Annotated in this window: 49 protein-coding genes and 2 tRNA genes (2 of these 51 running past the window's edge); 23 read left to right on the forward strand and 28 right to left on the reverse strand. The window is 69.5% G+C overall.

Translation table 11 applies throughout. The features are described 5' to 3' along the window. From CSIV_RS01455 to CSIV_RS01485, 7 genes are all read right to left on the reverse strand, one after another. Window positions 1–1,050: the start of a family 43 glycosylhydrolase gene (locus CSIV_RS01455; protein ID WP_077049653.1), read on the reverse strand. It extends 3,555 nt beyond the left edge of the window; 1,050 of the gene's 4,605 nt are visible here — the first part of the coding sequence; the start codon lies at window positions 1,048–1,050; its stop codon lies off the left edge, out of view. A gap of 139 nt (window positions 1,051–1,189) precedes the next feature. Next, entirely contained in the window at window positions 1,190–2,203 is a 1,014-nt protein-coding gene (locus CSIV_RS01460) for a LacI family DNA-binding transcriptional regulator (protein WP_077049654.1), read from the reverse strand. Next, the gene (locus CSIV_RS01465) at window positions 2,196–3,731 is read right to left on the reverse strand and encodes a sugar ABC transporter ATP-binding protein (RefSeq protein WP_077049655.1); all 1,536 of its coding nucleotides are present in this window, start codon (window positions 3,729–3,731) and stop codon (window positions 2,196–2,198) included. Before CSIV_RS01465 ends, CSIV_RS01460 begins: the two co-directional genes overlap by 8 nt. A gap of 54 nt (window positions 3,732–3,785) precedes the next feature. Beyond that, a complete protein-coding gene (locus CSIV_RS01470; protein ID WP_077049656.1) occupies window positions 3,786–4,799 on the reverse strand; it encodes an ABC transporter permease subunit in 1,014 nt (337 codons plus the stop codon). Beyond that, window positions 4,799–5,842 (reverse strand): ABC transporter permease, encoded by a 1,044-nt coding sequence (locus CSIV_RS01475; RefSeq protein ID WP_077049657.1) that lies wholly within the window; start codon window positions 5,840–5,842, stop codon window positions 4,799–4,801. Before CSIV_RS01475 ends, CSIV_RS01470 begins: the two co-directional genes overlap by 1 nt. Beyond that, complete coding sequence (locus CSIV_RS01480) at window positions 5,839–7,389, reverse strand: sugar ABC transporter ATP-binding protein (protein ID WP_077049658.1); 1,551 nt, start codon at window positions 7,387–7,389, stop codon at window positions 5,839–5,841. The genes CSIV_RS01475 and CSIV_RS01480 overlap by 4 nt, the downstream gene beginning before the upstream one ends. Window positions 7,390–7,486: 97 nt before the next feature. Continuing rightward, window positions 7,487–8,467 (reverse strand): ABC transporter substrate-binding protein, encoded by a 981-nt coding sequence (locus CSIV_RS01485; protein ID WP_077049659.1) that lies wholly within the window; start codon window positions 8,465–8,467, stop codon window positions 7,487–7,489. A 239-nt stretch (window positions 8,468–8,706) separates the two neighbouring features. Here CSIV_RS01485 and CSIV_RS01490 point away from each other — a divergent pair, with 239 nt between their 5' ends. Next, on the forward strand, window positions 8,707–9,267 hold the full coding sequence (locus CSIV_RS01490; RefSeq protein WP_077049660.1) for a flavin reductase family protein: 561 nt from the start codon (window positions 8,707–8,709) through the stop codon (window positions 9,265–9,267). A gap of 197 nt (window positions 9,268–9,464) precedes the next feature. On the opposite strand, the gene CSIV_RS01495 is transcribed toward CSIV_RS01490, so the two are convergent. Beyond that, entirely contained in the window at window positions 9,465–10,352 is an 888-nt protein-coding gene (locus tag CSIV_RS01495) for a DUF808 domain-containing protein (RefSeq protein ID WP_077049661.1), read from the reverse strand. A 168-nt stretch (window positions 10,353–10,520) separates the two neighbouring features. Between CSIV_RS01495 and CSIV_RS01500 the strand changes: the two genes are divergently transcribed. From CSIV_RS01500 to CSIV_RS01515, 4 genes are all read left to right on the forward strand, one after another. Then, window positions 10,521–11,504, forward strand: coding sequence for a MauE/DoxX family redox-associated membrane protein (locus tag CSIV_RS01500; RefSeq protein WP_077049662.1), 984 nt, complete (start codon window positions 10,521–10,523; stop codon window positions 11,502–11,504). Window positions 11,505–11,602: 98 nt separating this feature from the next. Continuing rightward, window positions 11,603–12,193, forward strand: a complete 591-nt coding sequence (locus CSIV_RS01505) for a molybdopterin-dependent oxidoreductase (protein WP_077049663.1) — start codon at window positions 11,603–11,605, stop codon at window positions 12,191–12,193. Continuing rightward, window positions 12,190–12,930 carry an FAD-binding oxidoreductase gene (locus tag CSIV_RS01510; protein WP_238592317.1) on the forward strand — a complete coding sequence of 247 codons (741 nt, stop codon included), beginning with the start codon at window positions 12,190–12,192 and terminating at the stop codon, window positions 12,928–12,930. Before CSIV_RS01505 ends, CSIV_RS01510 begins: the two co-directional genes overlap by 4 nt. After that, complete coding sequence (locus CSIV_RS01515; RefSeq protein ID WP_077049664.1) at window positions 12,930–13,190, forward strand: DUF6510 family protein; 261 nt, start codon at window positions 12,930–12,932, stop codon at window positions 13,188–13,190. The genes CSIV_RS01510 and CSIV_RS01515 overlap by 1 nt, the downstream gene beginning before the upstream one ends. A 132-nt stretch (window positions 13,191–13,322) precedes the next feature. On the opposite strand, the gene CSIV_RS01520 is transcribed toward CSIV_RS01515, so the two are convergent. Further along, entirely contained in the window at window positions 13,323–14,510 is a 1,188-nt protein-coding gene (locus CSIV_RS01520; protein WP_077049665.1) for a sialate O-acetylesterase, read from the reverse strand. 19 nt (window positions 14,511–14,529) lie between these two features. Further along, a complete protein-coding gene (locus tag CSIV_RS01525; RefSeq protein ID WP_077049666.1) occupies window positions 14,530–17,418 on the reverse strand; it encodes an alpha-L-fucosidase in 2,889 nt (962 codons plus the stop codon). A gap of 308 nt (window positions 17,419–17,726) precedes the next feature. Here CSIV_RS01525 and CSIV_RS01530 point away from each other — a divergent pair, with 308 nt between their 5' ends. Beyond that, window positions 17,727–19,010 (forward strand): ABC transporter substrate-binding protein, encoded by a 1,284-nt coding sequence (locus tag CSIV_RS01530; protein ID WP_083734931.1) that lies wholly within the window; start codon window positions 17,727–17,729, stop codon window positions 19,008–19,010. Between the two features lie 61 nt (window positions 19,011–19,071). On the opposite strand, the gene CSIV_RS01535 is transcribed toward CSIV_RS01530, so the two are convergent. Next, window positions 19,072–21,375, reverse strand: a complete 2,304-nt coding sequence (locus CSIV_RS01535; RefSeq protein ID WP_139340568.1) for a DUF5703 domain-containing protein — start codon at window positions 21,373–21,375, stop codon at window positions 19,072–19,074. Window positions 21,376–21,529: 154 nt separating this feature from the next. Here CSIV_RS01535 and CSIV_RS01540 point away from each other — a divergent pair, with 154 nt between their 5' ends. Continuing rightward, a complete protein-coding gene (locus CSIV_RS01540) occupies window positions 21,530–22,768 on the forward strand; it encodes an alpha-L-fucosidase (RefSeq protein WP_175627536.1) in 1,239 nt (412 codons plus the stop codon). Here the strand turns inward: CSIV_RS01540 and CSIV_RS01545 are convergent. After that, a complete protein-coding gene (locus CSIV_RS01545; protein ID WP_077049670.1) occupies window positions 22,679–26,158 on the reverse strand; it encodes a glycosyl hydrolase in 3,480 nt (1,159 codons plus the stop codon). The two genes, CSIV_RS01540 and CSIV_RS01545, sit on opposite strands and share 90 nt — an antisense overlap. Next, window positions 26,155–27,474: an enolase C-terminal domain-like protein gene (locus CSIV_RS01550; protein ID WP_077049671.1), complete on the reverse strand. Its 1,320-nt coding sequence runs from the start codon at window positions 27,472–27,474 to the stop codon at window positions 26,155–26,157. The genes CSIV_RS01545 and CSIV_RS01550 overlap by 4 nt, the downstream gene beginning before the upstream one ends. 82 nt (window positions 27,475–27,556) lie before the next feature. Here CSIV_RS01550 and CSIV_RS01555 point away from each other — a divergent pair, with 82 nt between their 5' ends. The 8 genes from CSIV_RS01555 to CSIV_RS01590 all read left to right on the forward strand — a co-directional run bounded on the left by CSIV_RS01555 (window position 27,557) and on the right by CSIV_RS01590 (window position 33,965). Continuing rightward, the gene (locus tag CSIV_RS01555) at window positions 27,557–28,408 is read left to right on the forward strand and encodes a fumarylacetoacetate hydrolase family protein (protein WP_077049672.1); all 852 of its coding nucleotides are present in this window, start codon (window positions 27,557–27,559) and stop codon (window positions 28,406–28,408) included. Between the two features lies 1 nt (window position 28,409). Next, the gene (locus tag CSIV_RS01560) at window positions 28,410–29,162 is read left to right on the forward strand and encodes an SDR family NAD(P)-dependent oxidoreductase (RefSeq protein ID WP_077049673.1); all 753 of its coding nucleotides are present in this window, start codon (window positions 28,410–28,412) and stop codon (window positions 29,160–29,162) included. After that, window positions 29,159–29,482, forward strand: coding sequence for an L-rhamnose mutarotase (locus CSIV_RS01565; protein ID WP_077049674.1), 324 nt, complete (start codon window positions 29,159–29,161; stop codon window positions 29,480–29,482). The genes CSIV_RS01560 and CSIV_RS01565 overlap by 4 nt, the downstream gene beginning before the upstream one ends. Next, window positions 29,479–30,318, forward strand: coding sequence for an amidohydrolase family protein (locus CSIV_RS01570; protein WP_077049675.1), 840 nt, complete (start codon window positions 29,479–29,481; stop codon window positions 30,316–30,318). Before CSIV_RS01565 ends, CSIV_RS01570 begins: the two co-directional genes overlap by 4 nt. Beyond that, entirely contained in the window at window positions 30,311–31,264 is a 954-nt protein-coding gene (locus CSIV_RS01575; RefSeq protein WP_160897504.1) for an aldo/keto reductase, read from the forward strand. Before CSIV_RS01570 ends, CSIV_RS01575 begins: the two co-directional genes overlap by 8 nt. A 162-nt stretch (window positions 31,265–31,426) precedes the next feature. After that, window positions 31,427–32,392 carry a carbohydrate ABC transporter permease gene (locus CSIV_RS01580; RefSeq protein WP_077049677.1) on the forward strand — a complete coding sequence of 322 codons (966 nt, stop codon included), beginning with the start codon at window positions 31,427–31,429 and terminating at the stop codon, window positions 32,390–32,392. Beyond that, a complete protein-coding gene (locus CSIV_RS01585; RefSeq protein WP_077049678.1) occupies window positions 32,392–33,234 on the forward strand; it encodes a carbohydrate ABC transporter permease in 843 nt (280 codons plus the stop codon). Before CSIV_RS01580 ends, CSIV_RS01585 begins: the two co-directional genes overlap by 1 nt. Before the next feature lie 41 nt (window positions 33,235–33,275). After that, on the forward strand, window positions 33,276–33,965 hold the full coding sequence (locus tag CSIV_RS01590; protein ID WP_077049679.1) for a FadR/GntR family transcriptional regulator: 690 nt from the start codon (window positions 33,276–33,278) through the stop codon (window positions 33,963–33,965). A 265-nt stretch (window positions 33,966–34,230) separates the two neighbouring features. Here the strand turns inward: CSIV_RS01590 and CSIV_RS01595 are convergent. The 4 genes from CSIV_RS01595 to CSIV_RS01610 all read right to left on the reverse strand — a co-directional run bounded on the left by CSIV_RS01595 (window position 34,231) and on the right by CSIV_RS01610 (window position 36,993). Next, window positions 34,231–34,319 (reverse strand) — tRNA-Ser (locus CSIV_RS01595). A 94-nt stretch (window positions 34,320–34,413) separates the two neighbouring features. Next, the gene (locus tag CSIV_RS01600) at window positions 34,414–35,682 is read right to left on the reverse strand and encodes an LCP family glycopolymer transferase (RefSeq protein ID WP_077049680.1); all 1,269 of its coding nucleotides are present in this window, start codon (window positions 35,680–35,682) and stop codon (window positions 34,414–34,416) included. Window positions 35,683–35,833: 151 nt separating this feature from the next. Next, a complete protein-coding gene (locus CSIV_RS01605) occupies window positions 35,834–36,550 on the reverse strand; it encodes a winged helix-turn-helix transcriptional regulator (RefSeq protein ID WP_077049681.1) in 717 nt (238 codons plus the stop codon). Further along, window positions 36,550–36,993, reverse strand: a complete 444-nt coding sequence (locus CSIV_RS01610; RefSeq protein WP_077049682.1) for a VOC family protein — start codon at window positions 36,991–36,993, stop codon at window positions 36,550–36,552. The genes CSIV_RS01605 and CSIV_RS01610 overlap by 1 nt, the downstream gene beginning before the upstream one ends. Before the next feature lie 72 nt (window positions 36,994–37,065). Here CSIV_RS01610 and CSIV_RS01615 point away from each other — a divergent pair, with 72 nt between their 5' ends. After that, complete coding sequence (locus CSIV_RS01615; RefSeq protein WP_077049683.1) at window positions 37,066–37,446, forward strand: VOC family protein; 381 nt, start codon at window positions 37,066–37,068, stop codon at window positions 37,444–37,446. 256 nt (window positions 37,447–37,702) lie between these two features. Here CSIV_RS01615 and CSIV_RS01620 read toward each other — a convergent pair whose 3' ends face one another. Both CSIV_RS01620 and CSIV_RS01625 read right to left on the reverse strand, forming a co-directional pair. Continuing rightward, entirely contained in the window at window positions 37,703–38,884 is a 1,182-nt protein-coding gene (locus CSIV_RS01620; RefSeq protein WP_139340570.1) for a hypothetical protein, read from the reverse strand. A 464-nt stretch (window positions 38,885–39,348) separates the two neighbouring features. Next, a tRNA-Ser gene (locus tag CSIV_RS01625) sits at window positions 39,349–39,436 on the reverse strand. 242 nt (window positions 39,437–39,678) lie between these two features. Between CSIV_RS01625 and CSIV_RS01630 the strand changes: the two genes are divergently transcribed. Beyond that, window positions 39,679–41,667: a DUF4012 domain-containing protein gene (locus CSIV_RS01630; protein WP_077049685.1), complete on the forward strand. Its 1,989-nt coding sequence runs from the start codon at window positions 39,679–39,681 to the stop codon at window positions 41,665–41,667. Window positions 41,668–41,732: 65 nt separating this feature from the next. Continuing rightward, window positions 41,733–42,992, forward strand: a complete 1,260-nt coding sequence (locus CSIV_RS01635) for a DUF2254 domain-containing protein (protein ID WP_083734934.1) — start codon at window positions 41,733–41,735, stop codon at window positions 42,990–42,992. A 60-nt stretch (window positions 42,993–43,052) separates the two neighbouring features. Here the strand turns inward: CSIV_RS01635 and CSIV_RS01640 are convergent, their stop codons facing one another. From CSIV_RS01640 to CSIV_RS01660, 5 genes are all read right to left on the reverse strand, one after another. Further along, on the reverse strand, window positions 43,053–44,873 hold the full coding sequence (locus CSIV_RS01640) for an amidase family protein (protein ID WP_077049686.1): 1,821 nt from the start codon (window positions 44,871–44,873) through the stop codon (window positions 43,053–43,055). A gap of 41 nt (window positions 44,874–44,914) precedes the next feature. Beyond that, a complete protein-coding gene (locus tag CSIV_RS17960; protein ID WP_077049687.1) occupies window positions 44,915–45,652 on the reverse strand; it encodes a cohesin domain-containing protein in 738 nt (245 codons plus the stop codon). Window positions 45,653–45,867: 215 nt separating this feature from the next. Next, window positions 45,868–46,767 (reverse strand): HAD family hydrolase, encoded by a 900-nt coding sequence (locus tag CSIV_RS01650; RefSeq protein WP_238592318.1) that lies wholly within the window; start codon window positions 46,765–46,767, stop codon window positions 45,868–45,870. Continuing rightward, window positions 46,764–48,032, reverse strand: a complete 1,269-nt coding sequence (gene serS / locus CSIV_RS01655; RefSeq protein ID WP_077049688.1) for a serine--tRNA ligase — start codon at window positions 48,030–48,032, stop codon at window positions 46,764–46,766. Before serS ends, CSIV_RS01650 begins: the two co-directional genes overlap by 4 nt. Window positions 48,033–48,072: 40 nt before the next feature. Beyond that, entirely contained in the window at window positions 48,073–49,224 is a 1,152-nt protein-coding gene (locus tag CSIV_RS01660) for a hypothetical protein (protein ID WP_077049689.1), read from the reverse strand. A 127-nt stretch (window positions 49,225–49,351) separates the two neighbouring features. Between CSIV_RS01660 and CSIV_RS01665 the strand changes: the two genes are divergently transcribed. From CSIV_RS01665 to CSIV_RS01675, 3 genes are all read left to right on the forward strand, one after another. After that, complete coding sequence (locus tag CSIV_RS01665; protein WP_083734937.1) at window positions 49,352–50,632, forward strand: diacylglycerol/lipid kinase family protein; 1,281 nt, start codon at window positions 49,352–49,354, stop codon at window positions 50,630–50,632. 220 nt (window positions 50,633–50,852) lie between these two features. Next, a complete protein-coding gene (locus CSIV_RS01670) occupies window positions 50,853–52,223 on the forward strand; it encodes a cryptochrome/photolyase family protein (RefSeq protein ID WP_077049690.1) in 1,371 nt (456 codons plus the stop codon). A gap of 40 nt (window positions 52,224–52,263) precedes the next feature. Continuing rightward, on the forward strand, window positions 52,264–53,055 hold the full coding sequence (locus tag CSIV_RS01675; RefSeq protein ID WP_077049691.1) for a nucleotidyltransferase domain-containing protein: 792 nt from the start codon (window positions 52,264–52,266) through the stop codon (window positions 53,053–53,055). A 64-nt stretch (window positions 53,056–53,119) separates the two neighbouring features. Here CSIV_RS01675 and CSIV_RS01680 read toward each other — a convergent pair whose 3' ends face one another. Both CSIV_RS01680 and CSIV_RS01685 read right to left on the reverse strand, forming a co-directional pair. Beyond that, window positions 53,120–53,548, reverse strand: coding sequence for an Asp23/Gls24 family envelope stress response protein (locus CSIV_RS01680; protein ID WP_077049692.1), 429 nt, complete (start codon window positions 53,546–53,548; stop codon window positions 53,120–53,122). A 123-nt stretch (window positions 53,549–53,671) separates the two neighbouring features. After that, a complete protein-coding gene (locus CSIV_RS01685; protein ID WP_077049693.1) occupies window positions 53,672–53,950 on the reverse strand; it encodes a hypothetical protein in 279 nt (92 codons plus the stop codon). A gap of 58 nt (window positions 53,951–54,008) precedes the next feature. Between CSIV_RS01685 and CSIV_RS01690 the strand changes: the two genes are divergently transcribed. After that, window positions 54,009–55,106, forward strand: a complete 1,098-nt coding sequence (locus CSIV_RS01690; RefSeq protein WP_175627537.1) for an LLM class flavin-dependent oxidoreductase — start codon at window positions 54,009–54,011, stop codon at window positions 55,104–55,106. A 46-nt stretch (window positions 55,107–55,152) separates the two neighbouring features. On the opposite strand, the gene pheA is transcribed toward CSIV_RS01690, so the two are convergent. Beyond that, window positions 55,153–56,115 (reverse strand): prephenate dehydratase, encoded by a 963-nt coding sequence (gene pheA, locus CSIV_RS01695; protein ID WP_077049695.1) that lies wholly within the window; start codon window positions 56,113–56,115, stop codon window positions 55,153–55,155. A 50-nt stretch (window positions 56,116–56,165) separates the two neighbouring features. After that, window positions 56,166–57,080, reverse strand: a complete 915-nt coding sequence (locus CSIV_RS01700; protein WP_077049696.1) for an EamA family transporter — start codon at window positions 57,078–57,080, stop codon at window positions 56,166–56,168. 72 nt (window positions 57,081–57,152) lie between these two features. On the opposite strand from CSIV_RS01700, the gene CSIV_RS01705 reads away from it, so the two are divergent. Then, window positions 57,153–57,534 carry the beginning of a LysR family transcriptional regulator gene (locus CSIV_RS01705; protein WP_077049697.1) on the forward strand. Its footprint extends 536 nt past the window's final position, so only the first 382 of its 918 coding nucleotides appear in the window; its start codon is at window positions 57,153–57,155; its stop codon lies beyond the right edge, outside the window.

Here is a 57,534-nt window from a genome sequence, read left to right on the forward strand (position 1 = left end):
CTGCGCCGCACCCGCGTCATCGGGGACGGCCCGCACGGTGGCGGTGAAGCCGACGCTCTGCGTCGCGGTGCCACGGGTGAGGGTGGCCGTCAGCGTGACTTCCGCGTCGGCCTGCCCGGCGGCGGGGCGGGTGACCGCGCCCGTCGACGACACCAACGCGGGGTTCGACGACGCCCACGAGATGCTCGACCCGTTCGTGCCGGCGGTGGGCAGGGCGATGTCCGCGGTGACGGCGCTCAGGTCGCCGAGGCCGAGCGCGGCCGCGTCGCGCGCGACGCGCTGCGCGTCGGTGGCGACGAGCGTCGTCACCTCATCGGCGGAGAGGGCCCGGTCGTACAGTCGGAAGTCGCGGAGGCTCCCGGCCAGACGCTTGTCGCCGGTGTAGTTCGAGCGGCCGAGGTAGTTGGCGGTGGTCGTGCCGCCGCCGATCGAGCCGGGGGTGGTGGTGGTGTTGGTGTTCTCGGCGACCTGGACGCCGTCGAGGTACAGGCGCGAGGTCTTGCTGCCCGCGTCGAGGGTGTAGGTGAGGGTCTTCCAGACGCCGCGATCGAGGTTCGCCGAGCCGCGGGTCTCCTGCTCGGTCGACCAGTTGCCGCTGGCGATGCCGGTACGGGCCGGGTTGCCCGTGGCGAACAGGTAGCCGTTTCCGTACCAGTCCGTGGTGTTGCCCAGACCCCAGATGAAGTAGTTGCCCGACTGTTCCGGGCGCACGAGCACGTCGGTGCTGACGGTGATGGACGAGAGCCCCGCGAGGATGTTGTTGGGAACGCTCACATAATCGTCGGCGCCGTCGAGTCGGACCCCGTTCGCACCGGTCAGCGAGGGACCGCCGACGTAGGCGGCATCCCGACCGTTGCCGGAGTCGTCGTGCGCGACGGCCCCCGAGGTCTCGTCGAGCGGGTAGGAGACGACCAGTCCGCTCGTGGGGGTGGCCGCGGTCGCGGCCAGAGGGACGGCGATCGGCGCCGCGACGAGCGCGGCGACGACCGGGACGGCGAGCGCCCAGGACGGGAGACGGCGGGGGAGCGCCGTCCGGGGGAGTGTAGGCACGGGGGTGCGGATCCTCTCGTGAATGCGACATTGCATGAGCCGTCGGCGGCGACGACTACCCGAATGTTAGCGCTCACACACCTGTTGACGTCAACACCGAGTTTCCGCGGCGATGAGCCCGCCGACGGCTACGCGCGGATCAGGGGCGCAGCGGCGCCGAGTCGCGGACGACGAGTCGCGTCGGCAGCGGGGTGCTCTCGCTGACGGTGTCGGGCTCCTCCACCATCAGCAACACCTTCTGCATCAGGATCTCCCCCAGCGCGGCGAAGTCCTGGCGCACAGTGGTGAGCGAGGGGAAGAGGAACGGCGCCTCGGGGACGTCGTCGAACCCGACCACCCCGATGTCCTCCGGCACCCGCAGCCCGCGTTCGCGGAGCGCCGACAGGACACCGATCGCCATGTGATCGTTGGCGACGAAGATCCCCTCACCGGGGGTGAGGTCGGTCTCGGTCGCGATCCGGTACCCGCTCGCCGCGGACCAGTCCCCGTGCACCGGCGGAGTCGACTGCGCGCGGGCGGAGGCGATCTCTTCACGCCAGCCGCGCAGACGCTCCACCGCGTCGGGGTTGCGGGCGGGACCGGCGATGTGACGGACGGTGGTGTACCCCGACTCCAGCAGGTGTCGCACGGCCGCACGGGCACCGCGGTACTGGTCGATCGCGACCAGACGCGGGTGGGGCCGGCTGGTCGTGGCCGCGGCGACGATCGGGACGTCGATCTCGATCGCCTGCACCGCCGCGAGCACCTCGACGTCGACGACGATGAGCACGATGGCATCCACGCGCTGCTTCAGCAGCCCGTCGATCGCCGCACGGACGGCGGCCACGTCGCTCTGGGGCGAGCTGATCGCGTCGACGTTGTACCGGGCGGCGCGAGCCGCGAAGTTGAAGTTCGTCGCGATCGACGTGGGGCCGTAGTCGACGGTGCCGGGTGTCACCAGGCCGATCGTGCGGGTGCGCCGCGTGACGAGGGCCCGCGCGGCCGGCGACGGGCTGTACCGCAGTTGCGCGATGGCCTGCTCGACGCGCGCCCGGGTCGCCGGACGGACGTTGGGCATGTTGTTGAGGACCCGCGAGACGGTCTGGTGCGATACGCCCGCGAGACGAGCCACGTCGAAGATGTTGGCGGTCCGGGATGCCTTCTCGTCAGCCATCGGAGACCCCCTCCTCCCCCGCGGCGGGCTTGGCCACGAGGGCGAGGAGGGCGTCGGAGGTGAGCTCGGCGGCGGGGAGGATCTGCGCGAGCACGCCGTCGCGCATGACGGCGACGAGATGCGCGACGCGCAGGACCTCATCAAGTTCGGCGGAGATGTAGACGATCGCGAGACCGTTGTCGGACAGCTCCCCCACCAGCCGCTGGATCTCGGCCTTCGCGCCGACGTCGATCCCGCGCGTCGGCTCGTCGAGCACGATGACCCGGGGCGAGAGCGCGAGGAGCCGCGCGAGGAGCACTTTCTGCTGATTGCCGCCCGAGAGCGTGGCGACGGGGCGATCGATGTCGGCGGGACGGATGTGCAGCGCCTCCACCCAGCTCGTCGCGAGCTCCCGGCGCCGCGCGGTGCTGAGTCGATGGAAGATCCCGCGCTGCGCCTGCAGGGCCAGCGTGATGTTGTCCAGGACGCTGAGGTCGCCGATGATGCCCTCGGTGCGTCGGTTCTCCGACGAGTAGGCCACGCGCCGACGGATCGCCTCGCGCGGCGACCCGAGCCGCACCGGCTCACCGTCGATGCGGACCTCGCCGCCGTCCGGATGATCGACTCCGGTCAGCGCCCGCGCCAGCTCGCTGCGCCCCGACCCCAGGAGACCCGCGACCCCGATGACCTCGCCCTCGGCGATGTCGACGTCCGCGTCGCGCAGGCGGGATCCGGATGCCAGGCCCCGCGCGCTCACGATCGAGGGACCGTCCGCGGGCTCCGGCGAGCGCTGTCCGAGAGGCGCGAGGGCGTCGGCGGCGGCACCGAGCATCTTCTCGACCAGGTCGATGCGCAGGAGCTCCCGCGTGCCGTACTCCCCCACCAGGCGCCCGCCGCGGAGGACCGTGACACGGTCGCAGATCTCGTAGACCTGGTCGAGGAAGTGCGAGACGAACACGATCGCGATCCCCTGCGTCTTGAGATCGCGGATGACGCGGAAGAGCTCGGCGACCTCGTCGGCATCCAGGCTCGAGGTCGGCTCGTCGAGCACGAGCACCTTCACGTCGACCGAGACCGCGCGGGCGATCGCGACGAGCTGCTGGATGGCGAGGGGATGAGTGGACAGCACCGACGACGGGTCGACGTCGACCCCGAGGGAGGACAGGGCGTCGGCCGCGCGATCGCGCATCGCGCGGTGGTCGATCATCCCGAACCGACGCGGCTCACGACCGAGCGAGATGTTCTCGGCGACGGTCAGGTTCGGGAGGAGGTCGATCTCCTGATAGACGGTCGAGATGCCGACCGCCTGGGCGTCCGCCGGGGTGGAGAACTGCATCGGGCGACCCCCGAGGAGGATCTCCCCCTGGTCGAGCCGCAGCGCTCCGGTGATCGCCTTGATCAGTGTCGACTTGCCCGCACCGTTCTCTCCCATGAGCGAGTGCACTTCGCCGGGGCGCAGGCGGAAGTCGACGTCGGCGAGAGCGGACTCGACACCGAAACGCACCGTCGCCCCGCGGACCTCGAGGAGGGGCGGGGCAACGGTGGACATGGGGTCAATCATGCCCGCGCGACGGTCGCCGCGCGCGCATCCCCGGCAGGCGCGTCATTTGGAGAGCGCGGACCGCGAGACGATGATCCGCTGCACCACGACGAACACCAGCAGGAGGGCGCCGACGGTGATCCGGGTCCAGGACTGCTCCGCGCCCGAGAACGAGATGATCGTGCGGATGAGGCCGTAGACGAAGACGCCGATCATCGAGCCGAGCACGAACCCGCTGCCCCCGGTGAGGAGCGTGCCGCCGATGACGACCGCGGCGATCGTATCGAGCTCGGTGCCGACGCCGTTGAGGGGGTAGCCGGCACCGGAGTACGCCGTCAGGACGATTCCCGCGAGCCCCGCGCACACCCCGCTGATGACGTAGACCGAGAGCTTCGCGCGCACGACGGGAAGGCCCATGAGTCGCGCCGACTGCTCGTTCCCGCCCACGGCGTAGACCGTGCGTCCGAAGCGCGTGAACCGCAGGACGAAGGCGGCGAGGGCGACGGTGAGCAGCGCGATGATCCCGGTCGGGGTGATGTACCACCCGGCGAACGAGAAGCGCGTGGACTGCAGCCACAGCAGCCCCGCGTCGTCGACCTTGATCGACTGCAGGCTCACCACGAAGGCCAGGCCCCGGGCGAGGAACATGCCGATCAGCGAGGCGATGAACGGCTGCACGTCGAAGAACTGCACGAGGACGCCGATCAGCAGCCCGATCGCCCCGCCGATCAGGATCATCGCGGGAACCGCGACCGCGACCGGGACGCCCTGCGACAGCAGACTGGCGCACAGGATGCCGGTGAAGGCCATGACCGCGCCGACGGAGAGGTCGATCCCGCCCGTGAGGATGACGAAGGTCATGCCCACGGCCAGCACCAGCAGGTACGCGTTGTCGAGCAGGATCGACGACAGGATCCGGGGCAGCTGGAAGTTCGGGAAGTACGCCATCGACCCCGCGATCATGATCAGGAGGATCGCGATCGCGGCGAACACCGGAATCCACGAGACGTGGCGGCTGAGGAATCGGCGGTACGTGGTCGGGGCGGCGGAGCCGCGCTCGGCGGTGAGAGTGACCATCAGGACAGCACCTTTGCGTCGGGACGTCGGGTGAGGGGACGCACGGCCGAACGGCCCGCGGTCTGGAAGAACGCGCGGAACCGGCGCGACTGCAGCAGCACGACGATCAGCACGGCCGCGGCCATGAAGACCGGGCTGACGGCGGGCGGAACGCCCAGGAACGTGATCGTGCTCTTCAGGGTCTGGATCGTGAAGACGCCGACGACCGTACCGGCCAGGCTGAACTTGCCGCCGGCGAGCGAGGTGCCGCCGAGGACCACCGCGAGGATGGCATCCAGTTCGATGTAGAGACCCGCGGCGTTCGCATCGGCGGCCATGATGTTCGAGCTGTAGAGGATGCCGGCCATGCCCGCGAGCGTGCCGCTGGCGATGTAGGCGCCCCAGATGATGCCGCGCGAGCGGACGCCGGCGAGCCGGCTCGCTTCGGGGTTGATGCCGACGGCCTCGGTGAGCATGCCCAGCGCCGTGCGCCGCTCGACGATCCCGACGACGATCACCGCGGCGATCGAGACGTAGAAGGCGAAGGGGAGACCCAGGACGTATCCCTGCGCCATGAACTGGTACGGGTCGCTGTTGATGGTCGTGATGAAGCCCTTGGTGATGAGCAGGGCGACGCCGCGGCCGGCGAGCATGAGCACGAGCGTGGCGATGATGGGTTGGATGCCGAGCACCGCGACGAGGAAGCCGTTCCAGACGCCCAGCAGCAGGGCGCTGCCGACGGCCGCGGCGATGGCGATCATGACGACGCCGAGGTTGCCCGGTTCGGGCGAGGCCTCGATGATCGTCAGCGCCACCGCGCCCGAGACCGCCATGATCGCGCCGACCGACAGGTCGATTCCGCGCGTGGCGATGACGAGCGTCATGCCGAGGGCGACGAGCATGAGCGGCGCGCTGTTGCGCAGGATGTCGATCAGCGACCCGTACAGCTGCCCGTTCTGCACCGTGATGCTGAGGAACGACGGCCGCGAGATCGTGTTGACGGCGATGAGGGCGACGAGTGCCGCGATGGGCCACACGAGGCGGTGCGAAAGGAACTTCTTCATGCGATCTTCTCCCGATCGGACGACGTTGTCTCGGGCTGCCCCTCGGCGATGTAGGCGACGAGGCCGTCGAGGTCGACGTCCTGGGTGGCCAGCTCGCCGATCTTACGACGGTCGCGCAGCACGGCCACGCGCTGCGCGATGCGGAGCACCTCCTCGAGCTCGGAGGAGATGAACACCACCGCGAGGCCCTTCTCGGCGAGTTCGGCGACCTTGCGCTGGATGTCGGCCTTGGCGCCGACGTCGATGCCGCGGGTGGGTTCGTCGAGGATGAGCAGCTCCGGGGCGGTGGCGAGCCAGCGGGCCAGGAGGACCTTCTGCTGGTTGCCGCCGGAGAGGTTGCGGATGAGCGCGTTCGGGTTCGCGGGGCGCACCCCGAGCGCGGTGATGTACTCGTCGACGATCGCCTGCACCTCGGCGGCGCCGAGCTTGCGCAGTGCGCCGCGGCGGGCCTGCACGCCGAGGATGATGTTCTCGGCCACGGTGAGGTCGCCGACGATCCCCTCGGCGCGGCGGTCCTCCGACGAGAAGGCGATGCCGCGGTCGAGGGCGTGGCGCGGCGAACCGAGCCGCGACGGCGATCCGCCGACCTCGACCTGCCCCTGGTCGGCGCGGTCGGCACCGGCGATGAGGCGGGCGAGCTCCGTCCGGCCCGAGCCGAGCAGCCCCGCGAGGCCCACGATCTCCCCCGGGAAGACGTCGAGGTCGACGGGCTCGAGGGCGTTCTTGCGGGCCAACGAGACGGCCTTCAGCACGGGGGTTCCGGAACGGTCGATCGGACGCTCGGCGCTGGCCGAGATGGCATCCAGTTCGCCGAGCTCGCGGCCGATCATCTTCGCGACGAGCTGTTCACGGGTCAGCTCCGCGACCGGGTACTCGCCCACGAGCGTGCCGTTGCGCAGCACCGTCAGGCGATCGGAGATCTCGTAGATCTGGTCGAGGAAGTGCGAGACGAAGAGGATCGCGACGCCGCGGTCGCGCAGATCCCGGATGACGCCGAACAACTGCTCGACCTCGCCCCGGTCGAGGCTCGAGGTCGGCTCGTCGAGGACCAGGACCGTGGTGTCCACGACCATCGCGCGGCTGATGGCGACCAGCTGCTGGACGGCGATGGAGTGGCTCGCCAGGATCGAGCGGGTGTCGATGTGCACGCCGAGCTCGGCGAGCGCCGCGGCGGCCGCGGCGTGAGTGGCGCGCCAGTCGACCAGACCCGCGCGGCGGATCTCGTTGCCGAGCATCACGTTCTCGCCGACCGACAGATTCTGGCAGAGGTTGACCTCTTGGTAGACCGTGGCGATGCCGGACGACTGGGCGTCCGCGGTGGAGCGGAACAGTCGCTCCTCGCCCTGGACGCGGATCGTGCCGGAGTCGATCCCGTACACGCCGGTGAGCGCCTTGATGAGGGTGGATTTGCCGGCGCCGTTCTCTCCCATGAGGGAGTGGACCTCACCGGGGTAGAGGGTGAAGTCCACGCCGTCGAGCGCCTTCACTCCGGGGAAGGAGATGCTGATACCGCGCATCGCGACGACGGCAGCGCGTTCGGATGTCATGCTCGATCGCTTTCTCAGGGGGTGAGCGGAGGGTGTGCGGGGCCGGTTCGGCCCCGCACACCCGAGGACTCACGGACGCGGACGCGTCCGCGGGGGATCAGTACTTGCGGTCGGGCAGAGCGGCCTTGGCCTGCTCCTGGTCGAACGCCTGGTCCTCGACGATGTACTGCTTGTCGACGGACTCGCCGGCGACGACCTTCTTGACGACCTCGGCGACCTTCTCACCGAGCAGCGGGTTGCACTCGACGATGTAGTTGAACTCGCCGTCGGCCAGGGCCGTCATCCCGTCCTTGACCGCGTCGATCGTCACGATCTTGATGTCGGTGCCGGGCGTGAGACCCGCAGCCTTGATCGCGTCGAGGGCACCGAGACCCATGTCGTCGTTGTGGGCGAAGAGCAGGTTGATCTGCGAGCCGTACTTCTGGAGGAAGCCCTCCATGACGGTCTTGCCCTCAGCGCGGGTGAAGTTGCCCGTCTGCGAGTCGAGGAGCGTGATGTCGGTGCCCGCGATCGCGTCGTTGAAGCCGGTCGCGCGGTCGGTGGCGGCCGAGGACCCCGTGGTGCCCTCGAGCACGACGAGGTTGGTCGGGGTCTTCCCGAAGTTCTCGGCGACCCACTTCCCGGCCGTCTCGCCCTCCTTCTTGAAGTCCAGGCCCACCCAGCTGGCGTAGAGGTCTTCCGACGCGGACACCGTGCGGTCCTCGAGGATCACCGGGATGTTGGCATCCTTGGCCTCCTTCAGCACGTCGTCCCACCCGTCGGTGACGATCGGGGCGACCACGATGGCATCCACGCCCTGGTTGATGAAGCTGCGGACGGCGGCGATCTGCGCCTCCGGCTTGTTGTCGGCCGCGTTGAAGATGAGGTTGAAGCCGTTCTCGGTCGAGAACGCCGTCTTCATCGACTCGGTGTTGGCGCTGCGCCAGCCGCTCTCGGAGCCGGTCTGGGCGAAACCGACGGTGATGACCTTGTCGTCGCCACCTCCGCCGGCCGTCGAGCCACCGCCGGCGCAGCCGGTCGCGGTGAGAGCGATCGCGCCCATGAGCGCGAGTCCGGCGAGGGTCTTCTTCGCCTTCATGTTGAAACCTCCTCGTTTCGCCGGCTGCGTCGCCGGTCCATGTGATGCAGCCCCCTCGGGCGGGCTGACTCCTGAATGTTAGCGCTCACACTTGCGGCCCTGTCAAGAGTCAATCGCACTGGAAAAATAACGGAGAGGGCGATGTGAAGCCTCACAACACCGGTGTAATCGCGGATCGCGTGTGTCGCCGCGTTTCCTCATCCCGCGCCGGGCTCCGCCGCGAGGGTTACCGTCGAGGTATGACTTCCCTCCCGCAGGAGCGATCCGAAAGCACGCCGACCATCGGCACGTCCGTCACGGCGGACGACTTCAAGCGCGCGTTCCGCGGCCACCCCGGCGGCATCGCCGTGATCACCGCGTACGGCGAGCACGGACCCGTCGCCCTCACCGCTTCGTCGGTGTCGTCGGTCTCGGCCGACCCGCCGCTGCTGATCTTCTCGGTCTCGAGCCTGTCGTCGGCGACGCCGACGATCGTGGCCGCGTCGACGATCGTGGTGCACCTGCTCGACGCCGAGGACATCGCCCTGGCCCGGGCCGGCGCCACGAGCGGGCTGGACCGCTTCGCCGACACGTCCACCTGGTCGCGCCTGGCCACGGGCGAGCCGGTGTACCACGGCGTCCGGGCGTGGCTGCGGTGCGCCGTCGTCAGCCGGATGGATGCCGGCGGCTCGACCGTCATCGCCGCCCAGGCCCTGCAGGTCGACGTCGAGCGCGACCTCGAGCCGGGTGAGCCCGGCGCCGCGCTGGTCTACCACAACCGCACGTGGCACCGCCTCGGCGAGCACTCCCGCCTCGACTGAGTTCTCCTCCCGGGAGCCGCGCCCCGCCGCCTGCCTCCCCGCCGTCAGTTCACGTGATCTGGCCGAGCGCACACGCCGCTGACCCGCCACGGCGGGTAACTTCGACCACGTCACGTGATCTGACCGAGCGCACACGCCACCGACGCACCACGGCGGGCGCCTTCGACCACGTCACGTGATCTGGGGCCTGCCTCCGGTCAGTGCGCGGCGGCCTCGCGGCGGAACACCCGGCGGATGCCGGTCACCACGGCGACGATGACGAGGCCCAGGATCAGGCCGAAGACCGCCGAGATCGCGGTGTCGACGATCCATACGACGACCGGTCCGGTGGCCTCGATCGCGTGCTCGACGGCGTGGAGGAGGTCGGACGGCCCCGCCCACAGCGTCTCGCCGAGGTTCTGCACCACCAGATGACCGCCGACCCACAGCATCGCGATCGTCCCGATCACGCTGATCACCCGGAAGACGGCCGGCATGGATGCCACGACCCGGGCGCCGAACCGCCGGACGGCGCGCGTGGGGCTCTTCATGAACCGCAGCCCGATGTCATCGATCTTCACCAGGAGCGCGACCGCGCCGTACACGACCACGGTCATGGCGAGTCCGATGACGAGCAGCGCACCGAGCGTCATCCAGATGCCGAACCCGGGATCCAGGCTCGACAGCGCGATGAGCATGATCTCGGTGCTGAGGATGAGGTCGGTCCGCACGGCCCCGAGCACCAGTTTGCGCTCGTCGCGGGGGCCGTCGTCGTCGCCGTGGCCATGGCCGACGCCGAACCACTCGAGCACCTTCTCGGCACCCTCGAAGCAGAGGAAGCCGCCGCCGAGGATCAACAGGAACGGCAGCACCCCCGGCGCGAACGCGGTCAGCAGGAGCGCGATCGGGATGATGATCACGTACTTGTTGATGATGCTGCCGAGGGCGATCTTCCAGACGACGGGCAGCTCCCGGGCGGGCGTGATCCCCTGAACGTATTGGGGCGTCACGGCCGCGTCGTCGATGACGACGCCCGCGGTCTTCGCGCTGGCCTTGAGCGCGGCGCTGAGGATGTCATCCACCACGGCGAGCAGACCGACGGACATGGGCGATTCTCCTGGGTGGGCGGCTGCCGCGCGAGCCGCGCGCAGTGACGGAGTCGTCACAGCGACCTTATCCGTCCCGGGTGGAGCGGGACGCCCCGGGGCCTTCACCCGCCGGAGGCCGAACGCCGCCCAGCGCGCCGCCGGCGCGAGCGGTGGGAATCTGGCGGGATGCTCGGGCCCTTCAGCCTCCCCGCCCTCGTCGTCACCGCCGTGTTCGTCCTCAGCGCCGTGGGTAAGCTCCTCGACCTCGACACAGCCCCCGCCACCCTGCGCGCCCTCCGCCTGTCGGGCCCTCCGCCGCGCACCGTCGTCGGCGCCGTCGCCGTCATCGAGCTCGCCGTCGCCGGAGGACTCCTCCTCGGCAGCGGAGTCGTCGCCGTCACGGCGGCCGGTGCTGCCGTCGCGCTGTTGGTCGTCTTCCTCGCCGTCGGGGTGCGCGCGCAGATCCGCGCGTCGACGGACGAGTGCGGATGCTTCGGGCGGCTGGCATCCACTCGGGTGGGTCCCGCGATGACCGCGCGCAACACGGCCCTCACCGCTCTCGCGGGGCTCGCCCTGGTCGGCGCCCTGATCGAGCCGACCGCGCCGGCGCTCGCCGCCCGCCTCGTCCTCCTGCCCCTGCTCGGCGGCGCGCTGCTGCTCAGCGTCGCGGCGATCGCGGTCGTGGGAGCCACCCTGCGGCCCTCGGGGGAACGCGCCGCGACCACTCCCGTAGGAGTGCCGGACGCGACGCTCATCACCCCGGACGGCGGCGTCGTCGTCCCCCGTCAACGCGCCCTGCGCGGGCGCGCGCAGCTGCTGCTCTTCGTCCGGCGCGGGTGTACCTCGTGCGAGAACCTCATCGACCGGATGACGTGGGACCGGGAGCTGCTCGAGACCCTCGTGGACGTGCGACTCATCGTCCCGATCGGAGACGACATGTCCCTGAGCGCGGCCGACGAGGGTCTGCACGTCGACCCCTCCGGAGAGTTCGCCCGGGCGCTCGGCATCCCGGGCAACCGCCCCGTGGGGGTGCTGCTGACCACCTCGGGCGAGGTCCTGCACCCCATCGCCGTCGGCGGCGACGAGACGGCGACGCTGGTCGGCACCGTGCTCGCAGCGGCCGCCGAAGCACGCGACTCGCACCCCGACGAGGGCTCCGCGACGAACTGACGGGTGCGGCGACAGCGGATCCGACAATCGTCCCTGTCGCGCTTTGGGCGACCTGGCTAGGGTGAAACTCGTCCCTGCCCGGGAGGAAAGAGGCATCCATGTCGTTCATCACTCGAGGGTTCTCCGGACGCCGCGCCGAACGCGATCCGCGCCTTCCCCCCGGTCAGACGCTGGTGGGTGATTGGCCCGTGCTGTCGGCCGGTCCCACGCCCGAGATCGACGCCGACGAGTGGGAGTTCGTCGTGCGGACCGAGAACGGCGACCGTCGATGGAACACCGCCCAGCTGCAGGCGCTCGGCATGGAGGACATCACCGTCGACATCCACTGCGTCACGCACTGGACGAAGCTCGACATGCCGTGGCGCGGAGTGTCGCTCGACCGCATCTTCGACGAGGTCGAGACGGCCCACGACTTCGTGATGGCGCACTCCTACGGCGGGTACACCACGAACGTGCCCCTGGAAGACCTCCTCGACGGCAAGAGCTGGATCGCCTTCGAAGCCGACGGCGAGCCCCTCACCGCCGAGCACGGCGGCCCTGCCCGACTGCTCGTGCCGCACCTGTACTTCTGGAAGAGCGCGAAGTGGGTGCGCGGGCTCGTGACGATGCCCGACGACGATCCCGGATTCTGGGAGCAGAACGGCTACCACCTGCACGGAGATCCCTGGCAGGAGGAGCGGTACTGGTGACGCACCGCCCGACCGCCTGGCACACCGCGACGGTCGCGGACATCCGAGCCGAGACCCCCACGGCGCAGCGCATCGAGCTCGACGTGCCCACCTGGCCGGGCAACGACGCGGGCGCGCACCTCGACCTGCGGCTCACGGCACCCGATGGATACCAGGCGTCGCGGTCGTACTCGATCGCGTCGTCGGGCGACGGCCCGCGCGTCCTCCTGGCGGTCGACGAGGTGCCCGAGGGCGAGGTCTCGCCCTTCCTCGTCCACGATCTGCGCGTCGGGGACGAGATCGAGGTTCACGGTCCGCTCGGCGCCTTTTTCGTGTGGACGCCCCCGACCGAGGCGGCGCCGCGGCCGGTGCAGCTGATCGCCGGCGGCTCGGGGGTCGTGCCGCTCTTCGCCATGGCGCAGGCGCACGCGACCGCCGGCGACGCGAGCGAGTTCCGCCTGCTGTATTCGGTGCGCACCCCCGATGACGTCTTCTTCGCGGACGAGATCACCGCGTTGGCGGCGTCGGGGGCGGTCGACCTCGACCTCGTCTACACGCGCGTGGCGCCCCCCGCGGCATCCGTGCCTCCCGGTCGGCTGACGGCCGAGCGCCTGCGCGATGCGGTCGTCCCCGCCGACCGCGTCCCGCGCGTGTACGTGTGCGGTCCGACCCCGTTCGTCGAGGCCGTGTCGCGCTGGCTTCTGGCCGCCGGGCACCGGCCCGGCGACATCCGCACCGAGCGATTCGGAGGCTCGTGATGGACGTTCTCGACGGCAATGCGCTCGCCGGTCGGCTGGCCGACCTCCTGGGGTGGGATGCCACCGACTCGCTCGTGCGCTGCCGATCCTGCGGCGACGGCGGGGCCGTGGGACGGGTCGCGGTCTACGCGAGCGCGATGGGGGCCGTCGCCCGGTGCCGGTCGTGCGACGCCGTGCTCCTGACCATCGTGGACGCCGTCGGCGGGCGGTCCTGGTTCGGGATGCCGGGCATCGACGCCCTCGAGGTGCGGCGGGCGTGAGCCGGCTCGGCGTGCGCCCGGTGTCGAAACGGCGCGCGTCATCCAGGAGGGATCGGTCGCGTATGACGAGCGGCGCACCCGCGATCCGCGGGTGCGCCGTTCGTCATGCGGGGCGGGGGTGCCCGGCGCTCGTCAGCGAAGGTGATCGACTCCTCGAACCGGCTGCGAACCGAACGTCGGCAAGGGCAGATCCCGGTCATCCACCGCCCGACAGACGGGGTCGTAGCCGAGACCGTACGACACGTGGAACTCCCTCGGTTCGCGCGGGAACGGCGTGCAGAGGATCTCGATGTCGCTCGGTCGTCGCGGATCGCGGTGCGCGTCGACGACATCGATCCCGGGGATCCCTTGACCCTCGGCATCCGTGAGACGGAAGCCCGGGAGGGGGCCGGCGGTCCAGGCCCCCGTCACGCCGGTCGTGACCACCCGCAGCCGCACGTAGCCGTCGATCCGCGGGGTCGAGACCTCGACACGGGACACGTCGGGACCTGCCTCCGGCGCATCCACCATGGTCGCCAACCGGATGCCGAGCCGAGTCGATCCCGAGGCATCGACGTGAACGTCGTCGCAGAGCCCGAGGTCGATTGCCGAGGTGCAGCGGACACCCTCGGTGCGCTGCGCGACGAGTCGCTGCGCCTCACGCACCCGGTCCCAGTCCCGCTCCGTCTGCGACGGTGCGGAGACCGTCCCGACGAACCGGCCGATCTGCACGGCGAGCACCTCGAGGTCGGGAGCATCCAGGTCGTCCCGCACCGCCGCGATCCAGTCGGCCCACCGTCGTGCGTATGTGGGGGAATCCGACGGGTTCGCGTCGGACTCGCCCTGGTACCAGAGCACACCCCGGAGCACGAAGTCGGGGCGCGTCCGGGCACGGGCCACGCGATCCAGAAGGGAGCCGTAGAGGGTCCGCGGCGAGGAGCGTTCTTCGCCCTCGGATCCCGGCATCCACTGGTTCAGAGACGTGCCGCCGTGCGCGGCGGGGACGAGTGCCACGCGCCCTCCCGTCGCGTCGGCCCGCGCCTTGCCGAACGCGAGGCCGAGACCCGCCCCGCGGAACTGCGTCCGCCGCTCACGTTCGGCCATCTCGGCATCCGTGATCCCCTCCGCTCCCGAGTGCGGGTTGCGCCGATGCAGGATGCTGTGGACCGGGGTGTACGACTCCCACGTCCGATGCAGGGGCTCTCGCGCCACCTCCCATTCGCCCGCGCTCGTGAACGACATCACACGCGTATCGTCGACGCGATCGGTCGCGGGGTCGTCCAGAGGGGCGGATCCCTCCATGTTGGATTGCCCCGCCAGGATCCACCCCTCCATCGTCATCGCCCTTCGCCCGTCATCGTCAGCCGACCAGCTTCCACAGGTCTTCAGCGGAATTGAAGAAGCTCGGGACGCCGCAGATCGATCGCACCGTCGTGCTGCCGAGGTACGCATCGCCGGTGAGGTGGAGCGGCCGCCCGAACCCCACGTTGACGATCCGGAGTCCGTCGTTCAGGTACGGCTGGAGCACCCACTGGTCCGATGTGGTCGGAGTGCCGTTCGTGACCATCGCCACCGCGCTGAGGTCCGCGTTGCCCTGGTAGTCCTGCGTGGTCATCCGCAGCATCTTGTTGCGGTACTCGTTGACGATCTTGTAGCGGTCGTTCCCGAGATAGACGACGGACCACCGATCCTCGGCTCCCGCCGATGCGGCAGGAACACCGGCGACAGCGAAATCCGTCGGACTGCCCAGGTACGAGTTGCCCGTCCCTCGCAGGCGGTACCCGTCCTGGTTGCTCACCAGCTGCAGCCCGGTCGCACCGTAGCGTCCGGTGCCGACCGACGACGTCACCAACTCGATCACGGTGTCGGTCGAGCTCCAGGTGGCCCCGGCGGGCAGCGTGAGAGTGACCCCGCTCGCATTCTGCGTCAGGCTCACCGCGGCACCGGTGCTGAGCAGCCGCGCCGAACTGAACGTCTTCCCGTCCGCGGGCACCGGCAGCGCGAGGCTGGATCCGGACGGCGGTGTGAGCACATGGATGTACTCACGGGAGTCGTCGCGCTTGCGCGTGGCCACGATGCCGTTGGGGAGGGTGTTGATGGTCACGCCCTCCGCGCGGGGATAGGAATTGCTCGGCATCGTGCCGATGATCGAGGCGCGGACGGGGTCCATCAGGGACTTGACCCCCGCGAGCGTCTCCTTGGCGCCGACCTCCCACTGTCCGTCACTGAAGGGACTGTAGGACCACCCCACGCCGGGCCCCTGCGTGGCCGCACCCGCCTGAAGGACGGTGTACCGGAACACCTGAGCACTGGTGAGACGCGACTTGCTGATGGGTGCGGCGTTCACGGTGAAATCGTCGAAACGGGCGATCGCGCCCGAGGTGGACAGACCCGCGTAGCCCGAGGTGAACGTCGTGTCCTTCTCGTCGATCAGCGCGGTCCGCGCGTCGCCGACGTACACGCGCAGCGCGGGACCGTCGGTGACCACCTTGAGCCGCTGCGTGGCGCCGAAATCCACGCCGGAGGGCGCACACGCGAGGTTGCCCACCCCGGCCTCGTACAGACACACCTCGCCGTTCGCGCGGGCGTAGATCAGGTACCCGCTGTCGAAGAACTGATCGTTCTGGGCCTGCTTGCGCACTTGGACGCCGGCCCAGTTGGACGGGTTCCCCTTCGCATCCAGGATGCGCAGGTCGACGGCGTAGGTCGAGTTCGCCCACGTCTTGCCCGTGACGGTCGCTCGTCCTTCGTTGCCGGTGAAGACCCCGGCCGATGCCGCCCAGGATCCGGATCCGACCGTCCAGGCGCCGGCGGACGCGAAAGGATCGGTCCACACCCGCTCCATGACGAGGTCGTCGAACCGCGCATCCGCCCCCGCGACGGCGAAGCCCGCGAACCCGGAGGAATAGGTGCTGTCGGCGACATCGATCCTCGGCGTCGTCTCCGTGCCGAGATAGACGCGGATGCGGGGACCGGACGTCTCGATCCTCACCTGGGTGCGCGAGGTGAACGTCGACCCGGTCGACGCGGTCGCCAGCACCGCCCCGGGCCGCGACAGTTCGATCTGCCCGTTGCTGCGGAAGATCACGAGATATCCGCTCGTCCCCCAGGAGTCGCCGGCGGCGTTCTTCCGGAACTGGAAGCCCGCCCAGTTCGTGGCGTTCCCCCCGTCCGACGCCAGCCGGAACGCGTAGGTGAATCGCCCGTCGCCGAACGTGTTGCTCCAGCCCGTCTCGGACTGCGTCCCCGCGGTGAGATTCATCGTCGCGGTCCCCGTCGAGCCGCGCAGCTCCTCGTTCTCCACCGTCCACGTCCCCGTGGTCGAGAACACTCCCAGCGCGCTGGGGATGTTGAAGTTCGCGGTGAGGTAGTCACCCAGGGTCGCCCAGTGGTTCTGGGTGACGACGTTGGGCGCCGACGTCGAGGCCGGCCACTTCGTGACGTCGTAGTCGGTGGCCGCGAGCCCGGTACCGAACCAGTCCGGACGGAAGACCTCTTTCAGCGGGAAATCCACGAGCGTGCGGCCGCCGAGGCTGGGATAGGCCAATGCCCCGAGCCACATGTCCGGCTGCCGCGACAGGATGGTGTTGCGGAGGCGGGGGAGGTCCAGCTTGTTCGCCCAGCGGGCATCGCCGCTCAGGCCGAGCTCGCTGTCGAAACCGATACCGGCGATGCGCGACCCATAGGTGTCCACCAACTCGGCGTAGAACGCGTTGATGAAGTCGTTCCACTTCTTGTAGCCGCCCGTAGGGTCGTTGGCGCCGAGGAGGTCCTGCTGACTCGCGGTGTAGTCGTGGGGATCGAGGGGATGCGTGAAGAGGAAGGTGGCGATCCCGCGCGCGGCGAGTCCGTCGATCAGCTCGCCGATGATGTCCTCGGTGGTGGTGTATCCCGGCCCCCGCCACGAGTCCAGGACCGCCGAGGGGTGCAGCACGGTGCCCGCCCCGTGGAAGTCGGTCACCTGGACGTAGTCGAAGCCCATTCCGGCGATCTCGTCGACCAGGCGGCCGACGTCGAAGCTCGCCGCGAACGGGTTGGCCCCCACCGTGTAGCTCCCGTCGCTGCGGGAGATCGCGTTGGTGACGCCCGGTCCGCCCGAGGTCCACGTGATGTTGAGGCCGTAACGGTAGGTGTTCGCGTCCGAGTTCAGGGGCGGGTTGGAAGGGGTTGCGGCGTGAGCGGCCCCTGCCGCTACGAGAGAGCCGAGGACGAGCGCTGCCGCGGTGACGGCCCCTACTGCGCCGCGCACGAGAATGGAAGTGCGCGTCCCTGCCTGTGATCTGCCGGTGTGTTTCATGCCGCCTCCTCGCGGGTGAGGGGGACCTCGTCGTCCCACCCCCGCCGATTGTCGGGGAGTGATCGGATGAAAATCAAGACTTGAGGCGGTTTTCGGGAGTAGCCCCGCTTCGAGGCGCCTTATTCCACCTCAAACCTCCGACATATGTCTTGACAGACATCGGATGAAAGAGCATGCTCGTCCCCAACTCACCTACGCACCACCGTCATCCGGATACCTGATCCGAGCGACGGCGGGGTCCGCAATCCAAAGGAGTATTGATGAGATTTCTGCGAGCCACAGCACTCGCGGTCGTGGCCGTCGGCGCGAGCGCATTCGCGCTGACCGGTTGCACCTCGAACTCGGCGCCGGCCGACGCAGGAGCAGGGGAACCCGTGACCCTCTCGTTCCTCACGTACACGAGCCCGAACGTCACGAAGGAGTTCTGGGAAGAGGCGGCCTCGACCATCGAGGCCGACAACCCCGGCCTCACCATCGAGCTGCTGTACACCCCGACCCTGGACCGTCAGGGGTACGCGCGTCAGCTTCTCGCGAGCGGCCAGCTGCCCGACATCATGTGGGACGCGCCGCTGCAGGAGTTCGTCGACGCCGGAGCACTCCTGCCGTTCGAACCGAGCGACTACGAAGGCATCAACGTCCCCGAGGGATACGGCGCCATCGATGGGAAGCAGTACTCGCTCTTCAACGGCTCGTTCATCTACCCCGGCGTCTACTACAACCCCGACGCCTTCGCCGCGGCCGGCGTCGAGGTGCCGACCACCTTCGATCAGCTCGTGACCGCCGCTCAGAAGCTGAAGGACAAGGGCACCACCCCGTTCCTGCTCTCCAGCGGGTCCGACACCTGGTCGACGCAGTTCATCCTGAACTCCCTGATCAGCGCGAACGTCCTCGGCAACGATCCCGACTGGATGGCCAAGCGCAAGGCGGGCGACGTGTCGTTCTCCGACCCCGAGTTCCGGCAGTCCGTCGACGCGTTCGTCGAATTGCGCGACGCCGGGTACTTCAACACCGACGCCCTCAGCATCAACTACACGCAGGCCAATGCGGCGTGGGCCACGGGCGACTACGCGATGTGGCCGATGGGCGGGTGGGCCGCGGCGGTCACGTCGGATGCCTTCACGCCCGGCGTCTTCGCGATGCCGACGTTCGACGGCGCGAAGGTGCTCCCGGTCACCTCGGGCGCGGCGCTGTACGTCTCGGCGGCGACCGCCCACCCCGATCTGGCGCGCAAGGTCGCGGTCGAGCTCGTGAAGAACACCAAGCTGCAGAGCGACCTCATGGTCAACGATGCGCAGTTCCCGATCATCAGCGGAGTCGAGGCCCCCGAGGGCACGGCACAGGCCACGCTCGACGGTCTCGCCCTGTACGAGAACCCCGACTACACGCAGGTGAGCGGCTTCCCGAACGTCGTCTCCAACGACGACCTCCCCCCGGTGGGCTGGCCTGCCGAGTACGAGAAGGCGGTGCAGGCGCTTCTCGCCGGTGGCAGCACCGATCAGTTCGTCACCGCCATCGACGACGCGTGGAACTCATTGAACAAGTAGTCCCTCACGACGGAGCGCTCGGATCGATTCGATCCGAGCGCTTCGTCGTCGCGTCGCGGAATCAGTCGTCGAGACGCAGGACACCCTCCCCGATGAGTCCCGAGACCGGCGACCCGTCCTCGGCGAACAGACGGAACCGCACGCTCCACTCGGTCGGCAGCCGACGCGCCAGCTCGGGCCTGCGGACGATCGCAAGCACGATCTCCTGGAGGGTGTTCAGGATGTTGGCGCCGTGATCGACGTCGGGGACGGCGTCGTAGACCGGCCCCCACATGGCGGGGAACGCGTGACCCGGGTTGCTCAGCGAAGCATTGTGCTCGAGGATCGCGGCAGCCTCCGCGATACGTCCGATGCGCGCGGCGACCGGCCCGAGGTACTGCCACCCGGCGAACGAGGGCGTCCCCACCTGCTCCCCGATCGTCGGAGACCGGAAGTTCCCGCTGACCTGGAGGCATCTGTCCCAGGTCGCGTCCAGGACGGCGTCGTCCAGCCCGTCGACATCGAACGGGAAGACTGCGTAGAACTCCGGGATCTCCACGTTCATCCGTTGGTCCTCGTAGCTGCCGGCCGGTGCCAGCGGCGCGCCGGTCTCACCACTGATCCGCGGGAGCGCGGGTAGGGCGTCGGCGACACGCTGGACGAAGTCACGCTCGGCGAGGAGCCGGTGCGGGAGGGCGAGGAGATCCGCGGTAAGCCGGTGATATCCCGCCACGACGGGAAGGGGGTCCGTCGTGTCGAAGTAGGTCTCCACGGAGTTCACCGGCCCGATCACCAGGCGCGCCGCCGCGTCGAGGGAGAATCGCGACCACGCGAAACGGAGGAGGTCGACGGCGTAGGGCACCGCGCGCTCCCGGAGGAAATCCTCGTCCCGGGTGAAGCGGTAGTACCGCTGCATGAGGACGGCGAGTTCCAGCCCCGGGGACAGGTCGATCGACCCTCCCCATCTGTTCTTCGACGTGCCGACGGGGAGAACTCGACGGTCGGCACCGTAGACCGCCGGGGACTGGAGCCCGCAACTGAGCGTCATCTCCGTACTCCACTGCCCGTCCGAGTCGTGGTGGCGGCGGGCGCGGGCGCGGTTGAGCTCTTCGAAGCGGCGGTAGTAGTCGAAGACCGGGATCAGCGACTGCGCCTCCCCTCGCCCCAGAACGGAGTAGTACGGCAAGCGCAGGTTCTGCCACAGATGCTCCACGCTCCAGGTCCGCTCGTCCGGGTTGAGCTCGGGCGTCGGCTCGCTCGTCGCGGCCGAGGCGAAGACGCGCCCGAACGTCGACAGAGCGAGGTGTTCCCCCGCGCCGGGCATCGTCGTGAACAGTCCCCCGTTGTAGAAGAGCGGGAAGCGTCCGCGATTGCCGCACGCGTGCATCCACTTCGTCAGCACATATGCCCGGGTGACCGCGGACGTCGGGTTCGACGTGACCGTCGCCCGCTCGTGGGAGTCCACCGCGGCGGCGACCTCGTCTGTCACCGTCGGCGGTCGCGTCGTGTCGCCCTCGACGACGATCCAGCTCCTCCCCCAGTACTCCCGCCACGCGTCCGCGGTACGGCGACGACTGTCCGCGAACCGGTGCGGCCGTTCCCGATGCCGCCGGATAGCCTCCTCGGCGGGCTCGACCTGGCTGCTGAAGGTCGCGACCCGGACGTCGATCTCCTCGACATCGCGGACGCGGAACCCCTCCTCCGCTTCGGGAATATGGCCGTCCACGGTGAGATAGCTCCCGAAAGAGCGGCCCAGGAGCACATCCGGGATGCCATCCCGCTCGGGTTCCAGTTCATGAAGGCGGGCGATCGCCGGCACGAGGCTGTCGTCGTTGCGATGCACGAGGTAGACGCCGCGGGCGTCTCGGCCCACCAGGTCGGCGCTCTCAGTCACGGCCGCCAACTCGGGCAGGAGCCCCGGGTCTTCCTCGCCCCAGAGGAGCGGTGCCGCCTCCACCGAGGGGCGCGCCCGCGTGCGCCAGGTACGCGCGTAGATGCGGGCGTCGAATCGCCCCGTGGAGGAGACATGCACGTGCGCGTCGTCTGCGGCGGTGTCGATGTGCATCTCGACGGTGAAACGGTGATCGCCCGTGCGGGCCGTGACCTCGAGTCGCCCGTCCACGAGATTCAACGACTGCGTGAAGTCATCGGGAGCGTCGAACGGGTTCGGGCTGAGCACGACGCCGTACTGGCCGAGCTTTAGCGTGCGATCGAGCTCGCTCAGCGCGTCGCTGCGGGAGAGGGTGAAGTGCAGGCCCCGAGCGTCAGTCCAGACGCTGGCGCAGAGCTCGCCGTTGCCGAGGGGCATCGCGGAGCGATCCCCCGTGCCCACCGACCCAAAGACGACGCGTTGCCGGTCGACGTCACCTAGAACGTCCATGGTCATATTCCTCCTATGTTTGATGCACTCCTATCGTAGAGTTCGCCCTATATTGGTCTCAATCATCGCTTTGCCAGCCTATTAATCGGATGTATTGGACTCGCTAATGCATGTACCCGCCCCGAACGCTCACGCCCCCCGCATTCCGGCGGAGGCGTCGATGCGAATGCTGGAGGTCAACCACGGTCTGTTCGTGCACTACGTCCCGCGGCTGACCGTGGATCCCGCGGGTGAGGCGGCGGACATGACCGGAATGGCCGCTTTCGACGTCGCCCGCTTCGTGGCGGACGTCCAGGATTTCGGGGTCGAGTACGTTCGGTTCACCGCCTGGCATTTCGCGATGGTCCCGCTCTATCCCAGCGAAGTCATGCGTCGGTGGCGTGGCGATCACGCGGTCTTCCCTCGCGATCTGCTCGGCGAGCTCATCGTCGCCCTGCGCGCGGTGGGCATCGACGTACAGCTGTACACGCATCCGCGGGACGGCCACGATTTCAGCCCGTCCGATCAGACACGCACCGGCTGGGGAGTCCGGGGCGCCCACGGGCAGCCCGATCCCTCACCGAGCGATTTCGACCGGAACCGCTGGAACGACTTCATCGCCGAGGCGTACTCGGAGCTCCTCGAACGCTACGGGTCCGAGGTCTCGGCGATCTATCTCGACGAGGGCAGCGAGCGTGGCGACAGCGAATGGGTCGTGGACTACGAGCGCCTCCGTGCGCTCGTCTCCCGGAAGGCTCCCGAGGTCGTCGTGATCCAGAACTACTACGGCAATCTCTATTCGGCGGACGTGGCCGATCATGAGTACGGCCGATGGGGAGAGCTCTCCTCGTCGGACGGCGAGACGTGGCCGGTCTTCGCCTTCCAGAGCGTCTCGACCGTGGTCGGCAGCACGTGGTGGGCGGCCCGAGCCGATCCCGCGTTCTCCGTCGGATACTCGGTCGCCGACCTGTTCCGATACCTCGTCCTCCAGATCTCGGCCTGCCGGGTCGGGGGCGGGATGGCATTCGCGGCGGGCCCGTTCACGCCCGGCGGGTGGGAACCCGGCGTCGCCGAGACACTCCGCGCAGTCGCCGCGATCATCGCCCCGATCCGGGCATCACTGCACGGGGTCCGCGCGATCGACCGCTGGCCGACTCCCGACGCGCTGTGCGCCGCCGGGATCGAGTGGGGGGTTGCGGTGGATACGGATGCCGCGACCTACCTCCACATCCTCACCGACACCGCCGGCGACGCCCTCGAGCTCCCGCCCTCCCTCGACGGGCGGGTTCCCGTGAGCGCCGCCGACCTGCGGTCAGGACGCGCCGTGCCTCTATCCGTCGGCGCCGGCGGCGAGGTCCGCCTCGAGGGGATCGGCGACGTCCGGCACGATCTCGACACGGTGATCGAGCTGCGCTTCTGACGCCGCGCCGGAGAGGAGGATGCGAACGCCCTCCACGCCCGTCGAACTTGCGGCCCCGTACGGGGTCGGCAGACGGCGGTACCGGTTCGCGAGGGTGTTGCTCATCCGCAGTTCGAGGGCGTTCACGCCGGGCCTCACGTGCGCGGTGACGTCGACGGCATCCCCTGGTCGGAGGACGCTCCCTGCCTCGGCACCGTTCACGACGACCGCGCAGGAACCCGCGAGCGCGGGGATGACCACCTCGGCACGCGTCCACGGCCCCTCGGGGCGGGTGAAGGTCGCACGGCTGGTGATGGCTCCGGAATAGTTCGCCAGCGCCGGCGAGACGATGCCCGGCAGGGATCCGAGTGTCGCACCGGGCACCCAGCGCGGGGGGCTCACGAACGCGTCGCCGCCGGAACCGGCCCGGTCGATCCTGACCAGCACGGGCGCCTCCTCGCCCGTGACGGCGATGCGGTGGAGACCATCCGTGTCGCCCGGACGCACCGCGAGCGCGCTCTCGCCCTGCCGCGCCGTGACGACGACCCCCTGCGCCTCGATGAGGAGAGCGATGGCTCCCGGCGGGGGGACGAACCGCACCCAGGTCGGAGCGGGATCGTCGTGCTGCCCGAGGTGGAAGCGGAGAGCGGGACGCGGGCCGCTCCACCACTCCAGCCGACACTCGGCGAGATCGGGATGGTCCTCCCCGCCGACCACGACTGCGGCCCTCGTCGGCTGCTCCGCGGAGACGTCCAGACGGATCAGCACGCGTGCCGCCGGGGGCACCATGACGGATCGGGTGGTCATCGGCGTCGACATGTCGCGAAGACCCCACGGCGGGAACCGGTGCGCGGGCGTCTCCGGCACGTCGATCACGCACGCACCGTCGATCCACACCTTCACCGCGCTGCGGGACCGGATGCGGACGGGGAGCTCGTCGCCGTCACCGTCGACTCGAGCCGAGAAGAAGTAGACGGACCCGGGCGGCGGCTCGTCGTCGAGCGCGCGGGGGTCGAGGAACGTCGCGGGTACGCCCTTCAGCCCGTGCGGGCCCGCCATGCGGTCGAGCAGGAACGGGTCCTGGAAGATGCCGGCCTCCTCCGAGAAGGCGTACTCCCTCCAGACCGAACCAGGGGCGGATGCCGGGTCCTGGGCCCCCACCGAGTGTCGGAGCGTCTCTTCGACATCTGCGGCGGTATCGGCGCTCACCGGCCCCCATGCGCGCAGCCGCGCCGCGACCCCGTGACGCTGCAAGCGCCACGGCCCAGCCGCGTCGGGAGACGTCTCGTACTCCCACACGTCGACGCCCGTCTCCCGGTCGGCGAGATCGGCGTCGGGGCCCACGGCCGGAGTGAGAGTCGTCCACCATGCCGCGTCCACCGCGAGCTCGGTCCCCTCCGGGGAGGGAGCGGGCGATGCGGGACGACTCGGCCGCGAGCGGTCGACCACGATGACGGTCGACCGGCCGGCCGGAAGCTCGAGTGCCTCCGTGGCGATCGTTCCGTCGCCATTCAGCGCGACGGGCCGACGCTCCCCGTGCCACGGGTCCCAGATCTCGGTGCGACCGCGATCACGGACCGAGAAGCGCGTGCGGACGGTGTGCGCGAGCGGATTGGTGACGAAGAACACGTCGAGACTCCCGACTCGGCGCTGAGCGATGCGGAGACCGTCGACCTCGAAGCGGAGCGGCCGCTCCTGTACGGCATCGATCGCTCTCGCGAGGTCGGCGAGGTCGTCACCCCGTTCCGGGCGGAGGACCGCTCCCCCTGCCTGCTCGTGCGCGGCGAGCGCAGCGACCGCCGCGGACACGGTCTCGGCGGCGACCGTGATCGCGACGCGATAGGTCGCGGCCCCCACACGAAGACCGGCATCGGGGTCGGCGTCCAAGAGGTCGCCGGGCACCAGATCGACGCCGATACCGGCCTCGGTGAGGGCGGTCAGCACATCTCGGGCCCGCTCGGGACTGCTCGCCCCGGCGCCGACGAGATCGAGGTCGGGGGTCGGATCGACGACGCAGACCTCCGTGACCGCGGTTCCCTCTCGGAGCAGGGCGCACACCCGCGCGAGGTAATCCCAGAGGGGGCGGGAATCGTCCCACCACGGCTGGCGGAAGTGGAAGTCGGGCGACGCCCACTCCCACCATCCCCCGTTGGTCGTGTAGTTCAGCCCGTGCAGGATGAGCATGTTCGCCCCCGCGGCGAACCCGATGTCGGCGCCCGCGGCGATCTCGGCCGGGGTGACTCCCCAGGTGCTGCTGTGGAACGCCTCGTTCGCGACCAAGGGCCGCTCGAACATCCGGGCGATGGAGGCACTGACCCGGAAGGCGGCGAGATTGCGCGGCGCCGCGAGATCGGGGTCGTCGTTGCCCGGGCCGTGGTACCAGCGCATGGTGCGAAGGAAGTCGGCGTAGTGCCGGTGCCCCAGCCGAAGGTCGCCACGGCTGATCTGATCCATGACCAGCTGGGTGCCGTGGGCCTCGTGCCACTCGAAGATCGGGCGGAAGTAGGAATCCTCCAGCAGCCGCCGAACGATGTTCCGATAGGCGTCGCGAAGGCGCTCGGCATCCGCGAACGGCATCCACAGGGCGTGAACGACGATGTCGGGATCCATGCCCTCCGCGCGCAACTCCGCGGCGACGCGGTCGTTCCACATGGGCATGGTCAGACCGAAGTCGAGTTCGTCCTGGAAGAACGTGCGCAACGTCGTCCCCACCAGATCCCCGAGACGCTCGATGAAGAGGTCGTAGTACTCCGCGATGACCGCGGCACCGGATTCAGGGTGCATCGGATCGAAGTCGGACGAGTGGATGCCGATCCGCTTGCCGTCCAGTGCCACGATCGACAGCTCCCAGTGGCCCTCCGGGACGGACCACCCCTCTTCCGCGGACACCGTCACGGGGACGGCGGACTCCAGGGACTCCTCGACGCGCCACGCCCGCGCGGAGACGACCCGCAGTCCCGGGTCGAGACGGAACATCATGGGTCCGCTCACGGTGGCGCGGTGGTGGGTGAGGGTGCCCGCACTCAGTCCCGCGGTCCGCGATCCCGCTCGACGCAGCACCGGTCCGATGAAGCCGTAGTCCTGGATGCCGGCACTCATCCCGAGGGTCGCGGACTGCTCCACGTACGAGCGGAACAGATCCCACCACCGATCGCCGAACGGTGTCGGCGAACCGTGGTCGACGGAACCGTCCGGGGTGTGGCTGTAGCCGACGATCGTGCCGCCGATCCCTTTCGCTGCCAGGAGGGCGAGGTGAGCGGCGATGCGATCGCGCTGGAGGTCGGAGCCGCTCCACCAGTAGAACGGGGTGACCCGCGCATCCGCGGGGGGCTCGACGAAGCGGTCGAACAGATCGTCCAGCTCCGACTCCTCTCGCCCGGCGGGCGGTCCGGGGGTCTCCGGCAGCGTCATGCGTGGGCGCCCTGGAGGCCGAGGCCCAGCGAGCGCGGATCCACGAACGAGAACTCCGCGACCGAGGCCGCGTACATCTCCGCACCACTGCCCGGTGCGCTGGGGGCGCGATAGCGTCCCTCCCGCACGACGACGGGTGTGAGGAAATGTTCGTGGAGGTGGTCCACGAACTCGATCATGCGCCCCTCCATCGAACCGCTCACCGCGACGTAGTCGAAGTACGACAGATGCTGCACGAGTTCGCACAGCCCGACACCGCCCGCGTGCGGGCACACCCGGACACCGAACTTCGCGGCGAGCAGAAGGATGGCGATGTTCTCGTTCACGCCGGCGACGCGGGTCGCATCGATCTGCAGCACCTGCAACGCGTCGGCCTGCAGGAACTGTTTGAACATCACCCGGTTCGCTCCGTGCTCCCCGGTGGCCACCGGCGTCGGAGCGATCGCCGCGGCGATGGCGGCGTGACTGAGGACGTCGTCCGGGTTCGTCGGCTCCTCCACCCAGGCGATGTCGAAGGCCAGCAGGTCGCCGATCCAATCGATCGCCTCCTGGCGGTCCCAGCGCTGGTTCGCATCGACGGCGATCGCGATGTCCGGTCCGACGGTCTCGCGCGCGAGGCGGACGCGCCGCACGTCGTCAGCCCGGTCGGCCCCGACCTTGAGCTTGATCTGCCGGAATCCCTCGGCGACCGCCTCTCGGCTCAGTCGCACCAGCTTCTCGTCCGAGTAGCCCAACCACCCCGGGGTCGTGGTGTAAGCGGGATAGCCGCGTCCCTGCAGATCCTGGATGCGAGCGAGCCGATCGAGGCTCAGGGGACGCAGGATCTCGAGGGCTTCCTCGCGCGTCAAAGCATCGCTGAGGTAGCGGAAGTCCACGAGGTCGACGATCTCCTCGGGGGTGAGGCGCGCGAGGAGCTCCCAGAGCGGCAGACCTGCCCGCTTGGCGCGCAGGTCCCAGAGGGCGTTGATCACCGCCCCGATGGCCATGTGCATCGCCCCCTTCTCCGGACCGAGCCAGCGCAGCTGGGACTCGTAGACGAGTTCACGCCACGACCCGCCCATGTCCGCCAGCAGTGGCTCGACGTCACGACCGAGGAACCACGGCGCGAGGGCGTCGATCGCCGCCCGCTGCACGTCGTTGCCCCGACCGATGGTGAAGACGAAGCCGTGCCCCTCGAGGCCGTCGCCGGCGTCGGTGACGATGCGGACGTATGCGGCGGAGTAGTCCGGGTCCGGGTTCATCGCATCCGATCCATCCAATGACTCGGAGGTGGGGAAGCGAACATCACTCGTGCGGAACTCGATGATCTTGCTCAAGATGCTCCTTGGGGCTAGCGTGTGTCGAGCATAAAGATCCGATGTCTTTGATGTCAACGTTTCGCAACGGAGGGAAGTTCAGGTGAAACTCGGACGAGTCGGCCCCATCGGCGCCGAAGTGCCCGTAGCACTGCATGAGGGTGGCTATCGAGACCTCCGACCCGTGGTCGCCGATCTCGCGGGCGACGCCCTGTCCCCCGAGACTCTGCGACGCATCCGAGCGGAGATCGACACTCTCCCCGTCGTGGAGGGTGCCGAGCATCTGCGACGAGGAGCTCCGATCGCCCGCCCCGGGGCGATCATCTGCATCGGCATGAACTATGCCGCCCATGCGGCCGAATCAGGATCACCGCCGCCCGAGATCCCCCCGATCTTCCTCAAGACGCCGAACACCATCGGCGGGCCCGACGACGAAGTCACGATCCCCCGCGGCAGCCTCAAGACCGACTGGGAGGTCGAGCTGGGGGTCGTCATCGGCACACGTGCGCTCTACCTCGACACGCTCGAGGACGCACGCGCGTGCGTCGCCGGCTACGTCCTGGCCAACGACGTCTCGGAGCGCGCCTTCCAGCTGGAGGAGTCGGGAGGCCAGTGGTCCAAGGGCAAGTGCGCCCCCGGCTTCACGCCTCTCGGCCCGTGGCTGGTCACGGCGGAGGACGTGGATGCGACCGACGTGCGTCTGCGCAGTTGGGTCAACGGCGAGCCCCGTCAGGACTCGTCGACCAGCGATCTCATCTTCGGCGTCGACGAGATCGTCCGACACCTGTCGCAGTACCTCGCCCTGGAGCCCGGCGACCTGATCCTCACCGGGACCCCGGCCGGCGTGGCGCTGTCGGGACGGTTCGCCTACCTCCGATCCGGCGACGTCGTCGAGACGGAGATCACCGGCCTCGGCCGGCAGGCCCAGCGGTTCGTCGAGTACGAGAGGGTATGACATGGATTTCTCCCACAGCGTCGCGATCGTGACCGGAGGAGCGTCGGGGATCGGCGCGGCCATCGTGCGGCGCCTGCTCGATGGGGGCGCGCGCGTCGCCGCCCTGGACCTCGACCCCGCCGGCTCCCCAGCCGGAGCCTTCCCCGTCCAGACGGACATCGCCGACCTCGCCTCGGTACGCCGAGCCGTCGACGCGGTGGCCGAGCACTTCGGGGGCATCGACATCGTCGTCAACAACGCGGGTGTCGGCGCTCAGGGGACGGTGGAAGACCTGGACGAGGCCGAGTGGGCGCGCGTGCTGGGCATCAACGTCACCGGCATCGCGCGAGTCAGCGGGTCGGCCCTCCCCCATCTCCGACGGTCGGCGTCTGCTTCGATCGTGAACGTCGCCTCGATCGCCGCGACGGCCGGACTCCCGCGCCGGGCGCTCTACAGCGCATCGAAGGGCGCCGTGGCGGCACTCACGCGAGCGATGGCGGCCGATCACCTCGCGGAAGGGATCCGCGTGAACGCGGTGAACCCGGGGACAGCGAACACGCCATGGGTCCAGCGCCTGCTCGCCTCCTCCGAGGACCCCCAGGCCGAGGCCGAGGCGCTGCGGGGACGTCAGCCGCACGGTCGCCTGGTCGAGCCGCAGGAAGTCGCGGAGGCCGTCGCGTATCTCGCCGGCCCCGGTAGCGGCTCGACGACCGGCATCAGCCTGGCCGTCGACGGCGGCATGCAGGAGCTGCGTCTGGCGGCCGCGCGGTCATGACACGGCACGTCCAAGTCACCGGCCTGCACCCGGAGCACCGGGATCGGTATCTGGAGCTGCACGCGGCTGTGTGGCCGGAGATCGAGCGCACGATCCGCGACTGCAACATCCAGGACTATTCGATCCACGTCATCGACGACACACTGATCGGTGTGTTCGATTACGTCGGCGACGATTTCGAGGCCGACATGCGGCGCATGGCTGCAGACGAGCGGACGCGCGAGTGGTGGGCGCTGACGTCGGTCTGTCAGGCCCCGCCTCCGGGAGCCTCGGCCGACGCCCCCTGGGTCGAGGTGCCCGCCGTCTGGACGCTCGCATGACGATCGACGCGCACGTGCATCTCTGGGACCGCACGCGCAACCCCCAGCCGTGGATCGAGCCGGAGACCATGGGGGCGATCGATCGCGACTTCGACGCGGACGACCTGGAGCGCGCCCTCGGCACCGAAGTCACCGGCGCGGTCGTCGTGCAGGCACGGAACACACTCACCGAGACACGCGACCTCCTGGCTGCGGCGGCATCCTCCGAGATCGTGCGGGGAGTCGTCGGCTGGGTGGACCTCGCCGGTGACGTCGCAGAGCAGGTGGCGGGTCTGCGCGCCTGCGCCGGAGGAGACCGGCTCGTCGGCATCCGTCATCTCGTCCATCGCGATCCGGATCCCCTCTGGCTCGCGCGCGCCGACGTGCATGAAGGCCTCCGGCAGCTCGCCCATGCGGGGCTGCCGTTCGATCTGGTCATCCGACACCACCAAGCGGCCCTGGCCGTCGAGACGGTGGCGGCGCATCCTGACCTCACGTTCGTCCTCGACCATCTCGGGATGCCGCCGCTCGTCGAGGGCGACCTCGATGCCTGGGCGGATGACCTGGAGCGTCTGGCCGCGCACCCTCACGTGCGCGCGAAGCTGTCCGGACTGCCCATGGAATCGGACTGGGCCACCTGGACACCGGAAACGCTCCGCCCCGTCGTCGAGCACGCGCTCGGGTGCTTCGGAGAGGGACGCCTGCTCTTCGGGTCGGACTGGCCCCTGGTGCTCCTGCCCGGCGGCCTGCAGCGGTGGCGGGATGCCGCGCGAACCCTCGTTCCCCCCGAGCGGCATGCCGACGTCTTCACCACCGCCGCCGCCACGACCTACCGACTGGAGCTCCCCCGTGCGTAGACGCCCCCTGGGGTCCACCGGCATCGCCGTCACCGAACTGGGCTTCGGCGCGGCCAGCCTCGGCAACCTCTATCGCGAGACGACGGACGAGGAGTCCACGGAGGCCGTCGTCGCGGCATGGGAGAGCGGAATCCGCTACTTCGACACCGCCCCGCATTACGGGCTCGGCCTCTCCGAGCGGCGGCTGGGACGAGCCCTCGCCCCGTTTCCTCGCGACGAGGTCGTCATCTCCACCAAAGTGGGGCGATTGCTGGTGCCGCGCGACGACCCGGAGCCGTCCGACGGGATGTTCCACGTCCGGGGCGACCACCGACGCGTCTGGGACTTCTCACGGGACGGCATCCTGCGCTCCCTCGAGAGCAGCCTCGAACGCCTCGCCACCGACCACGTGGACATCGTCTACCTGCACGATCCCGACGAGAGCGGGATCCCCGGTGCCGCCGAACAGGGTGCGGAGGCGCTGATCTCCCTCCGTGAGGAGGGTGTGGTGCGCGCCGTGGGCATCGGATCCAACTCCGCCACCGCCGTCGCAGAGCTCTTCACTCGGGCGGACATCGACGTGGCCATGCTGGCGGGGCGGTACACGCTGCTCGAACCGAGAGGGGCGGATGCGGTCTTCGAGGCAGCCGCGGGGCGCAGCGTCGTCGCCGTCGGCGTGTTCAACTCGGGGATCCTCTCCACGGTGCGCCCGGATGCGGGGGCGATGTACAACTACGCGCCGGCACCGGACGCGCTCATCGCACGAGCGCGCGAACTCGCCACGACGGCGGAGGCGCACGACAGCACCCTGCCCGCCGCAGCGCTCGCCTTCCCGCTACGTCGGCCGGAGGTGGCGTCGGTGGCGGTGGGCATGCGGACGGCCGAGCACGTACGGCGCAACGTCGCTCTGTTCGACCAGCCGCCGCACGAGGACGCCTGGGCAGCGCTGGTCGGCCGCGACGCCTGAGACCTCCCATCACTCACCCCCATCGGGCGCCGCTATTTGCCGAAATGCGGCTTTGAGCGCTCGCGCTGTTGACAAACATCCGATGTTCGATCAGGCTGAGCACGTCGCCCGACGGCCGCACCCGAGCCGCCGACCGCGACGAATCGATCCGAAGGAGTGTTGATGAGTTCTGCGGTTTCCACGGCGCCCCGGGAGGAGACGTCGCCGACCCGGGCTGACTCACGTCCCCCGCGGAAGCGCAAGCGCACGCTGCGCACGCGAACGGTGCACGCGCGTATCTTCGGCGTCCTCGGGCTTCCCGCCCTGGCGCTCTACCTCTTCGCGGTCCTCATCCCGCTGTTCCTCGCGATCCGGTACTCGCTCCTGGACTTCAACCTTCTGACGTCGAAGGGGCCGTTCGTCGGCCTCGAGAACTACGTGACCATCCTCACCGACGGCGAGTTCTGGCGGGCGCTGAGCTTCACGCTGGTCCTGACGGCGGTGTCACTGGTCGTCGCCAATGCCGCCGGCGTCGCTCTCGCGGTGGTGCTCAACCGTCCCCGGCGCTTCTTCAACATCCTCCGCGCGATCGCCTTCGTCCCGGCCATCCTCAGCGGTGTCGTGCTCGCGTACATCTGGTCGACGATCCTCACGGATCGCGGCGTCCTGAACTCGGTCCTGGGTCAACTCGGGTTGAGCGCCCTCCAAACGAGTTTCCTCGGAACCCAGACTGCAGCTCAGATCAGCGTCATCGCCGTCTCGATCTGGCCCACGATCGGCTTCACCACCGTGATCTATCTCGCCGGACTCCAGGGCATCCCGACCGAGCTCAACGAAGCGGCCTCCATCGACGGCGCCGGGCCGTCGCGGACTTTCTGGTCGGTGACCTGGCCGCTCCTCCGCCCTTCTCTGTTCATCGTCTCCACGATGATCGTGATCGGCGGGGTGAAGAGCTACGACATCTCCGTCATCCTGACCGGCGGCGGACCCGTCGGTGCCACCGAGACCCCGGCCATGCAGATCCTGCGGCAGGGACTCACGGAGAACAATCCCGGGCCGGCCAACGCCGAGGCCATCATCCTGCTCATCATCATCGTCGTCATCTCGCTCGCCGGGTTCGCCCTCAACAGGAAGGGCGACGTCGACTGATGTCCACTCGCCACAAGCCCGGGGCCGTCTCCCCGGTCCGCTACGTCGTCGCCCTGCTGGCCGTTGTCGCGTACGCGCTGCCGCTGTACATCGCGATCCTGAACACCTTCAAGACGAACACCCAGATCATCAACAACCCGGCGGCGCTGCCGGCTCCCTGGACGCTCGACAACATCACCCGCGTCCTATTCGATCCGAACTCCGACCTGCTGGCGACCCTGGGCCGGACGGTGTTCATCGTGGTGTCGAGCGTGGTGCTCATCCTCCTCGTCGGGTCGATGCTCGGCTACTACGTGGGGCGGTACGAGAACCGCATGGTGCGGATCATCATGCTGTCGCTGCTCCTGGGCTTGGCAGTCCCCTCGCAGGTCCTGCTGATCCCCCTCACCCAGACCTTGAGGTCGGTGGGCCTTCTCAACAGCTACGCCGGGCTCATCCTGTGCAACGTCGGGTTCTTCGTCCCGTTCACGGTGCTCATCTTCTCCCGGTTCGTCCGCAGCATCCCCCGTGAGCTCGACGAAGCGGCCGCCATCGACGGCGCGGGTCCCCTCCGCACCTTCTTCACGGTCATCTTCCCGCTCATGCGTCCCGCCGCCTCCAGCGTCGCGATCTTCGCGAGCGTCGGCATCTGGAACGACTTCGTCAATCCGCTCATCCTGCTCGGCCCCGCCACGGGGACCACGATCATGGCAGGCCTCTACCGGACGCTCGGGCAGTACACCTCGGACTTCGGGACGACCTTCGCCTACATGTTCCTTGCGAGCCTGCCGATCCTCGTGCTCTTCCTGGTCCTGCAGCGCAACTTCATCAACGGCCTGACGGCCGGGGCGGCAAAGGGATGATCGCGGCATCCGCCGACACGCGCGTGAGTAGGGTGTGACGCATGGCCGTTACCGACGAAGCGATCGTGCGCATCAAAGCGATGATCATCTCCGGCGAGCTCCGCCCGGGCGATCGGCTGCCGCCCGAGAAGGAACTGAGCGAACGCCTGGGCCTGTCCCGGAACTCGATGCGCGAGGCGATCAAAGCGCTCGAGGTCATCCGCGTGCTCGACGTCCGCCAGGGTGACGGCACGTACGTGACGAGCCTCGAACCCAAGCTGCTGGTCGAGGCCATCTCGTTCGTCGTCGACCTCCACACCGACAACTCGATCATCGAACTCTTCGAAGTGCGGCGCATCATCGAGGGAGCCGCCGCCGCCTTGGCCGCGACGCACATCACCCCCGAGCAACTCGAAGAATTGCGGGCGCACATGGAGCTGGCGACGCACACCGACTCGGTCGAGTCTCTCGTCGAGCATGACCTGCACTTCCATGCGCAGATCGTCGCCGCGTCCGGGAACTCGTACCTGTCAGCGCTCGTCGAGTCGCTCTCCAGCAGTACGGTCCGCGCTCGGATCTGGCGCGGCCTCACGCAGGGTGACGCCGTGTCGCGCACGCTCGACGAGCACCGCGCCATCGTCGAGGCCCTGGAAATCGGTGATGCCCGGCTCGCCGAGGCCCACGCGATGACTCATGTCTCGGGCGTCGAACGCTGGCTCCGAGGCCACATCGCCGAGTACCCGCAGGACTGAGCCGCATCCGGTGGTTCGCGTGCGGAGCACCTGACCGGTCGACGGGCATGACCACTCCCATGGCGGTGGTCCGACGCCGACGTGCGCATCGGGCGTCACCGACTACCACACGATTCACGCTGCCTCGGTCGCCATTCCGGCGACGCGACTTCGTAGTCGCGCATCGCACCCATGCGTCGCCGCGGAAGCCGCGGGGTCCTTTCCCGACGCGTCGACAGAGTCTCGCGGCAACGACGAAAGCCCCGGCGAACCGGGGCTTTTCGTGCGGAGACGGAGGGATTTGAACCCTCGGTCCCCTTACGGGGACTCCACCTTAGCAGGGTGGTGCACTAGGCCTGACTATGCGACGTCTCCAGGTGATCGACGCCGAGGCGCGAGCACACCGGACCATACTAACCGGTCGGGGCGCGGCATCCGAATCCGAGGGAAGGATGCCGCGCCCCGTCGGTCAGCGGACGTTTCCGTTCGAGCAGGTGGCCTGCGCGGCGGTCTGCCCGGCGATCTCCGAGGGCAGCGTGATGACGCTCGACGACGGGTCGGGGGTGGGCGTCGCGCCCTCGGTCGGGGCCGGGGAGTCGGTCGCGGTGGGCGCGGGAGTCGCGCTCTCGTCGACCACGACGCCGTTGCCGTCACTGAGGGCACCCGACAGCTGGATCGGCTGGTTCGCCGCCAGGGCCGACCACAGGGCGTCGGCCGCCTCGGAGTCGGGCACGACGCGGTTGGCGTTGGACGGGTCGGTGTACGTCGGGTACTGCACGAATACGATCTCGTCGAACGGCACGTCCTTGACGGCCATCGCGATCTGCACGAGGGTGAGCGGGTTCGTGAGCGACGTCGACGGGTCGACGTTGCGCAGAGTGGTCGACGCGAGCTTGTACAGCGTCGCGGGGTTCGACAGCACCTCTTCGCTGCGGAGCTTCGAGGTCAGACGCGACATGTACTGCTGCTGGTTCGAGATGCGGCCCAGGTCGCCGCCGTCACCGACGCCGTGGCGGGTGCGCAGGAACTGCAGCGCGTCGAGACCCTTGATGGTGCGCATGCCGGCGGGCCAGTCGATGCCGGTGTACGGGTCCTTGATGCCGTTGGCGATGCAGACGTCGACTCCGCCGATGGCATCCGTGATGTTGATGACGCCGCCGAAGCTGACCTTCGCCGCGAAGGGGATCTGCAGTCCGCTGAGCTCGGAGATCGTCGAGACCACGCAACCGAGGCCTCCGTACATGAAAGCGCTGTTGATCTGCTGCTTCGACATCGCCGAGGTGACGTTGCCGTCGGCGTCGGTGCAGGAGGGGATCGGCACCATCAGGTCGCGCGGGAACGAGATCACGGTGACGCGGCGGGGCTCGTCCGAGATGTGCACGAGCATGTTGACGTCGTTGAGGTTGCCCTCCGAATCGGGTCCGCTGCAGCGGTCGCCGAAGTACTGGGCGAATTCGGGCTCGCACTCGTCGGTGCCGACGAGGAGCAGGTTCACGCCACCCTTGAGCTCGCCGATGTCCGGCGGAACCGCGGGCTGGTCGGGCAGATCGACCGCGTCCGCGGTGAAGCTCGACGACAGGTCGTACACGGCGTAGGCGGCCACGCCCGCACCGGCGACGAGGAGGACGGCCATCGCCACGGCGAGGCCGCGGAAGAACTGTCCGAGCGGGCCGAGCGAGCGCAGGCGTCCGTGCCGCGCGATCGTCCGGCGCCCGCGCGGGGTCGTGGTTCTGCTCACTCGGGTCCTTTCGGGAGGACGGATGCCGCTGAGCGGCACGCCGAGACCGCGACGACGCGCAGGTCGGGACGAGTTTAAGGACCGACACCTGAAAAGTGCGTGAACGAACGGTGTGGCGAGTGGACGCGCGGCCGCGGCCAGGCCGGACGGCTCAGGCGCCGAGCTCGGAACGGGGGGCCGGCACGACGGGGGTGTCGATGTGGAACGTGGCGGCGAAGCGCTCGAGGAGAGCCTCATCGCCCGCCAGCACGTGGACGACGCCGGAGTCGATGGCATCCCCGGGCGTCAACGAGCCGGCGATGACGTTCCGGATGCCGGGGCCGGCGGCGAAGACAAGGTCGGGCGCGGCGTCGGGCAGCCGCCCGCCGACCGGGGGTGGTGCGGGCGCGAGCGGGATGACCGTGAGCCCGCCTCCCGCGACCTGGACGCGGAGGGACACGTCGGCGACGTGGAGTTCGTAGTCCACCGGGGGCATTCCGGCGGCGGCCTCGGGCTGGAATGCGGTCCTCAGCGCCATGGTCAACGAGTCGGGTGTGATGACGTCGCCCTCGTCGGGCTCCCCCATCGCCGCGAACCCCCACCGCCCGAGAGCCAGGACGATCGGCTCGAGCGCCCGCCCGTAGGGGGTCAGCTCGTAGATCGGCCCGCGCCCCTTGTAGGGGGCGCGTCGGACGATCCCCGACTCCTGGAGCTCCCGCAGCCGGGTCGCCAAGATGTTCGTGGGGATCCGCGGCAGGCCCTGCTTGAGGTCGGTGTAGCGACGGGCCCCGACGAGCAGGTCGCGGATGATGAGCAGCGCCCATCGCTCGCCGATCAGCTCGACGGCCGTCGTCACGCCGCAGTACTGCCCGTAGTTGCGGGCGGCCACTACGCCTGCGCCTGCGCCTGCTCCTCGTAGGCCGCCGGGCCTTCCGCGGCCGCCGTCGGGTCCATGTAGAGGAACCCGAGCGAGTTGCCGTCCGGGTCGTCGAGGTCGCGCGAGTACATGAAGCCGTAGTCCTGCGCCTCGCGCGGCTCGGTCCCGCCTGCTGCGAGGCCGAGGGCGAGGATGGCATCCACGTCTTCGCGGGAGTCGCGGCTGAACGAGAGCGCGACCTGGAGGCTCTCGTTCGGGTCGACGATCGGCTTGTCGGTGAAGGTCGCGAGGAACTCGCGCTTGAGGACCATGAAGTAGATCGTGTCGCTCCACACGACGCACGCCGCGTTGTCGTCGGTGAAGTTCGGATTGATCGTGCAGCCCAGAGCCGTGTAGAACGCCTTGGCGCGGTCGAGGTCGGTGGTGGGGATGTTGACGAAGATGCTGGTGTCCATGACGCGATACTTGCAAAAGACAAGTTCACTTGTCAATAACAAGTATCGCGGGCTCCGCTCTACCCTGTTCGCATGCGCATGCGCCTCGAACTCATCCCGTTGACCGTCTCCGACGTCGACCGGAGCATCGCGTTCTACCGGGACGTCCTGGGCTTCGCGCTCGACCACGACGTCTCCCCCGGCAACGGCATGCGCGTGGTCCAGCTCACCCCGCCCGGCTCGGCGTGCTCCATCGCCTTCGGAACGGGCATGGGAGGCGGCGCTCCCGTCGCCAACATCCACCTGGTCGTCGACGACCTCGAGACGACCCGCGCAACCCTCGTGTCGCGCGGCCTCGACGTGAGCGGCATCCACGACATGGGCGGCGGCGTGCGCTACGCCTTCTTCTCGGATCCGGATGCCAACACCTGGGCGCTGCAGGAGATCAGCCCGGGCGCGTCACTCCCGGAGTGAGTAGCCGGTCAGAACGACGGAAGCGGACCCCCGTGGGGGCCCGCTTCCGTCGTGGCGGAGCCTGCGCGATGGCTTTCGAACCCCTCCTGGGAGACACAGCGGCTCCTGGAGTGGATTGCGAGCCGATTGTGAAGGTGGGCCGCTAGGCAGATTGAAGATATGCCGCCTGAGCCACGAATGTACGTGGCCCAGGCGGCCTTCCACCCCCGCCTAGGGCATGACCGCCCGACACAGTCCCCGCTGGGCGCGCAGATTCCTACATGTGTACGTTGCCACCAGCAGGGACGTCAATGTGGACGTGATTACACGGATCGTCGTAATTCTGCGTGATGTGGGCCCAGTTCCCCCGACCCGGGTAGCTCCCCGCGCAGCTACCTTGGCCCGTTCGTGTGCCAGAGGATACGTGTTGATCCAAGAAGTTCAGCACCGAGACAGACCTCAGATCATTGCCGCGCGTCGGTTGACCTCCGACAGAAATGAAATCGATAGCCAAACCCGGAACCGCACAATGGGATGAATACGAACATGTCCCAAAATCATTGTGACAAGGCCGCTGAAGATCGGAAACACGAAGGGAGCCATACTGATTAACCAGCAGAAGCATGATCTGGTAAATCTGCATGTCGTCAGTACAGGTCGAACTCGCGACTCCATTCGCGACATCTCTTACTTGTTGAGTGTAGAGAAAATCGTCGGTGAAGGAGAGGTTTCCTCGGTTCTTTGCGTCGACCAGTTGAGCCGCGATACTTTGGACTGTCGGAGCAGCGGGTGGCGGCTCAGCCAACGCCCACGAGTGATTACCATCGGTCGTGTATAGCACCAAGTTTCCGTCCGGCTGGACCGAGAACGTCGACGGCGAGGATCCCCACGATCCAACATGCCACAGCGCTACATTCGCGCTGTCGTAGACTACGAACAGGCCATCGGGCTGGAGCACGGCTCGGTGCGGCAGATTCACAGTCGAAGACGTCTGGGTGGACCATACAGGTGTCTGGTTCCGCATCAGAACGAGATTTCCATCGCCCTGCATTGTCAAGTAGAAACCGCTCTGATAATCAGATCGAACAACCTGCCCTGCCGTTATGGTTTGCCCCGGAGTCACGTACCCGGTCGGATTAACGGACGCCCATAGTGCGACACCGCTTGAACCGTTGAACACCAGATTCCCGTCGTTGCCGAGAGCGAGTTGCAATCCAGTCCCGTGACCGTACGTCTGCGACTGCCACGCAACGACGCCCGCCGCCGTTCGAAGGACGACGTTCCCATCGGACTGCGCAGTGAGCGTGTTCGCAGAGCCGCTGCCGGTGGTGTTAGTGTCCCAGATCGCCGTGTTCCCCGAGTACACGACCGCATTGCCGTCCGGCTGGACGACAAATCGATAATTCCCATTTGGTGAACGCAAGACATCATTTACCGTTAGTGCGGTATTGGCGGCCACCGCCCCTGTGAAGACGGCAGCATTTGCGGGAGACGCAACCAGGCCCAGACTTACTACTACGTATACGATTGCCGTGAACGTGAATAACTTGACCTTCGAGAACCTCGATATTTCCCTCACTCGGTCAACATACAACGCAGCGAGCCCAGGTGTCCACAAGTCAATCCTGCACGGTCGTTTATTTCGCGATCTTCATCTACTCATTACCGGGAGCAATCTAAAATTGTCCCCCAAAAGGAGGACGTGCGGCACATGCGGCGGGGAATGCAGGGCACGTACCACGTCGTGTGGCTGCTCTTCGGATGTTGGTCGGAGCATGAAAACCGGACCATATCGGCGAGCGAGCAAAGCGTTCGCCATCACATCGTTACGAGCCTGGTCTGGGGCCTCGAACGTTACCGAGGCCGCGTCCGCTGCCCATGTCGTCTCGACCGGGGTTCGAATGCCGTCGCGTACCTTCACTTTGGCGGAGGGTGTGGGATTCGAACCCACGGGACATCTCTGCCCACTGGTTTTCAAGACCAGGTCCATCGGCCGCTCGGACAACCCTCCCGATCGTGCGAGTCTACCCAGCCGCGCGCGGCCACACCGCGAGCGCACACGTTCCGGTCGAGCCCTCCTCGTCCGTTCGCCCCGAAAGTACGCGCTCGACCCGAACGTGTGCGTTCGAGTCCCCATTCCGGCGGGAGCCCCCGCCGAGCCGCGAGCCGCGAGCACCGAGCCGCGCGCCGCGACACGGTCGGCGTTCACAGGCCTGTCGGTGACCTGTCACCTCGCCCGGTTACGATTCGCCGGTGATCTTGCAGACGGGGGCGGAGACGCGCGCGACGCGGCGGACGGGGAGGCGCACACACCGCGCACGCCGGGGAGTCGACGGACTCACCTCGAAGCAGCCGTTCGCGCGGCACGCCGGAGCGGAGACCACGCCCCAACGCTGGCGCCGGAAGACCTCCGTCGTCGTGGCGCTCATTGGCGGCCCCCTCACCGTCGTGATTCTCGCCCTGGCGGTCGCCGCGGGCGTCTTCGTGTGGCAGGTCATCCAGGTGCGCGACGACCTCGAGGGGGCGGTGGCGCAGTCGAAGGAGCTGGTCCGCGCCGCCGCGAGCGGCGACGTCGATGGCATCCAACGATCCGGCGGCGACATCGTCGCCCACGCCCAACGCGCATACGACACCACGCAGAACCCGCTGTGGGACTTCGCCGCGCAGATCCCGGCCGCCCGCACGAACATTCAGGCCGTCCGCGCCGTCACCGACATCGCGCACACGATCACCTCGCAGTCGATCCCGCCGGTGATGACCATGATGGCCGCCTCGGGCGGCGACAACACCGGGAGCGGGATCAACCTGCGACCGTTCCTCCACGCCGGGGCGGTCATCCCGACCGTGCTGACGTCTTTCGACGAGGCATCCCAGATCGCGTCGGGCATGGACCGCACGGGTGTCCTCCCGCAGATCTCGGCGCCGGTCGATCAGCTCCAGAGCATGATCCAGCAGGCGACGCCCATCCTGACGACGGTCGAGGAGCACCTCCCCGAGATCCTCCGGGCCGCGGGCGCCGAGCGTCCGATGCTGTACCAGCTCATGATCCAGACGCCCGCCGAGATCCGGGCGACCGGGGGCGGCGTCGCGCAGTGGCTCGTCCTCAAGGTCGACGACGGCAACGTCGACATGCTCAGCCTCGACACCGGCACCGACCTGATGTACACCGACCTGCCGTCCCGGGGCTTCGACACCGTGAACGGGTCGCTCCTCCGCCTCCCCACCGAGACGCGGCAGCTCTACCCGCCCGAGATGACGAACTGGTCGTCGAACTTCAACATGTCCCCGGACTTCCCGACCGCTGTCGAACTGTTCCAGAAGACGCGCGAGTGGACCGACAAACCGAAATTCGACGGCGCGTTCTCGATCGATCCGATCGTCTTGGCGCACCTGCTGGAGGCGACCGGCCCGATCACGCTCGCCTCGGGCGAGACCGTCGACGCCCAGAACGCAGGCTCCAAGCTCATGAGCGAACCGTACGAGCGGTACGGCATCGACAACGCCGCGATGGACCGCTACTTCAGCGAGATCAGCGCCGCCATGTTCTCCAAACTGACGGGACGCCAGTGGGACATCGGGACGATGTGGAACCAGGTCGTCCGCAGCGCCCAGGAGGGGCGCATCTACGCGTGGTTCGACGACTCGAGCCTCGAGGGTCTCGCCCACCAGTACGGCCTCGACGGCACCCTGCAGGAGGACAACACCTCCTCCACCCAGCTGGGCATCTACTTCAACGACTACTCGATCGGCAAGCTCGAGTACCACCTGACGTACTCGCAGTTCGCGACGTGCAACGCCGACGACCGGACGATCACGGTGTCGATGGAGCTGCACAACAGCATCACGGATGCCATCACGAGCGGTTACACCCTCGGGCTGCGCAACATCGAACGCGGGATTGACCTGCGCACGATGATGCTCGACGTGCTCTTCTTCGCCCCGCCGGGCGGGAAGATCGTCTCCACGGATCCCGACGAGGGCGACCGCTGGGATTCGACGTTCCACGACCGCTCCGGGTCCGATCACGAGAACCCCGCCGTGAGCCGGACGCTGCTGCTGCCGGAAGGTGCGACGCGCACCGTCTCCTACACGGTGAAGCTGCCGGAGGGAGACCTCGGTCCCCTGGAACTGCGGCACACCCCCGGCGCGAACGACACGAAGGTCACGATCGACCCGAGCTGCGCCCCGTTGTTCCGGAGCCCCGAAGGTTCCGACAACATCATGCTCTCGAAGATCGGGTGACCCCGACCGACGGCGCTCGGCGCAAGTGGCGATGTCGCCACGCCTGCACCGTCTAGCGTCGAGGGATGACGATGACGGGCGGCGGGTCGCTGGCATCCTTCTTCCTCCGACTCGGACGGCAGGTGTGGGTTCGCGCCGCGCTGTTCACGGTGATCGGGATCGCGATCGCCCTGGTCGCGGGCCTCGTGGGTCCGCTGCTTCCGTTCAGCATCTCGATCGACCTGGGTCAGAACGCCGTCGACTCCCTCCTGCAGATCATCGCCACCGCGATGCTCACGGTCAGCACCTTCTCGGTCACGGCGATGGTCACCGCGTTCTCCTCCGCCACGACGACGGCGACCCCCCGGTCCACTCCCCTGCTCATCGCCGACACGACCTCGCAGAACGCGGTCTCGACGTTCATCGGGGCGTTCACCTATTCCCTCGTGGGCATCGTCGCCCTCTCGACCGGGTACTACACCGAGCAGGGCCGCACGATCCTCTTCGTGGGCACTCTCGTCGTCATCACGATCGTCGTCTTCACGTTGCTGCGCTGGATCTCGCACCTGTCGACGTTCGGACGGATGGCGGATGTCATCGACCGCGTGGAGCAGGCCGCGACGCTGACCATCCAGCGGCACGCCGCGTCGCCCGCTCTCGGCGCGCGCCGGCTGACCACGGTGCCGCCGGGGGCGCGCGCCGTGCACGCCGACGACATCGGCTACGTGACGCATCTCGACGTGGCCACCCTCGACCGGCTCGCCGACGCCCATGGGCTGCGCGTGTACGTGACCGCGGCCCCCGGTCGCCTCGCCGACGCCCGCACCCCGCTCGTCCGCGTCGAGGGCGAGGTGGACGACGCCACCGCGTCCGCTCTCCGGGGCGCGTTCCGCCTCGAACATCACCGGACGTACGAGCAGGACCCGAGGTTCGGCGTCATCGCCCTCACCGAGATCGGCAGCCGTGCGCTCTCGGCGGCCACCAACGACCCCGGCACGGCGATCGAGGTCATCGCGGCACTGCAGCGGGTGCTCGCCCACGCGGTGACAGCCGAGCCCGACTCCGAGGTTCGATATCCCCGCGTGCACATCGCCCCGGCGACCCTCGACGAGATCGTCGCCGACGCGTTCCGCCCGCTCGCGCGCGACGGCGCCGCGCAGGTGGAGGTGCAGGTCCGCCTGCAGAAGTGCCTCGCTTCACTGGCCGCGAGCGCGCCCGCCCACGCGGACGTGTTCCGGGATGCCGCCCGCGCGGCGTTCGCCCGCAGCCGTCGCGCGTTGGACCGCGCGGACGCGCGGCTGCTGCGCGACACCGTGCGCGCCGCCTGGAACCCTCTCGCGGACTGACGCGCACAGACGACGGCGGCGGCCCCGGACGCACCTGTCCGGAACCGCCGCCGTGGTGTTCTAGCCCAGCGGGCCGTAGTTCGCCGGCGTCGTGCGAGCGTGCGTCGCCTGCTCGAAGCCGTAGGCCAGACCGAGCAACGGCCCCTCGAGGAAGTCGCGGCCCAGGAACTCCAGGTTCACGCCTCCCGTCGAGGCCTCGCCCGCGATGCCCTGCCCCATCGGCACCGTGACCGCGGGGAGACCCGTGTTGGGGCTCAGGCGCATGTTGGTCCCGATGGTGCTGTAGGGGTTGCCCGTCGGGTAGACGACGGCATCCAGGCCCTGGTCGTTCATGAGCGCCGTCATGATCTGCTTGCCCTTCGCCAGCTGCTGGGTGTGCGTCCCCTCCGGTCCCGCCCAGGCCTGGTAGGCCTCTTCGGTCACCGCGGCACGCGTGCCGTAGGGGTTGGTCGCCCGTCCCGGCACGATGTTCGGCGACTGCGAGATCGCCAGGAGGCTCCGCGTGGTCACGGCCGGGTCGAGGTAGGCATCGATGTAGTTCTGCAGGTCGTGCCCGAACTCGGGCCCGCTGCCGCTGCCCTCACCGACGATCGCCGCGAATCCCTCGGGGGCGGCCACCTCGACGAGCGTGGCGCCCTGCGCCTCGAAGGTCGCCCGGGCCTCGGCGAACAGGCGCTGGGTGGTGGCGTTGGTTCCCAGCATCGAGGCGATGTAGCCGATCTTCTTGCCCTGCAGGGAGTCTCCGTCGAGGTAGGCCGTGTAGCTCTCCGGGATCTTGCCGGCCGAGCGGGCAGTGACGGGGTCACCAGAGTCCTCACCGACGACGGCATCGAGGGCGACGGCGGCGTCCAGGACGGACCGCGCGATCGGACCTCCCGTGTCCTGCGACAGCGCGAGCGGCACGATGCCGTCGCGGCTGACGAGACCGACGGTGGGCCGCACGCCCACGAGCTGGTTGTACGTCGAGGGGATGCGGATCGATCCGCCGGTGTCCGTCCCGAAGCCGATGCCGGCGAGGTTCGCCGCGATCGCCGCGCCCGTGCCGCCGCTGGAACCGCCCGAGGTCTGGGTGGTGTCGTAGGGGCTCGAGACCGTGAGCGCCGTCCCGGCGGGCTGGAACGCCGACCACTGCGACGACAGGTTGATGGCGAACTCGTCCATCGACGCCTTCGCGACGATGACCGCGCCATCGGCGCGCAGACCCTTCACCATCGTGGCATCCGTCGTCGTCTGGTTGTCGTTCCAGCATCCGCAGCCCGCGGTCGTGGGCATGTCGACGGTGTTGTAGTTGTCCTTCAGGGCGATCGGGATGCCGAGCAGCATGCTCGTCATGCCTTTCTCGGCGCGGATCGCGTCGGCCGCGGCCGCCGCCGTCAGCGCGACGTCGCTGGTGGTGATGATCGAGTTCAGCGGACGACCGCCGTCCTGGCGCACGACCTTGTCGTACGCGGCGATGCGGTCGAGGTACTGCTGCGTCAGCTCCACCGAGGTCAGCACGCCGGCGTTCATCGCGGCCTGCATGGCCACGGCATCCGCCTCGACGATCTCGAACGGGCCGTCGTCGTAGACGATGCGCTCCGAGAGCAGGGCCAGGTCGGATGCCGTGATGGTCCCGTCCTCGTCGAGGTCGAGGGCCGAGGTCTGCGCCCAGCCGGCGTCGCTCGAGGACTCACCGATGTTCTCTGCCAGGACGGCCAGATCGGCCGTGGTCACCTGAGCGTCACCGGTCAGATCGAGCTCGGTGTAGTACGGCGCGAGAAGCGGCGCCGACGCGGCCGCGGGCGCGGGAGCGGCCACCGCGGCCGGGGCGGTGAACGCGCCGGCCGCGACGACGCCGAGCGTCGCGGTGACGGCGAGGGCGCGGCGGGACAGGGGGGTCATGAGCGATCCTTCACGAGTCGAGGCAGAAGAGGCGGACGCGATCATTCGCGCACCCCCTGACGGCGACGGGCGACCAGCACGGCGCCGACCGCGATGAGGGCGACGCCCACGGCTCCCGAGATGAGCCACGGGGTGGCGTCGACACCGGTGGTGGCAAGGTCGCTCGCACCGCTCGCCGCCGGCACGGACGACGTGGAGGGCGACGGCGACGGCGGCGGGGACGCCGAGTCGCTGGGCGAGGCGGACGGCTCCGGCGTGGGGAGCGCCTCGAGTTCGACGGTCTCGGATGCCACCTCGGCCTGCTCGGCGGTCTCGCCGGTCGAGGAGACCAGACGCACGGAGGAGAGCTCGACACGGGCCGCGCCCGAGCCGACCGCCCGCAGGGGAACGGTCGCGAGCACGACGGTGCCGGAGAGGCCCGGCGAGGTTCCGAGTCGCGTGTGCGAGACGGTGATGGCGCCGGGGGCGTCGACGGCCGAGGTGAATCCTCCGTCGGGGCCGACCGGGGCGTCGGCGGACTCGAGCGCCCCCTCGGTGACCGTGAACACCAGGTCGTAGGCGTACAGGTCGCTCACGTCGGCGCCGGAGACCGTGGCGAGGACGGTGTCGCCCTCGGTGGCGCTCGAGGACGACAGCTCGAGGGTGAAGGTGGCGGCGGGTTCGGCCGCGTGGGCGGCGGTGGCGGCCGCCAACGGCGCGAACAGTGCCAGGGCCGCGGCGATCGCGGCGCTGACGCGCCGTGTCGCTCTCGGGGGTGATGCGGGGATGCGTGCAGACATGCGGTGGCGAAGCTCCTCGGGGAGGGGACGACGACGAACGCGCGAGCCGGGGTGGTGGCCGGAGCGGTCGACGGGGGTGCCCCGACCCTTTCAGGCCAGCATGTCCGACAAGTTGCGCCACGTTTCGACGGCGTATCGCGCTGGGCTGCGCGACGACGATGCGTCGGGTACGGATTCGATGTGAATCCGTCGCAGCATCCCCCGCGAGCGCGCGCCTAGAGGTCGCGGAGCACCGCGGCGACGCCGCCGTCGGTCACCGACAGCCCCACCTCGCCGGCCGCCGCGTGCACCTCGGCGGGGCCCTGCTGCATGGCGATCGCGCGACCACCGTGCGACACCGCCCACTGCATCATCTCGATGTCGTTGCGGCCGTCGCCCATGACGAGGACGTTCTCGGGCGGGATGCCGAGCCACTCTCGCACCAGCTCGAGGGCGGTCGATTTGTTCACACCCTGGGGTGCGATGTCGAGCCACGCAGTCCACCCGATCGCGTACGACACCTGGCTGAGACCGATGCGCCCGACCAACTCGAGGAAGTCCTTGTCGGTCTTCTCCGGAGCCACGACGACGACACGGCACACCGGTTGGTGCGAGAGCTCGGCGAAGCTCACCTCGTTCGCACCCTGCAGGTTCCAGTCGTCGAGGTAGTCGGTGAACAGCCGCTGCCCGTCGGGGAGTTCCACGAGGAAGTGCGCGTCGTGCAGGTGCTCCCCCAGCAGCGTCAGGACTTCGGTCGGGTCGAACGTTTCGACGTGCGCGCGCTCGTACTCCGCGGCATCCGGTCCCCCGACCCGGCGCATGACGATCGCGCCGTTCGAACACACCGCGTATTCGGGACGGATGCCGAGGAGCGCCATGACCGTGTGGGTGCTGTCCCAGCTGCGCCCGGTGGCGAGCATGACCTCGTGGCCCTGCTGCTGGGCGTGGCGCACGGCATCCACGACTCCGGGGCTGAGCGACTCGTCCTCGAGGAGGACGGTGCCGTCGATGTCGAGCGCGATGAGCATGCGCCCGACGGGAGCGGTGCGGGCGATGTCGGCCACGACCTCGGCCGCCTCGTCCTGCGGCGACGCGTCGACGTCTCCGATGCGGGGCAGGGCGGCCTCGTCGGTCACGCGATGGGCTCCATGACCTCGAGTCCGCCGAGGTACGGCCGGAGCACCTCGGGCACCGTCACCGACCCGTCGGCGCGCTGGTGGGTCTCCAGCAGGGCGACGATCCAGCGCGTGGTGGCGAGCGTGCCGTTCAACGTCGCGACCGGCTGCGTCTTGCCCCCGTCGGCCGGGCGGAAGCGGGTGTCGAGGCGACGCGCCTGGTACGTGGTGCAGTTCGAGGTGCTCGTGAGCTCGCGGTACGCGTCCTGCGTGGGCACCCACGCCTCGATGTCGAACTTGCGGGCGGCGCTGGATCCGAGGTCGCCCGCGGCGACGTCGATCACGCGGTACGCGAGACCGAGGTCCTGCAGCATGCCCTCCTGCATCGCGACGAGACGGTCGTGCTCGGCCTCGGCATCCGCCGGGTCGGTGTAGACGAACATCTCGAGCTTGTTGAACTGATGCACGCGGATGATGCCGCGGGTGTCCTTGCCGTAGGAACCGGCCTCGCTGCGGTAGCAGGTGGACCATCCGGCGTAGCGCTTCGCGCCGCGCTCCAGATCGAGGATCTCGTCCATGTGGTAGCCGGCCAGGGGGACCTCGCTCGTTCCCACGAGGTAGAGGTCCTCCTTCGGCAGGTGGTAGACCTCGTCGGCGTGCTGGCCGAGGAATCCGGTGCCGCGCATGACCTCGGGACGCACCAGGGTGGGCGGGATCATCGGGGTGAAGCCGGCCTGTAGAGCCCGGTCGAGCGCCAGGGTCATGAGCGCGAGCTCGAGGCGTGCGCCGATGCCGGTCAGGAAGTAGAAGCGGCTGCCCGACACCTTCGTGCCGCGCTCCATGTCGATGGCGCCGAGCTTCTCGCCCAGGGCCAGGTGGTCGAGCGGCTCGAAGTCGAACGTCGGCACCTCACCGTGGGTGCGGAGGGTGACGAAGTCCTCCTCGCCCCCGGCGGGGACGCCCTCGAGCACGATGTTCTCGATCCGGGCGAGAGCCGCCTCCGCGGCTTCCTCGGCGCCGGTCACCGCGTGCTGGGCGGCCTTGACCTTCTCGCTGAGCTCTTTCGCTTCGGCCACGAGCGCGGGCTTCTCGTCCTTCGGCGCCTGCGCGACCTTCTTGCCGTGCGCGTTCTGCGCGGCGCGGAGTTCCTCGAACGTCGTGATCGCCTGACGGCGCCGACGGTCGGCCTCGAGCGCCTCGTCGACCGACGCGGGCGACTCCCCGCGCGCGATCTGGGAGCGCTTCACCAGTTCGGGATCTTCACGCAGCAGAGTCAGGTCGATCACGCGTCCATCCTACGGTCGGCTCCGGCCGCGCTTTCCCGCGTCACGACCCGGCGGCCGCGGGGTCCAGCGCCTTCGTCACGGCGAGCACGTCGGCGTACTGCCCTTCGATCGCCGCACGGCGCGCAAAGGCGTCGGCGTCCGCCGCCTCGACGGCGGCGACCCTTTGCTCGAGGTCGGCGTGGCGGGCGTCGAGGTCGGCCAGTCGGCCGGCCAGCGCCTCCTGCCACGTCCCGCTGTGCAGGACGCCGTCCGCCCCCATCCAGTCCTGTCTCCACTGCGCCCGCTCCTCGGGGGCGAGGGAGTTGTACCGGTCGGCATCCTGTTGGTAGATCTTGCGGTCGCGCTCGTAGGCCTCCCGCTCGGCGTCGAGCTGCGCGCGCTGGGTCGCGGCATCCGTCATGGCCTGCACGAGGGCCGCGTCGGCCTGCTCGTACTGGGAGATGAGCCCGTCCACCTCGGCGGTCACGCGATGATCGACCTCAACGAGCGCGGCACGATCGGTGAAGTACCGCGCGTAGACCGCCTCGAGCTCGGGATCGAAGCCGCCCTCCGGCCGCACCTGGGACCCCAGGTAGGCGAACAGCTCGGTGTCGCGGTTCTCCTCGTGGTCGCCGACCGACCAGTCGATCTGCTGACGGACGGGGTCGTCGGGCGCGACGCCGTCGAGGGCGGCGTGCAGCATGTCGCGCACGTGCCACACCTCCCCCGAGCCGAGCCGGTCGAACGCGGCGTGCAAGAGCTCGTGCGCGAGGGTCGTGACGGCCGCGTCGGCCACGCGCGGGTCGGTCGGGACGAACACGAAGATCCCCGCGAGGCTGTAGCACCCGGCCACCGCGTGATCGTCCGCCGTGTCCGTCACCCCGCAGGAGCGCTGCAGGTCGTCGCCGTGTGCGGACCTCGCGCCGACGAGCGCGAGCAGCTTCCGTCCGTCGTCGGTCAGGAACGCGCGGTCGGCGACCGCGGAGATGTCGGCCGCGAGGGTTCTCGGCCCGACCCAGCCCTCGACCTGGGCGACCAGCGCGCGATCGGCGCCGGTGGCGACGACGACGACCGTGACCAGCAGCAGCGCCACGACCACGATGCCGGACCCGACCAGGGTCCGGCGGCGGCGGCGCGCCCGCGCGAGCGAGGCGAAGGGCTCGGTGTCGACGGGCCGCCGCGACCGTTGCGGCGGCTGCTCGAACAGGGTCATGGGCGAACGCTAGACCGGCGCGGAGAACGGCGGAGGGCGGCATCCTGAACAGTGCCCGCCGACGCCTCCCGGTCAACCCCCGGTCGCGGGAACGGAAGCGCGCGTGGGCGGTCCTATGGTGGATGCCATGGCCGACCCCCAAGAACCGCGCGACGACGCGGACGCCCCCGTCTCCCCCGAGGCCGAGAAGGACCGGGCGGCGTCGGAAGGCTCGCACGACGACTTCCACGCGGCGACCCTGCGCGAGGAGGAGGAGTCCGACACCATCGCGGCCGACGAGCCCGACCCTAAGGACGCGGCCCAGCCCGACGACGTCATCCACGAGCCCGGCGACGTCGATTCCGACACCTCGGATGACACGTCCGGCGAGGCCGTGCGGGTCTCCGCCGACGGCGACGATGCGCCGATCGACGCCGAGCCCACCGACAAGAAGCGCGCCGCGCTCGTCTACAACCCGACGAAGGTCGACCCCGACGCCCTGCGTGCGCGCGTCGGCGAGCTCTCGTCCGAGGCCGGATGGGCCGACCCCCTTTTCTACGAGACCACCGTCGACGACCTCGGCGACCTCGCGACCCGCGCCGCCCTGGAAGAGAAGGTGGATGCCGTGCTCGTCGCCGGCGGCGACGGCACCGTCCGCGCCGTGGCCGAGGCGCTGACCTCGACCGGCATCCCGCTGACGATCGTCCCGAGCGGCACCGGCAACCTCCTCGCCCGCAACCTCAACCTGCCGCTCGACGACGCCGACGCGATGATCCGCGCGACGTTCGACGGCAAGGTGCACGCCACCGACACCGGGATCGCCCGGATCCGTCGCGCGGACGGCACCGTCGAGGAGCACGGCTTCGTCGTCATGGCCGGCATGGGCCTGGATGCCGCGATGATCCAGAACACCCGCCCCGAGCTCAAGAAGTCAGTGGGCTGGGTGGCGTACGTCGACGGTGCAGCGCGGTCGCTGGTCAACGCCAAGCCGTTCCGCGTCATGTACCAGCTCGACGGACACGGCCACCGCCTCCACTCCGCCAAGGTGCAGAGCGTGCTGTTCGCCAACTGCGGCGCCCTGCCCGGCGGGGTCGCCCTGATCCCCGACGCCTCCATCGCCGACGGCGTGCTCGATGTCGCCGTCATCCAGCCGACCGGACCCTTCGGGTGGCTCGGCGTCTGGCGCAAGATCTGGTGGGACAACTCGGTGCTGCGCCGCTTCCGCGCCGGCCGCCGGGTGCTCGAGCGCCGCCGCGACTCCTCGGTGCGTTACCTGCGCGGCAGCGGCATCGAACTCGCCACGGCTCCCGCCCAGCCCATCGAGCTGGACGGCGACGAGTTCGGAGAGGCGACCCGCATCTACTCGCGCGTCGTCGAGGGCGGTCTGCAGGTGAACCTGCCCGCCGGCCACGACACGTCGTCGCTGTAGGCGGCGCGCGGGGCGCGGTGCGCGGTGCGCGGTGGCCCAGATCACGTGATCTGGACGAGATCACCCGCGACGACGCGTAACGACGGGTGATCTCGGCCACTTCACGTGATCTGGCGCCGCACTGCGCCGCCGCGGGGCGCCGGAGCCGACCCGGGCGGCAGGCGCGGCCGCGGCGTGTCAAGCCCGGCAGCGCGGAACGACGGCTGGATAGCGTCGCTGCATGGCTTCTCCGTCCCTCGTGTGGTTCCGCGACGATCTTCGGCTGACCGACCATCCCGCCCTGCGCGCGGCGCTCGACCGCGACGAGCCCGTGATCGGGCTGTACGTGCTCGACGAGGAGTCCGACGGCGTCCGCGCGATCGGCGGGGCGGCGCGGTGGTGGCTGCACCACTCGCTGGCATCCCTCGCCGAACGGCTCGAGGAACGCGGCTCGACCCTCGTGCTGCGCCGGGGGCGCGCGGCCGAGGTCGTCCCCGCCGTGGTGGAGGAGACCGGCGCGGGAGCGGTGTTTTGGAACAGGCGCTACGGCGGCGCGGAGCGCGAGATCGACGCGGGGCTGAAGGAGAAGCTGCGCGGCGACGACGTCACGGTCGCCTCGTTCGCCGCGAACCTGCTGTTCGAGCCGTGGACGGTGCGCACCGGCGCCGACAAGCCGTACGGCGTCTACTCGCCGTTCCGTCGCGCGGTCGAGAAGATGCCATCCCCCCGCGCGCCGCTGCCCGAGGCGCGGAAGGTTCCGGGTCCCGCGAAGGCGCCCGCATCCGACGCCCTCGACGCGTGGTCGCTGCTGCCGACGAAGCCCGACTGGGCCGGCGGGCTGCGCGAGACATGGGAGCCGGGCGAGCCGGCCGCTCGCGCCCGGCTGCGCGAGTTCCTCGACGACGACCTCGGCGATTACGCCTTCTCCCGCGACGCGTTCGCGGGCGGAGCGACGTCGAACCTGTCGCCGCGCCTGCGCTGGGGCGAGATCAGCCCGTACCAGGTGTGGCACGACACGATCGAGCATCGTGGATCGGGCAAGCACGCCGAATCCGCGACCGGCTTCCTCTCGGAGGTCATCTGGCGCGAGTTCGCGTGGCACGTCCTGTTCCACTCCCCCGACCTCGCGACGAAGAACTGGCGCGAGCAATACGACGCGTTCCCCTGGCCGCGGCTGAACCGTGCGCACCTGGAGACCTGGCAGCGCGGCGAGACCGGAATCGCGGTCGTGGATGCCGGGATGAAGCAGCTCTGGCACACCGGGGTCATGCACAACCGCGTGCGCATGGTCACGGCATCCTTCCTCACCAAGAACCTGCTCATCGACTGGCGCCACGGCGAGGAGTGGTTCTGGGACTGCCTGGTCGACGCGGATGCCGCGAGCAATCCGTTCAACTGGCAGTGGGTCGCGGGATCGGGGGCGGATGCCGCGCCCTATTTCCGCGTGTTCAACCCCGACACGCAGCGCGAGAAGTTCGACCCGCACGACGAGTACATCCGGCAGTGGGCTCCGGAGCACCTCGACGGCGGGGCGCCGGAACCGATGGTCGACCTGAAGGAGACGCGCCAGCGCGCGCTCGACGCGTACGACAAGGTGCGTCACGGCGGCTGACCGGTCGAGCCCGTCGATGTCGCGGGGGTATCGTCGTCCGATGCGCGCCGTTCCCTCGTCTCTCGACCCCGCGGTCGTCGCCGAGATCGATCACCGGCTGGCGTCGGTCTGCGAGGAGCAGGACGTACGCATTCCCTGGGCCATCGAGAGCGGGAGCCGCGCCTGGGGCTTCCCCTCGCCCGACAGCGACTACGACTGCCGATTCCTCTTCGTACGCCGACCGGAGGCCTACCTCTCACTCTGGCCGACGCGCGACGTCATCGAAACGCCGCTCGACGAGACCTTCGACGTCAACGGGTGGGACCTGGCCAAAGCGGTCCGACTCATCGTGAAGGGCAACGCCACAGCCATCGAGTGGCTGCGGTCACCGATCGTCTACACCGGCGACGGAGCGTTCCGCGAGGGACTGCTCGCGCTCGCCGAGGCGACCGTGGAGCGTGCGGCGATCGGCCGCCACTACCTGCACGTGGCCCGACAGCAGAGGATGGGCGCGGCCACGCTGAAGCGCTTCTTCTACGTGCTCCGGCCGGCGGCGGCGCTGCGGTGGCTCGCGTCGAACCCCGATGGCGTGCTGCCGCCGATGGATCTTCCACGCCTTCTCGCCGAGGGGGACGTCGACCGGTCGATCCGGCGTGCGGCGGACGACCTGATCGCGCTGAAGGCGCAGACACGGGAGATGGGTGCCGGAACCCCGCCGGCCGTGCTGGAACGATTCGTCGCCGCGCAACTGGAGGACGCCGCGCGTTTCGACGACATGCCGCCGGAGCGCGACCCAGCCGACAACCGCCGGATCGCCGACGAGTACTTCCTCGCCTCGCTGTCGTCGTTCTGACGCGAACGCGGACACGCGAAAGGGGCGCCGGCCGAAGCCGACGCCCCTTCGTGCGCGAGATGCGTCAGTTGACGCGGGTCTCTGCGGCCTCGTCGTCGTTCTCCTCACCGGGGATGAAGACGTCGACCACGGTGACGTTGATCTCGGCGACCTTCATGCCGACGAGCTCGGTGATGGCCTGGTGCACGGCGGCGCGGACGTTGGAGGCCACGCGCTGCAGCTGCTCGGGGTAGTCGACCTGGATCGCGATGTCGGCGGCGACCTCGGTCTCGCCGACCTCGACGCTCACGCCCTGCGCGTAGTCCTTGGACCCCACGGCCTGACGGATGTTGCCGATGACGCGGGCGGCTCCGCCGCCGAGCGCGTGCACGCCGGGAACCTCGGCCGCGGCGATGCCGGCGACCTTGGCGACGACGGCATCCACGATGACGGTCGACCCGCCGTCCTTCGTCGCGGTGACGGGGGTGGTGGCGGTGGTGGTGTTCTCAGCCATTGCGCTTCCTTCCGTGATCTGCGGAACCGTGTGTTCCGCGAAGTCACAATGGAGACGCTCCCCGGCGCCCATTCGTCACGGGATTCCGGCTGAGAGAACCCTGAGCGTCCGAGGGCCGCGACGTCACTCGTCGAAGAAGCCTCCGTAGGGGACGTCGGCGTCACCGTCGTCCCGCTCGTCGAACGCCACCGTCTCCACCGAGAACGCCACCGCCGTGTGGGGCGAGAACAGGACGCTCACCTCCCGGTTGCCCACGACCACGAACGACGCGAATCGGCCGCCCTGCGCGACCGCGCTCTCGATCCTCTTCTTCAGGGCGTCGAGGTCCTGTCCCTGCGCCAACGCGAAGACCGCGTCGTTGACGGCCATCTGCGTTCGAATCATGGTCTTGCCCCCGATCATGCGGGCGACGGTAGGCCGACACGAGGGAGACCGCGCAGGGGGTTGCGGTTCCGCCGCGATGCGGAATACTCCCACCCCTCGTCCGGTTGGAGCTGGGGTGAACGACGCGATCCCCTCCCTCTCCGTTCTCGACCTCGTCCCGGTGCGCGCCGGGCAGAGCAGCGCGCAGGCGGTGGCCGCCTCGCTCGATCTGGTCGAGCGCGCCGACCGGCTCGGCTACCGCCGGTACTGGTTCGCCGAGCACCACAACATGCCCGCGGTCGCCTCGACGACGCCGCCGGTCCTCATCGCCGCCGCCGCGGCACGCACGGCGCGCATCCGCGTCGGATCGGGGGGAGTGATGCTCCCCAACCACTCGCCGCTCATCGTGGCCGAGCAGTTCGCCGCCCTCGAGGCCCTCGCCCCCGGCCGGATCGATCTCGGCATCGGCCGCGCTCCCGGAAGCGACCCCGTCATCACGCAGCTCCTGCACCGCTCGGGGGCCACCAGCGACGTCTCGCGCTTCCCCGATCACGTGACCGACATCCTCGCGCTCACCTCCCCGGACGGGGCGACCGTGCGGTTCACCTCCGGCAGCGAGTACCAGGTGAAGGCGACGCCCCTGGCATCCGGGATGCCGCAGGTGTGGCTGCTCGGCTCGAGCGACTACTCGGCGCAGCTCGCCGCGAGCTTCGGTCTGCCCTACGTCTTCGCCAACCACTTCTCGGGGGAGGGTCTGGAGCACGCGCTCCGGCTGTACCGGGACCAGTTCCAGCCGAACGATTCGGGTGAGGGACCGCGGACCTTCGTCACCGCCAACGTCGTCGCCGCCCCGACCGCCGAGGAGGCGGAGGAGCGCGCGCTGCCCCAGCTGCGCATGATGGCGCGCCTGCGGACGAACCGTCCGCTCGTCCCGCTCGAGACCGTCGAGCAGGCGAAGGCCGACCCGTTCGACGCGATGGCGGAGTCGATCATGGCATCCACCCGTCAGAAGTGGTTCGTGGGAACCGGCGACGATGTGCGGGCGCAGCTGGCCGAGTTCGCGGCCCGCTACGACGTCGACGAGATCATGCTGTCTCCCGTGGCGGGAGCGTACGACGGCGAGCCGCTGGACTCGGCCGACGGCCGCGCCCAGACGCTCGAGCTCGTGGCGGGGGTCGCGGCCGTCGCTGCCTGACCGGAGCGCGGCCCGGGGTGGCTGCGTCGCCGCGGCCAGGGGCGGCTTACGCCTCGGGCTCGCCGCTGAGCAGGCCTCGCAGCCAGTCGCGGGCTTCGACGAAGACGTCGTCGGAGTACCGCTGCGGGTAACGGACGATCGCGCGGTCGGCGCGCGCGTACGACCCGAGGAAGATCACCTTCGGGCTGAAACGCCGCAGGCCCATCAGCGCGTCGGCCATGCGCTCGTCCTGCACGTGCCCGTCGGCGTCGATGACGAACCGGTAGCGGCCGAGCGCGTCTCCGATCGGACGGGATGCCAACAGGCTCAGGTTGATGCCCCGGGTGGCGAACTGCTCGAGCAGTTCCAGCAGTGCACCGGGGTGGTCCTCGGGCAGCTCGACGATGAGGGACGTCTTGTCGGCGCCCGTCGGCGGCGCGGGGGCGACGGTCCGGCTGACGAGGACGAAGCGGGTCACCGCGTTCGGGTTGTCGCCGATCTCCTCGGCGAGCACCTCGACCTCGTGATGGGCGACGATGCCCGGTGCCGCGATCGCGGCATCCGCCCCGCTCGAGCCGTCGAGGACCCCGAGGGCGCTGGCGACATTGCTGGATGCCGGCAAGTGCGCGTGCGCGGGGAGGTTGTCGCGCAGCCAGCCGAGGCACTGCCCGTAGGCGACGGGGTGGGCAGAGACGAGCGAGACGTCGGCGAGGGTCGTGCCGGGGCGGCCGACGAGCACGAAGTTGACCGGCACGAGGTATTCGCCCACGATCCGCAGGCCCGGCACCGTCGCGAGGGCGTCCTGGGTCGTCGAGACTCCGCCGTCCACCGAGTTCTCGATCGCGATCATCGCGGCATCCGATCGCCCCTCGATGACGTCGGCGAGCGCCTCGGCGACGTTGCGCACGGGCCGCCAGATCTGGTCGCGGGCCTCGGGGACCTGCGCCAGCGCCGCCTCGGTGAAGGTTCCGGCGGGGCCCAGGTAGCTGTAGGTACGGCGGGCGGGCGCGGAGTCGGTGTCGGGCAGCACCGGCTCAGCCTAGTCCTCCCGCCGATCCGGTCGAGGTCGGCCCCGACCGGTCAGACCTTGTCGACCACCGCCTCGCGGCGCGGCGCCGGGCGACGCGGACGGACATTCACGGTCGTCACGAGGACTCCCGCGACCAGCAGCACTCCGCCGACGACTTCGGCGGGTGCCGGGATCTGCCCGAGCAGCAGGGCAGCCGACGCCATCGCGACGACCGGTGCGAGCAGGACCCACGGGACGACGGCCGCCGACGGATTGCGCGCGAGGAGGCCGTTGAAGATCGCGTACCCGACGAGCGTGCAGAGCCCCGCGGTGTACAGCGTCGACAGCGCGGCCGACCACCCGAACGACGCAAGGCCCGCTCCGATCGCGCTCGGCCCCTCCACGGCGAAGGCGAGGGCGAGCGCCGGCACGGGCACGACGAGCGCCGACCACACCGTGAGCGACAGCGCGCCGAGCCGCCCGCGTCCGGCCACGACCCCGGCCCGCCGCGAGATGACGTTGCCGACGGCCCACGAGAGCGCGGCGGCGAGCGCCAGGACCACCGCGATCGCGGGCGCATCTCCCCCGCGTCCGACGGCGACCGCGGCGAGCCCGACCACGCCGACGGTCACTCCGATGCCCTGCCCGAGCGTCGGTCGTTCGCGCAGCACCCCGGCGGCGATGACGACGGTGAAGACCGCTTGCGCCTGCAGGAGCAGCGCGGCCAGGCCCGGCTGCAGGCCGAGGGCCAGCGACGTGTACAGGAGCCCGAACTGGCCGAGGCTCATGAACACCCCGACGCCGACGATCGTCGACCAGGATGCCGTCGGGCGCGGCACGATCACGGCGAACGCCGCCACGACGACGAAGCGGATCGCGACGAAGAGCAGGGGCGGGATGCCGGGCATGCCCCAGTCGATGACGAGGAAGTTGAAGCCCCAGGCGGAGGCCACCCCGGCGGCCAGGATCATGTCGCGTCGACTCACGGGTTCAGTTCACCGCTCCCGTCCTTGAAGCACCAGCGAACGTTTCTTCACGGAACGCAGTAGCGTTTCTTCATGATCGATCTCGAAGCGGTCCGCTCGCTGCGTACCGTGGCCCGCGAGGGCAGCGTCTCCGCCGCTGCGGCGACGCTCGGCTTCACCCCCTCGGCGGTGTCGCAGCAGATCAAACGCCTCGAGCGCGAGACCGGCGTCGCTCTGCTCGAGCGCGTCGGTCGCGGGGTCACGCTGACCGACGCGGGCACGCAGCTCGTCGTCGGGTCGACACCGATCCTCGCGGAGCTCGAGCGTCTGCGCTCCGACCTGCAGGCCAACGCGCCCGGCGACGGCACCGTCAGCGGCGAGGTCCGGATCGCGGCGTTCTCGACGGTCGTGCGAGGACTCCTCACGCCGCTCCTCGTCGACCTCGCCCGGACCCACCCCGATCTGCGCCTGTTCG

This window comes from Microbacterium sp. CSI-V, assembly GCF_001984105.1.
In the GTDB taxonomy this organism is placed as follows: domain Bacteria; phylum Actinomycetota; class Actinomycetes; order Actinomycetales; family Microbacteriaceae; genus Microbacterium.

Excerpts from the sequence above, each read along its gene's own strand:
- CSIV_RS01460 (WP_077049654.1), bottom strand. The coding sequence starts at position 2,203 with ATGGCTGACGAGAAGGCATCCCGGACCGCCAACATCTTCGACGTGGCT.
- CSIV_RS01465 (WP_077049655.1), bottom strand. The coding sequence starts at position 3,731 with ATGTCCACCGTTGCCCCGCCCCTCCTCGAGGTCCGCGGGGCGACGGTG.
- CSIV_RS01470 (WP_077049656.1), bottom strand. The coding sequence starts at position 4,799 with ATGGTCACTCTCACCGCCGAGCGCGGCTCCGCCGCCCCGACCACGTAC.
- CSIV_RS01475 (WP_077049657.1), bottom strand. The coding sequence starts at position 5,842 with ATGAAGAAGTTCCTTTCGCACCGCCTCGTGTGGCCCATCGCGGCACTC.
- CSIV_RS01480 (WP_077049658.1), bottom strand. The coding sequence starts at position 7,389 with ATGACATCCGAACGCGCTGCCGTCGTCGCGATGCGCGGTATCAGCATC.
- CSIV_RS01485 (WP_077049659.1), bottom strand. The coding sequence starts at position 8,467 with ATGAAGGCGAAGAAGACCCTCGCCGGACTCGCGCTCATGGGCGCGATC.
- CSIV_RS01490 (WP_077049660.1), top strand. The coding sequence starts at position 8,707 with ATGACTTCCCTCCCGCAGGAGCGATCCGAAAGCACGCCGACCATCGGC.
- CSIV_RS01495 (WP_077049661.1), bottom strand. The coding sequence starts at position 10,352 with ATGTCCGTCGGTCTGCTCGCCGTGGTGGATGACATCCTCAGCGCCGCG.
- CSIV_RS01500 (WP_077049662.1), top strand. The coding sequence starts at position 10,521 with ATGCTCGGGCCCTTCAGCCTCCCCGCCCTCGTCGTCACCGCCGTGTTC.
- CSIV_RS01505 (WP_077049663.1), top strand. The coding sequence starts at position 11,603 with ATGTCGTTCATCACTCGAGGGTTCTCCGGACGCCGCGCCGAACGCGAT.
- CSIV_RS01515 (WP_077049664.1), top strand. The coding sequence starts at position 12,930 with ATGGACGTTCTCGACGGCAATGCGCTCGCCGGTCGGCTGGCCGACCTC.
- CSIV_RS01520 (WP_077049665.1), bottom strand. The coding sequence starts at position 14,510 with ATGACGATGGAGGGGTGGATCCTGGCGGGGCAATCCAACATGGAGGGA.
- CSIV_RS01530 (WP_083734931.1), top strand. The coding sequence starts at position 17,727 with ATGAGATTTCTGCGAGCCACAGCACTCGCGGTCGTGGCCGTCGGCGCG.
- CSIV_RS01535 (WP_139340568.1), bottom strand. The coding sequence starts at position 21,375 with ATGACCATGGACGTTCTAGGTGACGTCGACCGGCAACGCGTCGTCTTT.
- CSIV_RS01540 (WP_175627536.1), top strand. The coding sequence starts at position 21,530 with ATGCGAATGCTGGAGGTCAACCACGGTCTGTTCGTGCACTACGTCCCG.
- CSIV_RS01545 (WP_077049670.1), bottom strand. The coding sequence starts at position 26,158 with ATGACGCTGCCGGAGACCCCCGGACCGCCCGCCGGGCGAGAGGAGTCG.
- CSIV_RS01560 (WP_077049673.1), top strand. The coding sequence starts at position 28,410 with ATGGATTTCTCCCACAGCGTCGCGATCGTGACCGGAGGAGCGTCGGGG.
- CSIV_RS01565 (WP_077049674.1), top strand. The coding sequence starts at position 29,159 with ATGACACGGCACGTCCAAGTCACCGGCCTGCACCCGGAGCACCGGGAT.
- CSIV_RS01570 (WP_077049675.1), top strand. The coding sequence starts at position 29,479 with ATGACGATCGACGCGCACGTGCATCTCTGGGACCGCACGCGCAACCCC.
- CSIV_RS01580 (WP_077049677.1), top strand. The coding sequence starts at position 31,427 with ATGAGTTCTGCGGTTTCCACGGCGCCCCGGGAGGAGACGTCGCCGACC.
- CSIV_RS01585 (WP_077049678.1), top strand. The coding sequence starts at position 32,392 with ATGTCCACTCGCCACAAGCCCGGGGCCGTCTCCCCGGTCCGCTACGTC.
- CSIV_RS01590 (WP_077049679.1), top strand. The coding sequence starts at position 33,276 with ATGGCCGTTACCGACGAAGCGATCGTGCGCATCAAAGCGATGATCATC.
- CSIV_RS01610 (WP_077049682.1), bottom strand. The coding sequence starts at position 36,993 with ATGGACACCAGCATCTTCGTCAACATCCCCACCACCGACCTCGACCGC.
- CSIV_RS01615 (WP_077049683.1), top strand. The coding sequence starts at position 37,066 with ATGCGCATGCGCCTCGAACTCATCCCGTTGACCGTCTCCGACGTCGAC.
- CSIV_RS01635 (WP_083734934.1), top strand. The coding sequence starts at position 41,733 with ATGACGATGACGGGCGGCGGGTCGCTGGCATCCTTCTTCCTCCGACTC.
- CSIV_RS01640 (WP_077049686.1), bottom strand. The coding sequence starts at position 44,873 with ATGACCCCCCTGTCCCGCCGCGCCCTCGCCGTCACCGCGACGCTCGGC.
- CSIV_RS17960 (WP_077049687.1), bottom strand. The coding sequence starts at position 45,652 with ATGTCTGCACGCATCCCCGCATCACCCCCGAGAGCGACACGGCGCGTC.
- CSIV_RS01660 (WP_077049689.1), bottom strand. The coding sequence starts at position 49,224 with ATGACCCTGTTCGAGCAGCCGCCGCAACGGTCGCGGCGGCCCGTCGAC.
- CSIV_RS01665 (WP_083734937.1), top strand. The coding sequence starts at position 49,352 with ATGGCCGACCCCCAAGAACCGCGCGACGACGCGGACGCCCCCGTCTCC.
- CSIV_RS01670 (WP_077049690.1), top strand. The coding sequence starts at position 50,853 with ATGGCTTCTCCGTCCCTCGTGTGGTTCCGCGACGATCTTCGGCTGACC.
- CSIV_RS01675 (WP_077049691.1), top strand. The coding sequence starts at position 52,264 with ATGCGCGCCGTTCCCTCGTCTCTCGACCCCGCGGTCGTCGCCGAGATC.
- CSIV_RS01680 (WP_077049692.1), bottom strand. The coding sequence starts at position 53,548 with ATGGCTGAGAACACCACCACCGCCACCACCCCCGTCACCGCGACGAAG.
- CSIV_RS01685 (WP_077049693.1), bottom strand. The coding sequence starts at position 53,950 with ATGATCGGGGGCAAGACCATGATTCGAACGCAGATGGCCGTCAACGAC.
- CSIV_RS01690 (WP_175627537.1), top strand. The coding sequence starts at position 54,009 with ATGCGGAATACTCCCACCCCTCGTCCGGTTGGAGCTGGGGTGAACGAC.